Here is a 57,671-nt window from a genome sequence, read left to right on the forward strand (position 1 = left end):
GTTTGCATGTGAAAAATGTGGGGGTGAAATGTATCCTGAGTATTATAAAGGGGTACATGGCATAGAGTACAAATTATCGGATATTCTCTAACCATGAAAAGGACCGGGCTATGCCCGGTTTTTCTTAGCTTATGCCTGTGGATAACTCAAAAAGATAGACTATATTTTATAAAAGTCTAGGCTTATATCAGCATAGATAGACATAAGCTATTTAGTGCTAAAAGTTACCCTTCTTTATATCTTCCTCAAGCTTGTCCCTGTCTGTCATCAGCTTTTGACCAGGATTATTCAGGTCAAAATCAGAGAACATGCCTGTATGAGGACCTCGGAAAATATCTGCGGCTAGAATCTTCTTGTCTGGTGCATCAAAATAGGGACTAGGATCTTTTTGATTTTGTTCTAAAAGATATTCTTCTTCGCTTTTACTCATCAGCAAATCCCTCCTTTATTTCTTACTTTAATATCCTTTCTTAAATGAATGTAAACTATGTTATAAAAATCCACTGCTATTTTTCGGAGAGCAAACATAAAAAGTTATTTATTGTCATAAAATTTTAAAAAAACTTAAAAAGGATTTAGATTAATGTTAATAGAATATTACATTTAAATGAATAATTTTATCCTTTTTCGAATTGCTTCCCCTTTTTAATCATATAGTTTTAAAACTAGCAAAAAAGGGAAAACGGTTTGTACAAATTATATTTTTTTTGCAGTCGAATCAAATCAATAGTCATAGAAAGTAGGATGAATGTGGAGACAGTATTCCCAACTGAATTTCAGCAGCATTTATTTCATGAAGGCAATCTATTTGAAAGCTATCAATTGTTTGGATCTCATGTAAAGGAAGAGAACGGAGAAATTTGTACGGTATTTTGTGTGTGGGCACCGAATGCTAAGACTGTTCGTTTAGTAGGAGATTTCAATAATTGGCAAGGTGAACAGTATGACCTTCAAAGAATAAATAAAGAAGGAATATGGCATATCAGTATTTCCAAAGATTTGACCGGAGCTTTATATAAGTATGAAATCACTGGTCAGGATGGGAGGAAGCACTTGAAGGCTGATCCTTTTGCCTTTTATTCGGAAGTGAGGCCGAACACCGCATCCATCGTCTATTCATTGGAAGGTTACAAATGGAATGATGCAAGATGGATTCAAAGAAAGAAGAAAAAAAATTTTTTGAAAGAGCCGGTTTCTATTTATGAAGTACATCTAGGATCTTGGAAACTGAAAGAAGACGGATCTCTTTATACATACCGAGAATTAGCAGATGAGCTTATCCCTTATGTAATCGAGCTTGGATTTACCCATATAGAAATACTGCCAATAGTAGAACATCCTTTAGATATTTCCTGGGGATATCAAGGCACTGGGTATTACTCTGCGACGAGCAGATTTGGCGAGCCGAAGGATTTTATGTATTTTGTGGATCAATGTCATCAGAATGGGCTGGGAGTTCTGTTAGATTGGGCTCCAGGACATTTTTGCAAGGATGCTCATGGCTTATATCAATTTGACGGCTCCAGCCAATTTGACTACCCGAATGCTAATGACAGGGAAAATCTTGTATGGGGAACAGCAAACTTTGATTTAGGAAGAATGGAAGTACATAGCTTTTTAATTTCCAACGCGATCTTTTGGATGGATTATTTTCATGTTGATGGTTTTAGGGTTGATGCAGTTTCTAATATTATTTACTGGCCAAACTCTGGCGAGAATTCGCTTAACCCATTTGGAGTTGAATTCTTAAGAAAGCTAAACACAACCGTCTGTCAATATGATCCTACCGTTCTGATGTTTGCAGAGGATTCAAGCGATCTACCCCAAGTTACTGCTCCAGTACATTATGGAGGTCTAGGATTTCATTATAAATGGAATATGGGTTGGATGAATGATTTACTGTCATATATGGAAACAGACTCATCCAATAGAAAACATGAGCACAATAAAATTACTTTTTCTTTGCTCTATGCTTTTTCGGAGAATTTTGCTTTACCTCTTTCCCATGATGAAGTTGTTCATGGAAAAAAATCGCTCCTAAATAAAATGCCTGGTGATTATTGGCAAAAATTTGCACAGTTCCGTTTATTAATCGGATATATGATGACACACCCAGGAAAGAAACTATTATTTATGGGAGCGGAGCTTGCACAGTTTTCAGAGTGGAAGGATAAAGAACAGCTTGATTGGATGCTGATGGATTATGAAATGCATGAAAAGGCAAATGTATTTTTCAAAGAAGTGCTGAAGCTGTATAAACGCTCTAAACCCCTGTATGAATTGGATCATCTCCACGAAGGATTTGATTGGATTGATGCTAACAACCATGAACAATCTGTTTTCTCCTTTATTAGACAAGGAGAAAAGGAGGAAGATTTCCTAGTAGTTATCTGCAACTTTACTTATCAAACTTATGAGAATTATTTAATTGGCGTACCAAAGGCTGGCAGCTATAGAGAGATATTGAACAGCGATGATGAGAGGTTTGGAGGAGCCAACTATATAAATAAAAAAATGATAAAGGCCAATGAGATTTCGTTCCACGGAAAGCCATATTCCGTTCCAGTGACGATTCCAGCTTTTAGCATCATCATATTACGGCCTGTTCAACATCGGAAGGGGAGAAAAGAGAATGGGAAAGAAACGGTGCGTCGCAATGCTATTAGCGGGAGGAAAGGGAAGTAGACTTTACTCTTTGACAAAAAAGCTGGCAAAGCCAGCCATTCCATTCGGAGGTAAGTATCGTATTATTGATTTTACTTTGAGTAATTGCTCCAATTCAGGAATTGAAACAGTAGGTGTGCTGACACAATATCAACCTCTTGTGTTAAATTCCTATATCGGAATTGGCAGTGCCTGGGATTTGGATAGGGTAAATGGAGGTGTCACTGTGCTGCCTCCATACAGCGAATCATCAGAGGTGAAATGGTATACAGGCACAGCCAGTGCCATTTACCAAAATCAAAATTATCTCTCTCAATATGATCCTGAATATGTGCTGATTCTTTCAGGTGACCACATATACAAGATGAATTATGAATGGATGTTAGACTATCATATTCAGAAGCAGGCAGATGCTTCTATTTCTGTTATAGAGGTGCCATGGAGTGAGGCAAGCAGGTTCGGTATCATGAACACGAATGAAGAGATGGATATCATTGAGTTTGAAGAAAAACCAAAAAAGCCGAAGAACAATCTCGCTTCCATGGGCATTTACATCTTTAAGTGGAAAGTGCTGAAGGAATTGCTGGAAGAGGATGATAAAAACAGCCATTCAACCCATGACTTCGGAAAAGATATTATACCGATGCTGATTGAGAAGAAACGGAAGGTAGTCGCTTACCCATTCAAAGGCTATTGGAAGGATGTTGGTACAGTCCAAAGCTTGTGGGAAGCCAATATGGACTTGTTAGATAATTCTAGTGAACTGAATATATCAGATTATAATTGGAGAATTTACACAGTTAATCCTAACCATCCGCCCCAATATATTTCTAGTGATGCAATAGTTAAAGAGTCATTAATAAATGAAGGCTGCACGATTAGTGGCAATATTGAAAAATCCATTGTTTTTCAAGGTGTAAATGTAGGAACAGGTTCAATCGTCCGAAGCTCTGTTATTATGCCCGATGCTCGGATTGGCGAAAATACTTATATCGAAAAGGCAATCGTTCCGTCAGATATCGAGATACCGGATGGAATGGTTATTAAGCCAAAAGAAGGTAATAACGACGTTGTGCTCGTAACAGAAGAAATGGTTAGTGCGTTTATATCCTGATTAACAACAGAGACTAGGGAGGGGTTTTTAGTGTTAAGAACAATGCTAGGGGTAATTGATGCTACAACATATCAACATGATTTGGAGGAATTAATTTCGCATAGGACTCTTGCTGCCTTACCAATTGGAGGGAGATATAGGCTTATTGATTTCGTCCTTTCTAATATGGTTAATTCAGGAATAGGCAGTGTCGCTATCTTTCCAAAGTACCAATACCGATCATTAATGGATCATCTTGGATCCGGGAAAAATTGGGACTTAGACAGAAAAAGAGACGGATTATTTTTCTTTCCAGCATCCATTACGGATGGAGATAGTGAAGGAATAGGATCTTTTAATCAGTTTGCCGCAAATATGGATTATTTTTATCGAAGCAAACAGGAATATGCTTTAGTAGCAAATTGCTTTACTGTTTTTAACATGGACTTTAACCCCGTCCTAATACGCCATCTTACCTCTGGCTGTGATATCACTGAAATCACCAACAATGGAGATTCATTAGAAATATATTTAATCAAGAAATCTCTATTAATAGACTTAATCTTAACAAGAGATATTACAGGCTATACATGCATGAAGGATGTCATGCTTGACCTCAATCATGAATATAAAATCTGCCACTATGAATTCAACGGTTATGCGGAAAAAATCGACTCTATTTCTGCTTATTTTGAAGTAAGTAAAGAAATATTGCGTGCAGAAACGTGGAATCAGCTTTTCATTAAGGAAAGGCCAATCTTTACAAAGGTGAAGGATGAACCACCTACCCGCTATACGAGTACAGGAGAAGTGAAAAACTCAATGATCGCTAATGGCTGCATTATTGAAGGAGATGTAGAAAACAGCATTATTTCTAGGGCTGTGAAAATTGGCAAAGGTTCACGCCTTAAAAACTGCATCATCATGCAAAAATGCTCTATTGGGGATGATTGTGTATTAGAAAATGTAATTTTAGATAAAGATGTTATGGTAGGAAATGAAACGGTTATGACAGGCAGCAAAAATACACCATTTGTCGTTAGAAAAGGGACAGTGCAAGGAGCGTTGATGAATTCGTGAAAGTAATGTTTGCAGTATCAGAATGTGTACCATTTATCAAATCTGGAGGACTGGCTGATGTTGCCGGTTCTCTTCCGAAAGAGCTTGTGAAACAAGGAACAGAGGTAACGATAATTATGCCAAAGTATCGGGACATTCCCGAGAAGTTACTAAAAGACTTGGAGAAGGTAATGGACTTCCGTGTGCAGGTAGGGTGGAGAAATCAATACTGCGGCATCGAAAAGCTCGAGCAAGACGGCATCACTTTTTATTTTATAGACAATGAATACTACTTTAAAAGGCCGGGGCTATACGGCTATTTCGATGATGGAGAAAGGTTCTCATTCTTTAACAGGGCTGTCTTAGAAAGCCTCTCCTATCTATCTTATTATCCAGATATTATCCATTGTCATGATTGGCATACGGCAATGATTCCGTTCCTGCTGAATGTGGATTATAAATGGAGACGAGAATACAGTCAGATTAAGACAGTATTTACTATACATAATCTTCAGTTCCAAGGGATTATGCCAAGAGGGGCCCTTGGAGATATGCTGAACTTAAATGATGATTACTTTACAACAGATCAGCTAGAGTTTTATGGAAATGTCAACTTTATGAAGGCCGCCTTAATTGCTTCTGACAAAATAACAACTGTCAGCCCAACCTATATGAATGAAATACAAACAGACTATTACGGAGAAAAGCTCAACCAGCTTTTACATTTAAGGCAGAGTGACTTAAATGGTATCATCAATGGAATAGACGAAGAAGTATACAATCCTGCAACAGATGATGTCATTATTCAAAAATACTCGAATACAAATATTAGTGGAAAGGTCCAAAATAAACTTGAAGTCCAAAAGCTGTTTGGATTAAAAGAGGATGCGTCCATTCCAATGATATCAATGATAACGAGGCTGACCAGCCAAAAAGGGCTTGAGTTAGTACGGCATGTCTTCCATGAAATCATGGAGGAGGATGTGCAATTTCTTGTGCTGGGCACAGGAGATGCTGAATTTGAGAATTTCTTTAGAGAAATGGAGTTCAAATATCCCGATAAATGCAAAGCATATATTGGTTTTGATGAAAGCTTGGCACATAAGATATATGCCGGTGCAGACCTGTTCCTTATGCCATCCAAGTTTGAACCATGTGGGCTAGGCCAGCTGATTGCATTGCAGTACGGGAATATCCCAATTGTCAGGGAGACAGGGGGATTAAATGACACAGTGTTTTCATACAATGAACTTACTAATAGCGGAAATGGTTTTAGTTTCACTAACTTCAATGCTCACGACATGCTCTATACTATCCGAAGAGCCCTACAATTCTATCATGACAAAGACGTATGGAGCACTATTGTCAAAAATGCAATGACAATGGACAATAGCTGGGCACAGTCAGCATTTAAATATAACCAACTATATGCTGAGCTTATCTCAAGGAGTGAAACACATGTTTTCTAACAAAGAAAATTTTAAGACTTATTTTTTGCAAAAGCTTGAGATGACTTACGGCAAACCGTTTGAAGATTGTACCAGCAGCGATCACTTCCAGACATTAGGACATATGATCAGGGAGTATGTTAGCGGAGATTGGATTAATACAAATGAGCTTTACCGCAGAAATAAAGGAAAACAAGTGTATTACTTATCAATAGAATTCTTATTGGGCAGATTACTGCACCATAATTTAATTAACTTAGGAATTGATAAAGTAGTGGAAGAGGGGCTTTCTGAATTAGGAATCGACCTGCTAGACGTAGAAGAAATTGAATGTGATGCAGGTCTTGGCAATGGAGGGCTGGGAAGGCTTGCTGCATGCTTCCTAGATTCATTGGCAACCTTGAATCTTCCCGGCCACGGCTTTGGAATCCGTTACAAGCATGGATTATTTGAGCAGAGAATTGTCGATGGATATCAATTAGAACTGCCAGAGCAATGGTTAAAGCAAGGGCAGGTTTGGGAAGTCCGGAAAGAGGATCTAGCTGTAGATATTTCCTTTTGGGGCAATATTGATTCGTTTGAAAAGGATGGAAGACTGCAGTTTCGGCATTTAAATGCTGAAACTGTAACGGCTGTCCCTCACGATATCCCTGTTATCGGTTATAGCAGCAGTACCGTTAATACGCTGAGGCTATGGAATGCAGAGCCTGCGTCACTGCTCGCTAAGGATGTTGGGGACATCATGAAATACAAAAGAGAAACAGAAGCGATTTCAGAGTTTCTTTATCCTGATGATGCACATGATGAAGGTAAAATATTGCGCTTGAAACAGCAATATTTTTTAGTTTCTTCGAGCCTGCAGTCTATCATCAAGGATTACAAACAGCAATATAAAGACATAAAAGAGTTTCATGAGCATGTAAGCATCCATATAAATGATACACATCCTGTATTGGCAATCCCGGAATTAATGAGGATATTGCTTGATAAAGAAGGGCTTAGCTGGGAAGAGGCTTGGACCATAACAACAGGAGCTATTTCCTATACAAATCATACAACCCTTTCTGAGGCATTGGAAAAATGGCCGATTTCTATTTTTCAGCCTTTGTTGCCTAGAATCTATATGATTATTGATGAGATAAATGAACGTTTTTGCAAACAGCTATGGGAGCTATATCCAGGAGATTTCGGCCGGATTGAGAATATGGCTATCATCGCCCATGGTATGGTTAAGATGGCGCACTTAGCTTTAGTAGGAAGCCATAGTGTTAATGGCGTGGCAGAAATTCATACAGAGATTTTGAAAAAGAGGGAAATGGCTGCTTTCTATCAAATCTTCCCTGAAAAATTCAACAATAAAACAAATGGAATAACCCATAGACGCTGGCTGATTAAATCCAATCCTAAGCTTGCAGATCTTATCAGTGATACAATCGGTACAGAGTGGGTTCAAACCCCTTCGAGCCTTGAGAAGCTGTTAGAATACAAGCACGACTCTGTTTTTTTAGAGCAGCTTGACGCAGTAAAACAGGAAAATAAACGGAAATTAGCACGTATCATCAAGGAGAATAATGGAATTATAGTTGACCCGCAATCTATTTTTGATATTCAAGTAAAAAGACTGCATGCATACAAGCGGCAGTTATTGAATGTCCTGCATATCATGCATCTATATAACCGCATTAAAGAGAATCCATCCTTACCTATTACTCCTAGGACATTTGTATTTGGCGCGAAGGCTTCACCAGGCTATTATTATGCGAAGAAAATCATCAAGCTCATCAATTCAGTCGCCGATAAAATCAATCAAGATAAAGCAATTGAAGACAAGATAAAGGTTGTGTTTTTAGAGAATTACCGTGTTTCCCTTGCAGAGCATATTTTTCCTGCTGCAGATGTAAGTGAACAGATTTCTACTGCAAGCAAAGAGGCATCTGGTACCGGAAATATGAAATTTATGATAAACGGAGCTTTGACTGTTGGAACACTTGATGGTGCTAATATTGAGATGAGGGATTTAGTTGGCGATGACAATATTTTTATATTCGGCATGAATGCAGACCAAGTGCTAGAATTATATAAAAATGGAGGATACAAGTCGGCTGAATATTATCATCATGATAAGCGAATTCATCAAGTTGTTGACCAGCTGAAGAATGGCCATTTATCAACAAATCTCAATGAATTTGAACCAATTGTCGACTCCTTATTAACGGAGAATGACCAGTACTTCCTGCTAAAAGATTTTCACTCCTATGCCTGTATTCAAGATGAGGTAGACAAAGCTTATAAGAATAAACAGCAATGGCTGGAGAAATGTACAGTCAACATTGCAAAAGCGGGACATTTTTCGAGTGACCGCACAATTAAAGAATATGCGGCTGAAATTTGGAATATTAAAGCCTTAAAATAAGGGGAAGGGCGATTGTCACTTAGCTAGCTGACAATCGCTTTTTTTTTAGTTCTTATCATCTGTATAACTGTCTCTATTTTTGTAGGGAACATCACCAAATGGAGCGTCTGTTCCAGCATCATTGAGGGTATCTTCATACTCCTTCTCTTCATCTGAACGGTAAACTTCGCGCTTTTGGGCAGTTATATTACTTGCCGTAAAGGATTCATAGTCTTCTGGAAAGCCGCCGTTTTGTTCATTGTCAGAATAAAGGCTGTCATAATCTTCATAATCACCTTTTAAGTCTGCAGGGGTTTCGGATGTTCCGTAACGGGCAACTTCTTGAAAGCTATCTTGATAGTCACGGATTTCAGCAGTATCGCTGTGTCGGAAAACATTGCCGTGTGCAGGCTCTAATATGTCTTCCTCTACAGGCCGGTCCATATTTAACTCCCGGTCACTGTATTCAATTAATGTTGTGGCAGTAGGCATTGCTTCCAACCGTTCATATGGAATCTCTTTTCCGGAAACTTCACAAATACCATATGTTCCATCTTGGATCGCTTTTAAAGCAGAATTAATATTATCTAGCTCAGCTTGGTCATGCTCTTCTAACGCTAGGTCACGGCCTCGTTCAAATAATTCTGTTCCCATATCGGCCGGATGATTGTCATATGTCGATAACTCTCCGACAGAGTCTTGCATTGTTTCTTCCTCTTTACCTTCTAATCTATTTGTTAATTGTTCTTTTCTATCTTCCAATTGCTTTTGTAACGATGCTAATTGTTCTTTTGTAAGCATAATCTCACATCCTTAAGTAATTAATTTATGCATGTCCCAATGTCCATACTGTACCGTTCCCGCCTTAAGCCCACTTAAAACATGTAAGTAAAAGTGCTCCATTGTGTAAAGAATAATAAACATAAAAGAAGTAGTTATTTAGCTATCCAAATATAACAAACCAGGATTCGGAAATATAGGATAACATCATTGACATAATAGGAAATGGAGGTGTATCTTAAAATAAGTCAAATTGAACATTTGTGAGCATATGAATAGATATTATCGCAGTTCAGTTCAAGGTCAGAGCTATAAACCAATATGGAATGGCTGATCTTATAGGGGGATTTACAAGGTAATGAAAGAAAGTAAAGGACTTCTGTTAGAAGGCAGTGCAGTAAAAGCGTCCACTTCTATTTTAAGAAGCAAGGTGATTAAGTTAGAGCAGAGAAGGGATTTTTTATCTTTTTATGCTCAGAATAATAAATATAAAGGAAAACGATTTTTTTGGAAAAGCCCTGATGGTACTTCCATATACGCTGGAATTGGCATTTGCAAAACAATTCAATCCAGCAAGCAAGAGCATACTTATGAAGTGATTGAAAAAAAATGGCATGAGCTACTTGAGAACAGTGAAATAAATAATCCATTTAACACTGCAGGGGTTGGCCCAGTTCTGTTCGGCGGTTTTGCGTTTGATCCTTTGAAGGAACGGACAGATTTGTGGGAAAACTTTCAAAACGCGCACTTTTACTTGCCATCCATCATGTTTAGTGAAATAGATGGCGAGCAATACCTTACAGTTAACCAGTTCGGAGATTCTGATCAAGTAAATGAGAGACTGAAAGCATGTTTGCAGAAAATGCCAAAAAGCAATGAATCTTTCTCAAGCGAAACACTGACAAATAAGCTGCTCGACAGTACAGAAATTAATGGTATTGAATGGAAGAAGATGGTGGAAGAGGTAGTTCAGGAACTGGGACAATCGTTAAAAAAGGTTGTACTGGCAAGGGAAAGCCGCTTAAGTTTTGAAAAGGTAATTTCCGTTGAATCTGTCCTCCAAAATTTATTGAACAGACAAAAAAACAGCTATGTGTTTGCATTAGAATCAGGGGAAGATTGTTTTATCGGTGCTTCACCAGAAAGACTTGTCAAAAAATCAGGTAAACAAGTCTTTTCCGTATGCTTAGCAGGATCTATTGCAAGAGGAAGCAATGCAGAAGAAGATGAAGCACTCGGCTTAGAACTGCTGAATGACCCGAAAAACAGGATGGAGCATGATTATGTTGTGCAAATGATAAAAGGGGCGATGGAAAAGGTGTGCAGCACTTTTGATATCCCAGCAGAGCCTAGCCTCATAAAGATGAGAGATATTCAACATTTATTTACTCCAGTTACAGGAAGTTTAAAAAATTCAGCTTCTATATTTTCACTTATAGAATTATTACATCCGACACCTGCATTAGGCGGTTATCCGCAAAAGCAGGCTATTGAAAAAATCCGCGAGGCGGAATTTTTGGATAGAGGGCTTTACGGAGCTCCAATAGGCTGGATGGATTATCAAGGTAATGGCGAGTTTGCCGTGAGTATCCGCTCTGCTCTTATTCAAAACAAGGAAGCTTCATTGTTTGCGGGTTGCGGTGTAGTAAAAGATTCTGATGCGGAATCAGAGTTCAAGGAAACGGCAATAAAATTCAAACCGATGCTTTCTGCACTAGGAGGTAAGTTAGGATGAACCATCAAGAAAACTTAACTGCTTATTTACAGTCATTCGTAAATGAGCTGGTCCGAAACGGGATTAAAAATGCTGTTATTAGTCCCGGTTCTCGTTCAACGCCGATTGCTTTGTTAATGGCTGAGCATACTCATGTAAATGTCCATGTTCATGTGGATGAACGGTCTGCTGCTTTTTATGCTTTAGGGATGGCAAAAGCCTTAAAGGAGCCCACTGTTTTAGTTTGCACTTCCGGTACGGCGGCTGCAAACTATTTTCCTGCTATTGTGGAGGCAAAAATCTCAAGAATACCGCTGATTGTCTTAACGGCGGACAGACCTCATGAGCTGAGGGATGTCGGTGCACCTCAGGCAATAGATCAAATAAACTTGTATGGAAACCAAGTAAAATGGTTTATGGAAATGTCTCCGCCTGATGCAGCTCCAGAAATGCTGCGTTATGTTAAAACCGTCAGTGCAAGGGCTGTTGCCGCAGCAACAAAGGAACCTAAAGGTCCAGTCCATTTGAACCTTCCATTTCGCGAACCGCTCATCCCAGATTTTAATCACTTAGAGAAGTATGAAGCGGATGATCCATATTTACAAATCATTAATGGGGAACTAACTGTTTCAGATGAATATGTAAAAGGACTTGCAGCAAGGCTTACAGGCTTTTCTAAAGGAATTATTGTTTGCGGAGAAATGAACGATGGGAATTTTTCGGAGGCAATATTGGAGTTAGCAAAAGCACTCGATTTCCCTATCCTCGCTGATCCATTATCACAGCTTCGATCCATGGAGGATCCCGATAATCTGATTGTCGACACATATGATGTTTTTTTACGGAACGAGGATGTAAAGCAAGCATTAGTTCCTGAGGTTATCATTCGTTTTGGAAGCATGCCTGTCAGCAAGCCCCTCACTATATATATGAGGGAATTAGAAGCTCTGCAAATAGTAGTCGACGGCGGTGCTGGTTTCAGAGATCCTAATCAGCTGACAGCTGAAATGGTTTATTGTGATGAAACAACATTCTGCAGGAAACTGATTGAACATGTCGAGCACAGTAAGGGAAACCACAGACAGCTTTGGACCAGTCTCAATGAGAAAACAAAACAAGAAATAAGTCAGGTAGCAGATATAACTGAACTAAGTGAAGCGAAGCTATTTCATTTGTTAGCAGATCTTATCCCTGACAATTCTGTATTGTTTGTAGGCAACAGTATGCCTATCAGAGATTTGGATACATTCTTTCATAAACAAGCAAAGAATATTTCTATTTATGCGAACAGAGGGGCTAATGGAATTGATGGTACTGTGTCTACAGCTCTTGGTGTGGGAGCAGCCAAAAGAAAGCCGTTGTATTTAGTGCTGGGGGATTTAACTTTCTTCCATGACATGAATGGTCTTATTGCAGCAAAGCAATTTGACGTGCCGATTACGATAATACTCATTAACAATAACGGTGGAGGAATATTCTCCTTCTTGCCCCAAGCTCAGCATCCAAAGCATTTTGAACTATTATTTGGAACACCGTTAGATTTAAATTTTGAACATCTTATTAACTTGTACGGTGGACAATACAGTGTTGTGGAGAATTGGGATCACTTACGAGCTTTATGTACGGATGCAGAGTCGAATTTTAGCATCCGATTATTTGAAATAAAGACAAATAGAGACGAAAACTTGAAGGAGCATCGTCAGATTATGGCGAAAGTTTCCCAGGAAATACAACATTTTTTGAGAGATGAAGGCAAATGAATATAGTTGTCGATAATATCTCCTACCATGTAGAAGTTTACGGTTCAGGTGAGCCATTATTGCTGCTGCATGGCTTTACAGGGGATTCTAGTACTTGGCAGCAGTTTATCCCTGTTTTTGAAAAGAACCACCAGATTATCATGATGGACATTATTGGACATGGCCAAACTGCATCACCTGATGAACAGCAGCCTTACAAGATAGAATATGCTGCTAAAGCAATCAAAAAGCTACTTGATACGTTAGAAGTTGATTCAACAAATCTTTTAGGATATTCCATGGGTGGGCGGCTTGCCCTAACATTTGCATTCATCTATCCTGACATGGTCAGAAATTTAGTGCTGGAAAGTGCGACACCTGGTCTGAAAACAGAAGAGGAAAGAAGAGAAAGACGGATAATGGATGAGCAATTAGGAAACTATATTTTAAAAGAAGGAGTTAACAAGTTTGTGAACAAATGGGAAAATATTCCCCTATTTGCCACACAGACTCGTTTAAGCAAGGACGTAAAAGAAAAAATTAGAAGCCAAAGGCTTATGAATAATCCAGTAGGTCTTGCCAACAGCCTTGAACAAATGGGGACCGGCTCTCAGCCTTCCTGGTGGGAAAGGTTAGGAGAGCTGAAGTGTCCAACGTTGCTGTTAACAGGAAAGCTGGATGAAAAGTTTTGCAGGATCGCTGGTGAGATGCAAAAACAAAACGAAAACTTCGAGTGGATTAACGTGGATGATGCAGGGCATGCAATTCATGTGGAGAAACCTGAAATTTTTGGTACAATAGTAAGTGAGTTTTTGTCGAACAGCAGTTGAGGACTTCATAAAAGTTCGGCAAAATAAAAGGAGGAAATATAAATGGCAGTAGAATGGGTTGCTGTGCGCAATTACGATGAAATTATCTATGAAACATACAATGGCATTGCGAAAATTACGATTAATCGCCCGCATGTACATAATGCCTTTACACCAAAAACGGTAAATGAATTAATTGATGCTTTTGCAAGAGCAAGAGATGACAGCAGTGTTGGTGTTATTATCTTGACTGGTGCAGGAGAAAAAGCTTTCTGCTCAGGCGGAGACCAAAAAGTAAGAGGACATGGCGGCTATGTGGGAGAAGACCAGATTCCTCGTTTGAATGTTCTGGACCTGCAAAGATTAATTCGTGTAATTCCTAAACCGGTTATCGCAATGGTTAAAGGCTATGCAATCGGTGGCGGCCATGTACTGCATGTAGTCTGTGATTTAACAATCGCAGCAGACAATGCTGTATTTGGACAAACTGGACCAAACGTAGGAAGCTTTGACGCAGGTTACGGTTCTGGCTATTTAGCTCGCATTGTCGGACACAAAAAAGCAAAAGAAATCTGGTTCTTATGCAGACAATACAATGCTCAGGAAGCATTGGATATGGGGCTTGTAAACACTGTTGTTCCATTGGAGCAAGTGGAAGAAGAGACAATCAAATGGTGTGAGGAAATCCTAGAAAAGAGCCCGACTGCTTTACGTTTCTTGAAAGCGGCGTTTAACGCAGACACAGACGGACTTGCAGGGATTCAGCAATTTGCTGGAGATGCAACGCTTCTATACTACACAACGGATGAAGCAAAAGAAGGACGCGATTCCTTTAAGGAAAAACGCAAGCCTGACTTTGGCCAATTCCCACGTTTTCCTTGATTTTCAAATAACGGGATAAACCAAAAAAGGGTGACTTCTAGCATCTTTTCCACTCTATTAGTGGAGAAGATGGAGGTCACCCTGTTTTGATTACAAAAAACAAATGCTGTTAACTAAAAAGGAGAGAATCATATGGAAGAATTGCTTCCTAATTTCCTGAAGAACCGAGCTTCTTTAACACCTGACAAAGAGGCAATTGTCTACAAAAATACTTCATTGACCTTTCAGGAGCTGTATGAAAAAGCATATTACACAGCAGGAGTATTAACTGCAAAAGGGATTACGAAAGGGGACTATGTCGCTTTTTTAGTGAAAAACGATCTTCGCACTTTAATCGCTCTTCTTTCTCTTCATTTGCTGGGAGCAAGAGCCGTGCTCTTAAACAATCGCCTTACAGCAAATGAACTGCTGTATCAAATCAAAGACTCCAAATCTCATTCTCTTATTGCAGACAATGATTTTCATACAAAGACAGAAGAATTGGTCTGTGCATTACCCTCTTTAAATGTGATGTTTAATCAGAAGCTGGAAAATGGTCCATTTCAGCAGCCTGTTGTTCAGGAAACAGTAAATTTAGCAGATACATGTACCATCATGTATACCTCTGGGACGACAGGCTTTCCTAAAGGTGTTATCCAAACATACGGAAATCATTGGTGGAGCGCTGTCGGCAATGTGTTAAATGCGGGGATGACCGAAAAGGATGTTTGGCTTTGTACTGTGCCTATCTTCCATATTAGCGGATACTCTATATTAATAAGAAGTCTGCTATATGGAATGAAAATTGTCCTGCACGAGTCTTTTGATGAACAGCAAGTTCTGACTGATTTGCAGAAGGAAAAAATAACAATTATGTCTGTTGTGACAGCAATGCTCCAAAAAATAGAAAAGGCAGCAACGAGCCCGTTTCCAGAGTATTTCCGTTACATGCTTCTTGGAGGTGGGCCGGCATCTATTGAGTTAATTTCAAGCTGTATGAAAAAGGGAATTCCAGTGTATTACTCTTATGGCATGACTGAAACCTCTTCCCAAATTGTAACATTACCGCCTCAAGATGCTGCAAGGAAGATTGGCTCTGCAGGCAAGCCTTTGTTTCCTGCTCAGTTGAAAATCGTCGATGATGATGGAAATGAATTAGGAGCTGGAGAAGCTGGCGAAATTGTTGTATATGGTCCTAATGTGTCTAAAGGATATTTGAATAAAGGAGCTCATTCAGCTGATGGCTGGTTTCACACTGGCGATATAGGGTATAAAGATACAGAAGGCTTCCTGTATGTACTTGATCGCCGTTCAGACCTGATTATTTCTGGCGGAGAGAATATTTATCCAGCAGAATTAGAATCGGTAATTTCCTCTATAGAAGGAATTAAAGAAGCTGGGGTTGTCGGAATGGATAACCAAAAATGGGGACAAGTTCCTGCAGCCTTTATTGTATGTGAGGAAGGAACGGACTTGACTGAAAGTTATGTGTTGGAAGAATGCAGAAGGAAATTAGCTTCCTATAAGCTACCGAAAGAAATTCGTTTCATAGAAGCGCTTCCGAGGAATGCCTCAAAAAAAATTGTCAGAAAAACATTAAGAGAGTGGCTGTAATAGCCAAGACTAATATATTTTAGGGGGCTTTGTCATGGGGCTTGATTTATATCATGGAGAGCTGTATTGGCCACATACATTAAAAGATATTCCTTCCTATCCTCGTTTGGAGGAGGATGTTTTTTGTGATGTACTTATCATTGGCGGTGGAATGTCTGGAGCTATAGCAGCGAATATCTTAGCAAATGAAGATTTAGAGATTGTACTTGCAGATAAAAGGAAAATAGGGCATGGAAGTTCTGCAGCAAATACAGGACTTCTACAATACTCCAACGATATGATGCTCCATGAATTTGCTCAAACAATCGGAGAGGAAAAAGCAGTAAGATTTTACGAACTGTGTTTTGAGGCAATGAAAGATTTAAAAGACATTGCCAGTTCTCTAACAGAAGATGTTCAATTCAAAGAAAGAAAAAGTTTATATTATGCAAGCAGTCAAACAGATGCAGATAAGTTGAAAACAGAGTATGCGATGTTGAAAAAACACGGTTTTCCTGTTGAATATTTAGATGATAATCAAATGAAGGAGCGCTTCGGCTTCTCAAAGCCTGCTGCTATTCTTACAGAAGGAGATGCGGAGGTTAATCCTCAGAGGCTTGTTATTCAGCTTATTAAAGAGGCAGCTTTAAAGCAAAATGTCCGTGTATATGAACAAACTAATGTACAGGAGCAAAGCTTTATAGATGGATATTGGCAAATTAAAGCTGACAGCGGAGCAATCATTCACGCGAAAAAAATTATTTATTCAACAGGGTATGAAGCCGCACTTCATACGGACCGGCTTGGAGCTGAATTAAATCGTTCCTTCGCAATCGCAACAAGCAGACTTGAAAACTTTGCTGGCTGGGAAGGACAGTGCATGATATGGGAGACGAAACGACCGTATTTTTATATGCGGACTACATATGATGGCAGGATTGTAGCAGGCGGTCTTGATGAAGATCCAATGGAAGCTCCGCAAGATGCTAAAGTATTAAAGAAATATGGAGAAAGACTGCTGGAGAAAATAAAGGAGCATTTCCCTGAATATGTAATGGATGTTGACTATGTTTATGGAGCTACCTTTGGCGAATCTGCAGACGGCAGACCATTTATCGGCAAGCACCCAAGCAAGGATGGTATCTTCTATTGTTTAGGATATGGGGGAAATGGAACAGTGTACAGCATGCTTGGTGCCAAAATAATCAGGGATATTATTCTTTATGGCAAGCATCCTGATGAAGAATTGGTTGCTCCAGACAGACCAGAGAAGAAGTTATATTCCAAGTAAACAAAAAAGAGAGGCAAAGTCCTCTCTTTTTTTTCGTTATTCTGTAGGTTGAAATGTTTTACAATCTGTTTCTCTGCTGTTATCAGCATGTTCACCTACATGGCTTACTACATAAATTTGATCGGCTCCACATAAATTTCCGCTTTCCCAAAAAGTACAATTTCTTACTTCACAAAGTACATCTTTTGCCAATAGAAACACTCTCCTTAGTTGGCTTATGATTTACAGGAATTGGGTAGCCCTCTTCCTATACTTAGTATGAAGCAGAAACGAAAATTTTATACTTGTAGCAGTGATGTCCTATTTTTTAGTCGCCTTTTGCTGTAAGTATTTTTTATCATGCATAAACAATTTCCAAAAGAAATAAAAACCAGGAAACAGAATAATGAAAGCTGCAATATAAGTTGCGAATATCGCATGAAATGAGCTAGGACTAGTAAAGGACGATGTGATTGTTACTTCAGGATAAACGATATATGGAAGATGCGCTTTACCGTAAACATAGCTAGCCATTAAATATTGAATAGTAATGGATACTATAGCGAGCCTGGGCATTCCCTTTATGTCTTTATTTTTTCGTGAGGGAAGGAAAAGACCTGCTCCCCCAAGTATAAAGAAGAAAAGAGAAAGGAGAAGCAAATATAAATCATCCATCATTTTTACATAAATCCAATTGGCATCCTGCTTTAATGTGAGCATGATAAATACTGCCATCAATAAAGAAATAGGACCGAGAATAATTGCATCCCTCCTGTATAGCCGATAGGCCTCAGGTTCATTCGAAACATTTGAATAATCTGCCAGAAGCAACGAAGATAGAAAAAGTGTGCTGCTTAATGCAAAGCCGAAAAAGGCATATTCGTTAGGACTAGAGAACAATCCGACGAGATCAAGGCTTTGCTTGCCATCTTGAAATACAACAAATCCTCCATGGGTGATTGGAAGGACACTGAGTAAAATACCTGGAATCAGCATTCCAGTAATGCCTGAAATATACGTTAGCGGCTTGCGGTATTCTTCCACAATATTTGAAAAAACAAGGAAGGCACTTCTGATTGCCAAAAGCAGAAGAATGATGCTTCCTGGTATAAGCAGAACCGTTCCTAAAGTATAAGCAGCTTTTGGAAATAAGCTGTAAACTGCAACAACGATGGCAACAACAAAAGTATTCGTTACTTCCCATGTTGGAGAAAGATAACGGTTTGCAATATTTGTTGCTCGCGTTTTTTCCCTGTTGATGTAAACCATCGACCAGAAGCCTGCACCAAAGTCCATCGTTGCCATAATGGCGTATATGAATACAAATCCCCACAGTACAGTAATCGCCAGTAATGAATCTGTCATGTTGCTAACACTCCTTAACTGTTAGATCCAAACAGCGGGATCTCTTTTTCCTTTGCAGCATTTAAGTCCTTCAGTACTGTGTTTTTGCGGAAGTAATAGATAAGTACTAAAGCCACCGTAACCCCTAAAATGATATAAACAATCATAAAAGAGAAAAACAGCAATGGAAGGTTGCCGCTTGTAGTTACCGAATCTGCCGTTGATAACTGCCTGTAAATAGTCCAAGGCTGACGGCCTGTACAAGCAAAAATCCAGCCGAATTCTATGCTAGCAATAGCGAGAGGACCAGAAGCTACAAAGATCCACATAATAAATTTAGGAAAACGCTCCTTTTTCAAAAGGAATTTCCATGCCAATGAAGCGAAGGAAAGGAGAATTAGAAAGGAGCCTATCCCCACCATGGCATTGAATAGTGTATGAACATAAAGCGGCGGCCAATATTCCTCAGGAAAGTCATTTAAGCCTGTGACAACCGTATCAAAGCTGTTTCCTGCTAAAAAGCTAAGTGCCCATGGTATTTCAATCGCACCGGTTATTTCTCTATTCTCCTTGTCTGTGAAACCGCCAATGGCGAGAGGTGCATGAGACTGTGTTTCAAAGAGCCCTTCAGCAGCAGCGAGCTTTTCCGGCTGATATTCATACAGTTTTTGAGCAGACTCATGTCCATTTAAGGCAGTCAATAAGGAAAAGACAGCACCGACTGAAATACTTAAAATCAATGCTTTCTGATGGAACTGAAAGATGCGCGAGCCGAATGGCTGTTTTAACATCTTAAATGCAGAAACAGCTGCGACAACAAAGGCTCCTGTTGTATAAGCACTCATCGCTACATGTCCTGCGGATACAAAAAAGGTAGGATTGAAGAAAGCCTTCCATGGATCTACGTCTGTAATTTGTCCGTCTTCCATGCGAAATCCTTGCGGTGTTCCTTCAAAGGCATGTACATTTGTAATAAGGATGGCAGATGCAAGGGCACCAATTGCAACAAGAATAAGACTGCTGATTCTGGCCCATGGTGGAATCCTTTCGGCTGCATACACATAGATGGACATAAATAATGCCTCTATGAAGAAAGCATAGATTTCTATCTGAAAAGGGAGTGCCATTACCTCTCCAATCACTTTCATGAAGCCTGGCCATAACAAGGAAAGCTGAAGGCCGGCAATCGTCCCTGTGGGAATACCGACACCAAGCAAAATCCCAAATGTCTTTGTCCATCTTTTCGCCATGATGACATAATCAAGGTCCTTCTTTCTTTGATAAAGAATTTCTGCCACTAACATCATTAAAGGCAGTCCGACCCCGATTGTTGCGAAGATGATGTGAAACCCCATCGTCATCCCGAACATGCTTCGAGCAGTAACTAGATGATCCATTAATATCTATCCTTTCCTTTTGTATTCCGAATACTGCTGTTAGTATTTTCAGGAATTGGCGCAATTATGTAAGAATGGATAGATACAGGCTTTTAGTTATTAGGAGTTGTCTTCAAAAGATTTTTTACTTACTATATAATAGATGGATATAGTAAAAAAAAGAGTAGATAAGATAGGAGATAAGGATAATGACATTATTAAATGAAATTTTAACTTTCAACGAACAATTTGTAGCAGAAAACAAATACGAGCGTTACATAACAACGAAATTCCCAAATAAAAAAATGGTTATTCTTACTTGTATGGATACAAGACTGCTTGAGCTTCTGCCACATGCTTTGAATATTTCTAACGGTGATGTAAAGCTTGTAAAAAATGCTGGGGCAGTAGTAGTACATCCTTTCGGAAGTATCATGCGAAGCATTCTTGTAGCTGTCTATGAATTAAAGGCAGATGAAGTAATGATTATCGGACATCATGATTGTGGAATGAGTGCCTTAAATTATGACTCTATGCTTGATAAAATGAAGGATAGAGGAATTTCTGAGGATACTATCAGCACATTAGAAAACTCCGGCATGGACTTGGATAAATGGCTAACAGGCTTTAGTTCTGTTGAAGAAAGTGTGTCACATAGTGTTAAGATGGTGAAGAATCATCCCCTTCTTCCACCAAATGTTCCTGTTCACGGCTTAGTAATTGATCCTAAAACAGGAAAGCTTGACCTTGTAGTCGATGGCTATAAAGCTTAATTAGGGGAATGATCCTTTTTGTGCGGCCATTCTTCCGGGACCGGATCAATGCCGCCCGGATGAAATGGATGGCACTTGAGAATGCGCCTTATTGTTAAATATCCGCCCTTCCATGCACCATGCTTTCTGATAGCCTCTAAACCATAAGAGGAACAGGTAGGATAGAAGCGGCAGGAGGGCGGAGTAAGTGGTGAAATGGCCTTTTGATAAAACCGGATTAGTAAGATGAACAGTTTGCTTATCATTTATATTTTGCACTCCTAATTTCTAATGCTTACTTGAAGTCAGTATAGCATGACTGTTAAAGAGAAGAAAATGACAGCACTCCATTTTACGAACATTCTTAAACTGGAAAAATATAATATAATTAAGTTGATGAAAATACTCGGGTTTTACGTTATAATGAGGTAACGAAAAAAAAGGGGATGACATGAATGCCTTCAGTTGAAAGCTTTGAACTAGATCATAATGCCGTAAAAGCTCCGTATGTTAGACACTGTGGTGTCCACAAAGTAGGAAGTGACGGGGTTGTTAATAAATATGATATCCGTTTCTGCCAGCCGAACAAACAGGCAATGAAGCCTGATGTGATTCATACATTAGAGCATTTATTAGCATTTAATCTTCGTGCACATGTAGAAAAATATAATCATTTTGATATTATTGATATTTCCCCAATGGGCTGCCAAACTGGCTATTACTTAGTTGTCAGCGGTGAGCCGACTGTGGAAGAAGTTATCGATTTGCTTGAAGATACAATGAAAACAGCAGTTGAAATCACAGAAATTCCTGCTGCAAATGAAACACAATGCGGCCAAGCGAAGCTTCATGATCTTGAGGGAGCAAAAAAGCTTATGCAGTTCTGGTTAAAGCAAAGCAAAGAAGACTTAAAGCAAGTTTTCGCATAAGCAAAGCAAAAGAGGTGCTATCTAGCACCTCTTTTTTATAACAGTGGACTTAATAATCGAGAGAATGATTCCTTAAATTTAATCCATAATGATCTTTTTGAATAGCTGTCCAATGAAAGGGGAGTGCATAGCTTCATATCCTCCATAAAGCCGTCAGTCAGTGAATTCGCTATTTCCTCACTATATATAAATGCATTTACCTCAAAATTCAGACGGAAGCTTCTCATATCAATATTAGCAGTACCTACAGAGCTGATTTTCCGGTCAACAAGCAATGTCTTGGCGTGAATAAAACCATTTTCATATATATATACCTTTGCTCCTGCTTTTAGCATTTCACCAATATAGGAATATGTCGCCCAATAAACAAACATATGGTCAGGCTTGTTTGGTATCATAATTTTAACATCTATCCCTGATAGGGCTGCAATTCTTAAAGTATCAAGCAAGCTCGCGTCAGGAATAAAGTAAGGTGTTTGAATAAAAACCGAATCCTTAGCAGCTGTAATCATTTTAATATAGCCATTTTTGATTTGCTCCCACTCAGAGTTTGGACCGCTTGAGACAATCTGCATCCCGATATTCCCGATAATTTCGTCAAGCTTACCAGGAAAATAATCTGGAGAGTAATGAATTTCATGGTGTGCGGCCGCTTGGTTCCAGTCAAGAATAAACCTTGTCTGAATAGCATAAATGGCTGTGCCGACAATACGAAGATGCGTGTCGCGCCAGTAGCCGAATTTAGGATTCAATCCTAAATATTCATCCCCAACATTAAAGCCTCCAATATAGCCGATATGCCCGTCGATAATGGCAAGCTTTCGATGATTACGGTAATTCATCCGTAAATTAATTAAATGAAACTTGCTTGGGAAAAAGACGGCAACTTGCCCACCGGCAGCTTTTAATTCCTTAAAAGCGCGCTTTTGTAAAGTTCTCGAGCCAAGCTCATCATACAAGAGCCTTACTTCCAGCCCTTCCTTTGCCTTCTCAGTTAAGGCTGCAATCAGTTTGGAACCTATCCCATCATTTTTAAAGATATAATATTGCAGATGGATTGATTTTTTAGCTGCCATAATATCTTTTAATAATTGGTCGAACTTTTCCTTGCCGTCTGTATAAATATCGACTGCGTTATTTTCTGTCAAAACAGCATCATTATTGAATAAATTCATATAAATAAGATCTTGATTATTTCTAATAACTTCATTTGTAGTGCGCAGCTGATTTGAACTGATTTGCAATAATTGAGACGCCAAGACTTGTTCGATTCCAAGCTTTTTTCGCTCATCCCATTGGAACATTTTCCTATTTCGCAAATTTTGACCAATAAGAAGGTATAAAATAAATCCTAGTATTGGGATAAAGGTCAAAACCATGAGCCATGCCCAAGTGGCGATGGGATCTTTTCTTTCAAAGAAAATGACTAGGAAAGCGAAGATAATGTTAAGTAAAATGATTGTACTTAATAAAATAGTGTATACGTGCATAGAACAATCCCTTTCAACCTTTGTCTTTTAAATATTTCTTTTGTGTATCATCTGCAACCACTTCACGCCAAAGGTCGAGAGCAACAAAAGGTTCAAAAAATGGTAGTACTGAAGATTTCTGTATCATTATAGGTGAAAATGATTGATGTTGAAAACTATTTTGTTCCCATATAATCTTCCCTCCAACAAACAATATTAAACGAAACATCCAGATGGTAAAAGTACTTAATAGAGGTTATTTAAAACTTGATAAAGGACAAATCCATGACCAATGAGCTAAAGCTCTAAATAGATTTCCTGCAGGTAGAGAATGAAGGTTAAAAAGGAAAAGACAAGTCCGCTTGGAACTTGTCTTTTTTTGCAAAGTGAATTAGTGCAGGTTTCTTGGCGAAAACAATGTATGACCTTGCTGACGATAATCATCTTTGGCAAATTTGCCTTTAAGGCTTTCAATTAAATATAAGCCCATCAAGTCATACAGCTCTTGCTCATTTAGCTCTTGGATGATATGAAGAAGATCTTCTCTAGACATTTCCTCTAAAAAGGCGAATGCTAGCATATCAATATCTTCCTCATCACCAGTTAGTTTATTCTTATATAAATTATATAATTCATCGACTAATTTCATGATCCATTCCCTCCAAATGGTATATCGGTGTGTATTAATGTAACCGCTTTATTAATTATACTTACTATAATATCGGAGAATGTCTATTTTCGCCACAACTTAATTAAAGCTTTCAGTTTCATTATTATACCCCTATTCTTTATAATGGTTACATACCCTATCAATTGAAAGATATTCCAGTAGGACTAGAAAAATGATTACTAATGAATGTGAGGCAATGATGAAAACATTCTATGACAATAATGGACTTAAAGTGAATTTATCATTTGAGAAAAATGCATTTTCTCTTCCTGCAAAACATGTTTTAGTCATTTGTTTATGGGATGGAAAATGGCTGATGACAAAGCATAAAACGAGAGGCATTGAATTTCCAGGAGGCAAAGTCGAAGACAAGGAAACACTAATGGAAGCATGCAGACGGGAAGTGATGGAAGAAACAGGCGGAATTGTCGGCAAGCTTACTTGGATTGCAGAGTATGAGGTCCATGAAAAAGATTCTAAGTTTGTTAAAGCAGTCTATTTTGCACATATCTCTTCCCTGCAGCATAGAGATAATTATTTAGAAACAGAAGGGCCAAGAATCTATAACGGAGATATATTAGATGTCCGTTTTCATAAATCTTTCAGCTATATTATGAAAGATAGGACGATTGATTATTGTATAAAAAGAATGATGGAACAATTATCAGGAGAAAATTTGGGGTATTATACAAAAAAATAAAAAGGTGGGATTCGCATGAATGGAGAGATATTGGAGCAAATCAGATTCCCCTCCCCAAATCCTTCAATTGACTTGTATATCGTTACATATGCCGTAAATGGTTTGAAAGTAAAAGGATTACTTGCTGTACCTAAACAGGAAGACATTTCAGACGGATTTTTGTATTTACGAGGCGGAATAAAAAATGTTGGCAAGGTTAGACCAGGCAGAATTGTTCAATTCGCTGCAGAGGGCTTTATTGTGTTTGCACCATTTTACCGGGGCAATCAAGGTGGAGAAGGAAATGAAGATTTCGCTGGAGAAGATCGGGAAGATGGAATTGCTGCTTTTCATCTGCTGAAAAATTATCCGAGCGTTAAACGAGTCCATGTTTTTGGTTTTTCAAGAGGCGGTGTTATGGCTTTGTTTGTTGGCATTTATTGTCCTGTTGCTTCTATTGTCACATGGGGCGGTGTTTCTGATATGGTGCTGACATATGAAGAAAGGAAGGATTTGCGGAGAATGATGAAAAGAGTCATTGGCGGCACACCGGCAAAATATCCGGAACGGTTTCAAGAGAGAACGCCTCTTCATTATTTGGACAAGATTTGCGCACCTACTTTAATTATTCATGGAATGCAGGATACAAATGTGTCCATTGAACACAGCAAAAAGCTGGAAGAGGGGCTTCTAAAGCAAGGGAAAACCGTTGAAACATGGTACTTTCCAGAATTCACTCACTATTTCCCTCCTAAAGTCAATCGGAAGGTTGTAGAAAATTTATGCAGTTGGATGAAAAAACACAGTGAAAAGCTGGTAGAATATAAGTAAGGATAAGAAGGAGGGAGAACGAAAAATGGGAATGCCCTTAGAATTAAATACAATGATTGTCACCAAAGGAAATGAATTGCGCCTTGAGGAGAATTGGTTTCAACTCGAAAAAGAAGCATATCGTTTATATCCCCTGCATATTCCTTTAGAAGTCAGAAAGACCATTAAAGGAGAACTTATCGGAACTGCTTCCATTGAAAAACTGGAGTGGTCTGATGGAAAAACGAAAATAACATACAAATTGATTGCATTAAATTCGACTAATTAAAGATAAATATATTGACAGTAATTAAAAGTTTGAGCTATTATGAAATCTTGAACGGATACTCTCTTATCCTGAGCTGGTGGAGGGACTGGCCCGATGAAACCCAGCAACCTACTATGTGAAGAAAATAGGCTGAAACATCCATTTAATTGATGGATGGAGCAGACATTCTCTTAGGAAAGGTGCTAACCTGTAGCAAGGAAATATCCTTGAACGATAAGAGTGAAAGGTGCGAATCAATTTTGCTTGGAGCCTTTTCACTATTGAAAAGGTTTTTTGTATGCAATCTGGTCCATTATCTTTTAAAAAAATGTATATTTTTCATGTGTGTTTTTGAGCAAGTGTTTTTTGCCAAAGGATAACACTTCTCGGATAAAAACGCCTTGTTTACTTCATACTATCTAGGGAATGAGTACCGTATCAATTTAGAGGGCAAGAGTGCTTGCCTTATAATAAGGAGGAAATCAGATGTCATCAAAACGTCGCTTGTTTACTTCTGAATCGGTAACGGAAGGTCATCCGGATAAAATCTGTGACCAAATTTCAGATGCGATTTTAGACGCTATTCTAGCAAAAGATGCAAATGCCCGTGTTGCAGCAGAAACATCTGTAACAACAGGATTAGTTTTAGTTGCAGGGGAAATAACTACATCTACATATGTGGATATACCGAAAATTGTAAGAGAAACAGTTAAGGAAATTGGCTACACTCGTGCAAAATATGGTTTCGATGCAGAAACGAGCGCAGTGCTTACTTCTATTGATGAGCAGTCTGCTGATATCGCTCTTGGTGTGGACCAAGCCCTTGAAGCACGTGAAGGAACAATGTCAGATGAAGAAATAGAAGCGATCGGTGCAGGGGACCAAGGATTAATGTTCGGCTTTGCATGCAATGAGACAAAAGAGCTTATGCCTTTGCCAATCTCTTTAGCTCATAAGCTTTCTAGAAGACTGGCTGAAGTGCGTAAAGAGGAAATCTTGCCATATTTGCGTCCGGACGGCAAAACGCAAGTTACTGTTGAATATGATGAAAATGATAAACCTGTAAGAATTGATACAATTGTTATCAGCACACAGCATCACCCTGAAGTGACATTAGAGCAAATTCAACGCAATATTAAGGAATATGTAATTAATCCAGTTGTTCCAGCAGAATTAATTGATGAAAATACGAAGTATTTCATTAATCCAACTGGCCGTTTCGTTATTGGCGGACCACAAGGTGATGCAGGATTGACAGGAAGAAAGATTATCGTAGATACATATGGCGGTTATGCAAGACATGGCGGCGGAGCTTTCTCTGGGAAGGATCCAACTAAAGTAGACCGCTCTGCAGCATATGCAGCACGCTATGTAGCGAAAAACATCGTGGCAGCAGGATTAGCAGACAAGGTTGAAGTGCAGCTTGCATATGCAATCGGTGTTGCTCAGCCAGTTTCCATTTCTATTGACACATTTAATACAGGCACTGTATCAGAAGAAGTTCTGGTAGACGCTGTCCGCGAAAACTTCGACCTTCGCCCAGCAGGAATTATTAAAATGCTGGACTTGCGTCGCCCAATTTATAAGCAAACAGCAGCATACGGACATTTTGGACGTAATGACCTAGATTTGCCTTGGGAACGTACAGATAAATCAGATGTATTAAAAACAGCTGTCGCTGGAAAATAAAAGAAGGAGTTGCACGGTAATAAAGTGTAACTCCTTCTTTCTTTTTCCGTCTAATAAGTCAGTAGAAAATTTTACTTGTTTTTAGCTCTTAAAATTATCAAGACTTTCGTCTATAATGGATTAATGTAAAATATAAATGGTAGTCAATATTTGCTAATAGGACATAATAATGTTTTAAAATAGCTCGGATTACATTTAAAGATTAACAGTAAAAGTTTATACTAACAGTAATTTAGGTCTCCTTAGTAACAGGAGAAGAATGGAGTAGGTGAGCAGTATGTGTGGTTTTGTAGGCTGTATACATGAAAAAGAGCAAAACTTCCAAGAGGCGCAAAAAGAACAATTTGCGAATATGAATAGAATTATTACACACCGTGGACCGGATGATGAAGGATACTTCTATGATGAACATATCCAATTCGGCTTCAGAAGATTGAGTATTATTGATATCGAGTCTGGGCATCAGCCGTTAACATATGAAAATGAACGTTATTGGATCATCTTCAACGGAGAAGTTTATAACTATTTGGAAATCAGAGAAGAGCTAGTGAAGGCAGGCTTAACGTTCCAAACTAACTCAGATACAGAAGTAATCATTGCCCTTTACAGCCATGAAAAAGAAAAGGCTGTTGAAAAACTTCGCGGCATGTTTGCATTTGTTATTTGGGACAAGCAGGAAAAAACATTGTATGGTGCTCGTGATCCATTTGGAATCAAGCCTTTCTTCTATTTTGATGATGGTGAAAAGACTTACTTTGCATCAGAGAAAAAGAGTATTGCAATGGCATTAGAAAGCGATGTATTAAACTATGAGTCTCTTCAGCATTATATGACTTACCAGTTTGTTCCTGAGACTAATACAATGTCAGAAGGCATCAACAAGCTTGAGCCAGGTCATTACTTCACGAAAAAACTTGGTGAGCCAATGGATATTAAACGCTATTGGAGAGCATCTTTCCAGCCTGTGAACAAAACGGAATCAGAGTTCGTTAAAGAAATTAAAGATGTGCTGTTTGACAGTGTAAAAATGCATATGCGAAGCGATGTTCCTGTTGGTTCTTTCCTTTCCGGCGGAATTGATTCATCGATTATTGCTAGTATTGCGAAAGAATTCCATCCTGGAATTAAAACATTCTCTGTCGGGTTTGAGCATAATGGTTTCAGTGAAATTGACGTAGCGAAGGAAACAGCGGATAAGCTTGGTTTAGAAAACATCAGCCGCATCATTACACCACAGGAATATATGAATGAAATTCCGAAAATTATGTGGCATATGGATGATCCGCTTGCTGATCCAGCATGTGTGCCTTTATACTTTGTTGCACAAGAAGCTAGAAAACATGTTACAGTTGTTCTTTCAGGCGAAGGTGCAGATGAACTGTTTGGCGGATACAATATTTACCGTGAGCCGCAGTCATTGGAAGTATTTAATAAAATTCCTAAAATTGGTAAGTCCCTGTTGCGTGCTATTGCAGCGATTCTTCCTGAAGGTGTTAAAGGAAAGAGCTTTATTGAACGCGGTGTGACACCGATGGAACAAAGATATATCGGAAATGCTAAGATGTTCAGTGAAAGTGAAAAAGCACAGTTGCTGTCCATCTACAACAAAAATATTGATCATACAGATATTACAAAACCTCTTTATGAAGAAAGCAAAGGTTATGATCCAGTTGACCGCATGCAGTTTATTGACATCCACACATGGATGAGAGGAGATATTTTACTGAAAGCAGACAAAATGACAATGGCTCACTCTCTAGAATTGCGTGTACCTTTCTTAGATAAAGCTGTGTTTGAAGTAGCTTCTAAAATACCGTCTAGCTTAAAGACTGCAAATGGAACTACAAAGTATATTTTAAGAAAAGCAGCGGAAAGCTTTGTGCCTGAGCATGTATTAACACGCAAAAAACTAGGCTTCCCTGTGCCAATTCGTCACTGGTTAAAAGATGAGATGAACGAATGGGCAAAAACAATCATTAAAGAAAGCGATACAGACCATTTGCTGAACAAATCTGTTGTATTGCAGCTATTGGAAGACCATTGCCAAGGTAAAGCTGACAACAGCCGCAAAATTTGGACTGTATTGATGTTTATGGTTTGGCATAGTGTTTATATCGAAAAAAAATATTCCTTCGAAAAGGAATATTTAAAAGAAAAAACACTTGTTTAATTAATGGAGTAGGGAAGTTAGTTGCTGTAAGTTATTGCTTGGCTTCCCATCTGCACCCACGATGCAATAAAATCATCGATGGGTGCTTTTTTATTTTGTTCACCTGTCAATGGATCATTAAAGTAAACATAATCTTCGTCATAGCCAGTTATCAGGACGGAATGCTCGGAATATGTGATATCGATTGTGCCGCTTGGAGTTACCCATGTGCGGAAATTATCATCAGAAAGCTCTTGGAATTTTGAATTAGTAATAACCCAAACTGGACGGCCATCTGAAAGCTGTTCTTTTACCGAATCGAAATCAGAGCCAGTAAAATCAACGATTGCTCCTGGAAGATATTTTTCCGCTAGCTCAGCAATCGGCTTATGATAAACACCAAGCCCCGGACCTTCAAGGGAATACATATCTCCGACAAACCCATCATTAGGATTGCCATAATAAATAGTACCGTTAACGACTTCATATGCTGTAGTATTTTTAGTAATTTCTTCTGCAAGTGTCATCTTATCTACATCTACACCTGCATATTGCAAAAGCATCGCAAGAGCCGTCACTTCACAGCCTCTCGGAAGCTCTGGCAGTTGATTCATTGCAGTTGCTTCCAATAACACAGATTCTTTTATAGTTACTTTTGAACTTAATTTTTCTACATTTTCTTTAGCTGTAACAGCTATTTCCTCTACCCGCTCTTTTGCAAGCGCAAAATTCTTAGAACCGTCTAAATTTAATACATAAAAGCTGATGCCAACTAATATGGCTATTAAGGAAAAGAGCAGTCCTTTTACAATTTTAGTAAGCCTTTTTTGAACTACAAGGAATAATACGAAGAATAGAGCAAGGACAGAGTATAGTATTATTTCGTTTGTATTCATTTTCATCACCTATTTCTTATATAAGTATTTATCGGATAAATTTTGAGAAAATAAATAGTAAGAAATGAACTTTCTTGACTTGAAGATACCTTTCACGCCTAAAGAGGCTGCATTTGGTTATTTTTTAATATTTTTTTCCCGTTAGTGCATAATATAAAAACCGATTTTTTGTATTAAATATGTGTTTTATCAAATATAGAGTACTGCGGCAACCTTTAATTTTCCTTAAATAATCAGGAACAATCGCCGTAATTTAATTTAAAAATTTGTCAAAGTGCATTTACGTGTTACATAATAGAAGAAGCAATACTGTGATAAGTCGAATGGGGGAGATTTTTTATGTGGAAATGGGAAGCGGAAGGAGAGGCTAAAGCAGTCGTCGTGATTGTTCATGGTGCTATGGAGCATCATCGCCGTTACGGTTGGCTAATTGAAATGTTTCGCTTATCTGGTTTTCATGTCGTGATGGGGGATCTTCCAGGCCAAGGCATGACAACACGGTCAAGCAGGGGGCATATCGACTCTTTCAGTGAGTATACAATTGAAGTTAAAGACTGGATTCAAGCAGCCTACCAATTTGAATTGCCGGTTTTTTTGATTGCACACAGCTTAGGAGGCTTGGCATCTATTCGTCTGCTGCAACAGGAGAATCTTAAGCTTGCTGGTCTTATTCTCTCATCGCCATGTCTTGGGTTAAAAAAATATCCGCCGAAGCTGTTGAGCGCCATTTCAATCCTTTTAAACAAAGCTGCGCCTAGACTGCGCATGAATACAGGATTAACAATCGAAATGGCGACTAGAAATGCAGAAATTAGGGAAATAGATAGCAACGATACCTTATATATTACAAAAGTGTCTGTAAGATGGTATAGAGAACTGATTAGTGCAATGGCTGCAGCCTTTGCGAATGTAAACAAAATGCAGGATTTGCCTCTTCTTCTTATGCAAGGGGGAGACGATTCAGTAGTAGATAAAAAAATGGTAAAAAACTGGTTCAATATGGTACCATTATCAGAAAAGAGATTTAAAGAATGGCCACAATGCTACCATGAAATCTTTAACGAGCCGGAACGAGATGATGTGTTTGACTATGCGCTTGATTTTATCAATAGTCAGCTAAAATCGATAGGTTATATTGTATAAGTGAGGTTTTAAAAATGTCTGTACCAAACATGCCACTAACATTAATGTCTAAAGTGTATTTAAAGGTTTTTCCTGTTGTTCACAAGGAACTGAACTATTGGACGAACAGAGCAAAGCAAATCCCAAATCCTGAGCTGCAAAGACAGGCTTTGGCGAGCATAAAGGACAAAACATTCCACTGTGAAGGCGGATCAATCATGGCCCTTATTTCAAGGCATGAATATAAGACTGCCATTAAATTTATTGTGGCATACCAAACAATCAGCGATTATCTTGATAATCTATGTGACCGGAGCACTTCATTAGATCCGCGGGATTTCTCTGCACTGCATGAATCAATGGAGCATGCGCTCACAGTCGGGGCACAACCCACTAACTATTACCGGTTCCGAGAGGATCAAGATGACGGCGGCTACTTGTATGATTTAGCCAAAACATGCCGGGACACACTCGCAGAGCTAGAGAATTATGAATATATTAAAGACCAGTTACTTGAACTTTGCCGATATTATTGCGATTTGCAAATACATAAGCATGTTATGGTAGAGGAAAGAATTCCAAGATTGAAATCATGGTTTGATGAGAACAAGCACGCAATACCTGAAATGGATTGGTATGAATTCTCTGCATGCTCCGGTTCAACATTAGGGATATTTTGTTTAGTTTCTTATGCATTAAGAAAGGATTTTCAGCCAGCTTATTCCTCCAATATTCGAGACGGCTATTTTCCATATATACAAGGTCTTCACATATTATTAGATTACTTTATCGATCAGGAAGAAGACAGACAGGGCGGCGATTTAAATTTCTGCTTCTATTATAAAGATGAAGAAGAGCTTTTCAGCCGGTTAAAGCATTTTGTAGAAGAAGCAGACAGACATACAAAAAATCTCCCTCATCAACGGTTCCACAAACTTATTAACAGAGGACTGCTCGGTGTCTACTTATCTGACGAAAAAGTATATAAGCAGCAAAATATTAGAAAGCTGGCAAGGGAAATTATTAAAACTTCCGGTCCGGTTGGCTACTTCTTTTATATTAATGGACGAGCATACCGCAAGTTTCAAAAGATGATTCCAGCAGGAATGATGAAGACGATATCTAAATAAATGTAGGCCGACAAGGGGAGTTGCAGATGTTTCCTGAACTAGAAACAGATCGGTTGCTTTTAAGAGAGATAGAAGAAAAAGATGTTAAAGCGATTTATAGTATATTAAGTCGTCCTGACGTTACGGTGCACTACGGGCAAGAGCCTTTTACCACAATTGAGGAAGCACGTTCCTTGCTGGCAATTTTCAATATGAATTACAGCATGCAAAAAGGAATTCGCTGGGGAATGGTAGAAAAGGACAGCGGCGCTTTTATTGGGACAATTGGCTATCATGCATGGCATCAAAAGCATAAGCGGGCTGAAATCGGTTATGAGCTTCACCCGGATTTTTGGAAAAAGGGCTATGGGATGGAGGCTATTTCTGAAGTTATATCATACGGATTTTCTGCTTTGCAATTGAACCGAATCTCAGCGATTGTGTATCCTGAAAATAATTCATCTCAAAAAATGCTGGAAAGAGCAGGTTTTCATAAAGAAGGTACTTTGGCAAAATATATGGTTCAAAATGAACATATTTATGATTGCCTCATGTATTGTCTGCTTCACCCTTCCTTAAACGAAAAGAAATAAAAAAATGCCGGGAATCAGTCTTACTGATTATCCGGCATTTTTTCTTATTTATCTTTTCTCAATGGCAATAATAAAAGGCGGGTTGTTTTTTTGGTTAATGAACTGATATTTTAGAACATGCGCTTTTTCCTGACTGAAGTTTTCAGCGAATGTAAGCAGCTCGTCTCTTTCTTGTGCACCTTCAGTATGTCCATGATAAATGACAAGAATAATGATTCCTTCTGGTGCAAGCATGTTAAATATTTGTTCGACTGCCATTATAGTCGTGTTCGAATTTGTAACGATTGATTTATCTCCACCAGGCAAATAGCCTAAATTGAAAATAGCACCCTTCACAAGTCCATGCAGTTTTTCAGGAATAATTTTTTCCACATTTTCATGCCCTGTTTTAGTAAGAATTACCCGATTAGTAAGGGACTGGGCTGCAAGTCTGCTTTTCGTTGCTTCAAGGGCCTGATCCTGAATATCGAAGCTGTATACCTTGCCGCCTTCTCCTACAAGGTTTGCCAGAAAACAGGTGTCATGACCATTTCCCATTGTCGCATCAATGGCAATATCGTCTTCATCGATTGCATTTTCTAACAATGTTCTTGCAAAGGGAAGTATGCGTTCCAGCTTCATATCGTCACCTTTTCCGCATTATAAAATTTTCCTTGCCAGCTGTCACGTCTTTTCAATTCTGCATCAATGCTGTTCAGTACATCCCATTTGTTGACACTCCACATTGGTCCAACCATTAAATCAATCGGTCCATCGCCTGTAATTCGATGAATGATCATACTTGGCGGCAATATTTCCAGCTGGTCGCAAACAAGCTGAATATATTCGTCAAAGGTTAGAAACTTAAGCAATCCTTTTTCATATTGTTTAACCATAGGTGTGCCCTTCAGCAAATGAAGCAAGTGAATTTTAATTCCTTGCACATCAAGCTTGCTCACTTCTTTCGCTGTTTCCATCATCATTTCATTCGTCTCAAGTGGAAGCCCGTTAATGATATGTGAGCAAATGCGGATATTATGTTTTCTCAGTTTATTAACACCATCCACATATGTTTGATAATCATGGGCTCTATTAATAAGCTGTGCTGTTTTTTCATGGACAGTCTGCAAGCCAAGCTCCACCCATAAATAGGTGCGCTCATTCAGTTCTGCCAAATATTCAACAACATCATCAGGAAGACAATCTGGTCTTGTCGCAATGGAAATGCCGACAACATTTTCCTGCTTCAAAACAGTTTCATACTTTTCTCTCAGCACTTCAACAGGAGCATGTGTATTTGTGTATGCTTGGAAATAAGCCATATATTTGCCGTCTTTCCACTTTTCATGCATTTTGTTTTTTATATCGTGAAATTGCTTTTCCAATGAATCGACACGATTCCCTGCAAAGTCACCGCTACCAGCAGCACTGCAGAAAGTACAGCCGCCGTGTGCCACCGTGCCGTCCCGGTTAGGGCAATCGAAGCCTCCGTCTAGTGCGATTTTAAATACTTTATGTCCAAACTCGCCTCGCAAATGATAATTCCATGTATGATATCTTTTATTATCAGCTGCATAAGCAAATGGATTTTGCTGACTCAAAAGAATGACCTCCTTATAATGCAATCTAAATGCATAACAAAAATTTTAACATGTAACTGCTGCTTCTCCAAACAGTTTTATATAAACCGCTAATTCAGTAAAGAAAAGGAAGTCATAAGAAGGTTGCAGACTACAGATAATATGTAGCGAAGCACTATTGCTTCAAAGACAGCAACACTTGTTGGGAGGGCTATATATTGGCAACTCGTGATTCTATGGATGAGCTTTTGGAAAGATGTAATACAGCGATAGGCTATGCAGAAGAACAGTATAAAATTGCTCAAATGCAGGAGCATTATAATATAGAAGAATATACAGATGCACAATTTCAGCTGGAAAATGTATTTAATGACTTGCAAACGATGGATCATAGTGCCAACGCGCAGCAAAGGGATCAATTATACAGAATGAGGCTGCTTATACAGGATAAGCAAAATCAAATGGCCCTACATTTACCATAAAGAGTCTTAGTAATGCATCAAAAAGGGCGATTCTAATGATGAATCGCCCTTTTAATATTATTCTGTTTTAGGTACTCTAAGCTTGCTGGTTTTTAATGGTGCATCATAGAAGTAAGCAGCTGCCATACCAATAACAAGTAAGAAAATTAATACAGGTACAAGCAGGCCAATTCCATTAACATCGACTAGATAGCCTCCTAATAAAGGACCTATCATTCTGCCGCCGGTTGCTGTACTGTTGATAATACCTTGGAAGAAGCCTTCCCGCCCCTTTGGTGCCAGTTTATCTGCAATGGTTGGAACAGCTGGCCATATTAACATTTCCCCTACGGTGAGAATGATCATGGCAGCTAAGAACCCTGCAAACATGTCTGCTTGACCGACGATAAGGAAAGAAATAATAAAAATAACAATACCAATTAACATCTGCATTTTTACAGAAGAACATATTTTCTTCGTAAACAGACTGATGAGAGGCTGACCAAAAACGATTAAGCCGCCGTTAACGGCCCATAGTAAACTGTATTGTGCAAGCGGAATATTTAACTCTTGTGTATGTGTAGAAATGGTCGCTTGCCATTGTACATAACAAATCCAGCACAGCAAATAACCGAAGCCGAGAATAGTAAGGGCATAAAGAGCTGGATTTCGATGTGCTTTCTTTCTTTTTATACCATTGTCTCCTGCCGTTTGCACAATTGGTTGAACTTGGATGTTTTTATAGCTCAATAAAGCAATAAAGAAAAATACAACATACATAAATGTATTAGAGATAAAAATCCAAGTGAACGAATAGGAAGCAATTAGCCCGCCAATTGCTGAACCTAATGCAACTCCAGCATTTTGGGCAACATAAATGCTGTTAAACGCTTTTCTGCCTCCCTCTGGCCAGACATTTCCCGCCATTGCATACATGCTTGGATAAATAATCCCAGATCCAAAGCCTGACAATGTGAAGAAGAAGCAATAAGCTTCCCAAGCATTCCAGACGGACAGCCCTAACAAGGACAAAGCTGTTAACGAAATTCCCAGAAGAATGGAGAGATAGCCTCCTAATTTATCATAAAGCGCGCCGCCAACCAAATTCCCGATTACACTTGCACCAGAATTAAGCATTAAGATAAAACCGGCAACTGTAAGAGATTTTCCGAGGTGGTCGTGGATATATATACTGTTTAATGGCCAAAGCAAAGAAGAGCCGGTGACATTGACAGCCATTCCAATTACTAAAAGCCATAGTGCTCTAGGCATATGTGGTGCTCCTTTACCATTTAATTTGCTACCAGCAATAAGTGTAATGCGATTTTAGAACTCCTGCAATAGAAATAACTCCATCTGCATGAAGGCGGAAAATTAGTTATTTTCTGTTAATTAAAACGGTTACTTTTAACAACCGTGCGAATAAAACAGATAATTTATTGAAAAGTTAGACTATTTAATCTACAGTAGAAATATCATGCTCTTGTATAGAAAGGAATTAAGATTCATGACAAATATTTGTTTAATAAGGCACGGAGAGACAGATTGGAATTCCTTAGGGAAGATTCAAGGCAGAACCGATATTCCATTAAACTCGAACGGAATTAGACAAGCAGAACAATGCCGGGACTATTTGAAGGAAACTAGCTGGGATTTTATCATCACAAGCCCTCTTATGCGGGCAAAGGAAACTGCGGCTATTATAAACGAGTCTCTAAACCTGCCTATAGTAGAAATGGCCGAATTCATTGAAAGAAGCTTTGGGGATGCAGAAGGAAAAACAAAGGAGGAAAGACAGGTCCTTTATCCTGATATGCTTTATCCTAATGCAGAGCCTTACTGGGAATTGGCAGAAAGACTGAAACAGGGCTTGGCAGATATTCTGCAAAGCTACCCACAGCAAAAAGTTCTCCTTGTTGCTCATGGTGCTGTCATTCATACCATTTTAAGAATTCTGTCAAACGAGGAAATTACATTAGACAATACATACTTAACAAATGCTTGTATAAGCAATATTCATTATAAAGACAGTAAATGGGCGATAAAGGACTACAACATCGTCACACATTTGCAAGTTTAATTACGGGAAGGATGAGGAGAAGATGGTTAAGGATTTTGGGGCATTTGCAAAAAAAGAGGTTGTATTAGAACCATTAAATACAGGGGAATTATCAGGCTTAAGCTTTGCAGTTAAGGATGTGTTTGCTATAAAAGGACATCAGTCAACGGCAGGAAATCCAGATTGGCTCAAGACTCACCCTGCTGCAGCAAGTACAGCTTTCTCTCTCAGCCTGTTACTTAATAATGGCGCAAGGCTTGAAGGAACGACGATAACAGATGAACTGATGTATAGTCTTAATGGAGAAAACTTTTATTATGGAACTCCAATCAACCCGAAAGATCCAAAGCGCATTCCTGGCGGCTCATCATGCGGATCAGCAGTCGCAGTAGCAGCGGAATTAACTGATTTTGCAATCGGAACAGATACGGGCGGGTCTGTCCGAATTCCTTCTTCTTATTGTGGAATCTATGGCATCCGTCCAACTCATAATATTGTTGATATGGAAGGAGTCATTCCGTTAGCTAAAAGCTTTGATACTGTCGGTTGGATGGCAAGAGACGCAGAGACATTACGAAAGGTTGGCAACGTATTGATTAAAGAGGAAGGTTCCAGAGAGCCTTTCACTCGTATTTTGATGGCAGATGATGCATGGGAATTGATTGAACCTAATGCAAAAGAGGCATTATTAACGGAGTTGAAAAAATGGCAGACAGCTTCTTTAACACATTCGCAAACGGTATTGGCAAATGAGGGGCTTGCTGACTGGGCAGAGACGTTCAGGATGCTGCAAGGCAGAGAGATTTGGGAGGAGCATGGAAAATGGATTGAAAAGTATAAACCATCCTTCGGTCCTGGCATTGCAGAACGATTTCAATGGGCAAGCACACTAGCTGAAGCTGATATGTCCCCATTTATAAAGAAAAGACGTATGATTCAAGAAAATATGGAAAAACTGCTAAAGGATGATGGCCTTTTAATCATTCCAACATCACCTGGAAAAGCACCTCTGCTCAATCTGTCGGTGGAAGAACTGGAACTGCGCAGAAGCAGGACATTCCAGCTCTGCTGCATTGCTGGGTTAACCGGCTTCCCGCAGGTGAATATCCCGCTTGCAGAAGTAGACGGCGTTCCTGTTGGTGTATCTGTGATTGCTGGCAAAGGTCAGGATAAAAAGCTCCTGCAATTTATTGCGTCACTTGAAGCAAACAAACGGTGACCGAAATCCTTAACGGTGCATATGCTTAACAAGGAGCTGGCGGAGATAGTTCTTGCTTAATAACTTCTTGCATCCGTGAAGAAAATAACATACAATAAACATCATATAGGGCAACAGCTAGGAAAAGGAATAGTAAAGATGCTTTTTTGTTGAAGAGAGCTGGCGGATGGTGCAAGCCAGTCAAAAAAAATCTTGAACTCGCCTTTGAGTTGCAAGTGTGAACTAACAGTAATGCTTGCCGTACACCGCGTTAAGGGATAAATGAAGCGAGTGATTTATTCACTAATTGTGGGTGGTACCGCGGGAGATATACATATATTCCTCTCGTCCCTATTTGGGATGAGGGGATTTTTTGTTTTCTAAGGAAAACAAACCCTGCGAATAGAAAACTAATAGGAGGAAATAAGATGAGCTTTAATCATCAGAACATAGAAAAGAAATGGCAAAGCTATTGGCAACAAAATAAAACGTTTAAAACAAGTGAAGATAAAGGGAAAAAGAAATTCTATGCACTTGACATGTTCCCATATCCATCCGGAGCGGGCCTTCACGTAGGACATCCAGAAGGATATACAGCTACTGATATTCTTTCAAGAATGAAAAGAATGCAGGATTTTAATGTTCTTCATCCAATGGGTTGGGATGCATTTGGATTACCTGCAGAACAATATGCACTTGATACAGGCAACCATCCAGCACTATTCACAGAAAAAAATATTGAAACATTCAGACGTCAAATCAACTCTTTAGGCTTCTCCTATGACTGGGACAGAGAGATTAACACTACAGATCCAGATTATTATAAATGGACACAATGGATTTTCTTACAGCTATTTGAAAAAGGCTTAGCATATGTTGATGAAGTGGCAGTTAACTGGTGCCCTGCTTTAGGAACAGTGCTTGCCAATGAAGAGGTCATTGACGGAAAGAGCGAAAGGGGCGGACATCCTGTTGAAAGACGCCCGATGAGACAATGGATTTTAAAGATTACAGCTTATGCTGACCGTTTGCTTGAAGATTTGGATGAAGTGGATTGGCCGGAAAGCATTAAAGAAATGCAAAGAAACTGGATCGGACGTTCTGAAGGAGCGGAAGTGACTTTCCAAATTGATAACCATGATGAAACATTCACTGTGTTCACGACAAGACCAGACACACTGTTTGGTGCTACTTATGCTGTACTTGCTCCTGAGCATGCGTTAGTTGATAAAATCACAACAGCAGAGCAAAAGGAAGCAGTTGAAGCATATTTAGAGAAAATTAAGAGCAAGAGTGATTTGGAAAGAACGGACCTTGCTAAAGAAAAAACAGGTGTGTTCACAGGAGCTTATGCTGTTAATCCAGTGAATGGCGAAAAAATGCCGATTTGGATTGCAGACTACGTGCTTGTCAGCTATGGAACTGGAAGCATTATGGCAGTTCCTGCACATGATGAAAGAGACTTCGAGTTTGCAAAAACTTTTGATTTGCCAATTAAAGAAGTGGTAGCTGGCGGAAATGTACAGGAAGAAGCCTATACTGGTGATGGAGCGCATGTTAACTCTGACTTCCTTGATGGGCTGCAAAAAGAAGAAGCAATCACTAAGATGATTGCATGGCTTGAAGAGAAAGGCATCGGTACGAAGAAAGTAACCTACAGACTTCGTGACTGGTTATTCAGCCGTCAAAGATACTGGGGTGAACCAATTCCAATTATTCACTGGGAAGATGGCACAATGACAGGTGTCCCTGTGGAAGAATTGCCGCTAACATTGCCTGATACAGCAGAGATTAAACCATCTGGAACTGGTGAATCGCCTTTGGCAAACATCTCTGAGTGGGTTAATGTAGTAGATCCGGTTACAGGTAAAAAAGGCAGACGTGAAACAAACACAATGCCGCAATGGGCGGGCAGCAGCTGGTATTATATCCGCTATATCGATCCGAAAAACAGTGAAGCTATTGCAGACCCTGAAAAGCTGAAAGAATGGCTTCCAGTTGATATTTATATCGGTGGTGTAGAGCATGCGGTTCTGCATTTATTGTACGCACGCTTCTGGCACAAGGTATTGTATGATTTAGGCGTTGTACCTACGAAAGAGCCATTCCAAAAGCTGTATAACCAAGGGATGATTCTTGGTGAAAACAATGAAAAAATGAGTAAGTCTAAAGGTAATGTAGTTAATCCGGATGAAATAGTCTCAAGCCATGGTGCTGATACACTTCGCTTGTATGAAATGTTCATGGGACCACTTGATGCAGCAATAGCTTGGTCAACGAACGGACTTGATGGTTCAAGAAGATTCCTTGACCGTATTTGGAGATTGCTTGTGGATGATAATGGCGAGATTTCAAGCAAAGTTCAAGAAATCGATGAAGCGAAGGGTCTAGACAAAATCTACCACCAAACGGTGAAGAAGGTTACAGAGGACTTTGAAGGATTACGCTTTAACACAGCTATTTCCCAAATGATGGTCTTCATTAATGAGTGCTATAAGGCAGATGCGATTCCAAAAGCTTATATTGAAGGCTTTGTGAAGCTTCTTTCCCCAATTTGCCCTCATATTACAGAAGAGCTGTGGGAAAAACTTGGAAGCTCATCAGGTACGATTGCATATGAAGCGTGGCCAGCATATGATGAAGCAAAATTGGTAGACGATGAAATCGAAATCGTTATCCAAATCAACGGTAAAGTAAAAACAAAATTGATGGTTCCAGCTGATGCGAATAAAGATGCTCTAGAGCAAATCGCTATGGAAGACAGTCAAGTGAAAGAGCAAATTGACGGGAAAACAGTTAGAAAGATTATTGCTGTTCCAGGAAAATTGGTTAATATTGTAGCTAATTAATACAGAAGTCCAGCCATACTGTGTGGCTGGACTTTTTTTATATAAAAACAGTGGGCATGTGATTTGCATCTTTTTTTTAATTGTTCTATATTACAATGAGTGGAAGGTTAACATGATTCGTACTGGTAGAATGGAGGAAACAATAAATGGAAGATATTAAGATAATTACAACAGAAGAATTAGAAGACAAGCTGAAAAAAGGGGAAAAGCTGGAGCTTGTTGATGTTAGGGAAGATGATGAAGTAGCAGAAGGCATGATTCCAGGGGCTAAGCATATTCGCATGAATGATATTCCTGAAAAGCTAGACTACTTCTCAAAAGAGAAAGAATATATTTTTATATGCCGCTCTGGTAAAAGAAGCGAAAACGTCTGCTATTTCCTTGAAGACCGAGGCTACAAGGTTGTTAACATGGTTGGTGGAATGCTTAACTGGAACGGTGAAACTGTTTAATCTAAAGAACCCTTCGCAGCTTGCTGTGAAGGGTTTTTTATTTTCATATTGTCTAAAATGACGATAAATTGGCTATTATTTTAATAGAATATTCTGATCACTTAGGAGTGTGGATGATGATAAAGGTTAAATTATTTGACCAGGAGCATGAAAAAGATCTGGAAATGGAAATGAATAAGTTCCTGGAGAAGCTTGATGAAAAGAAGCTTTTAGATATAAAGTATAATGTTGCAGCATTACAAGAGGGGGAAGAAGAACAGATTTATTGTTTCTCCTCGATGATTATATATAAAAGCTGAACAGTCTATTAAACCGTTCAGCTAACTTTTTACATAAACATATTTTTTGCTTCAAGAGCGGCATTTACACCAGCAAGTCTTCCTGTCACAAACGCACTTGTGATGTTATATCCCCCTGTATATCCATGGATGTCCAATATCTCTCCACAAAAGAAGAGTCCTGGCATTAGCTTTGATTCCATTGTTTTTGGAGAAATCTCTTTAATAGAGACACCTCCGCCTGTAACAAATGCTTTCTCAAGCGGCATTGTACCGTTGACTTTAAAAGAGAATCCTTTGCAAAGAGAGGTGAATTTTTTTAGCTTATCTTGGGAGACAGTAGCTCCTTGTGCTGCAGGATCAATTTCTGCAAGCTCAAGTAAAAACAGTAAATAGCGTTCTGTTAAGAAACCTTTTAAAATGTTTTTCACCGCTTTTTTAGGCTCGTCCTTAACGAGTTTACTTATTTCTTGGAACAGTGGTTCTTCCTTTTTATCAGGAAATGAATCAATCGAAACAGGAATTTCTGCTAAACCGGTTTTCTTCAGCTCTTTGACGACGAACTGGCTGCAGCGCAATACAGCTGGACCGCTGATCCCAAAATGGGTGAAAATCATATCCATCTTATGTGTGATAATAGGTTTTCCTTTTTGGTTTAATACACTCAGCGCAACATCTCTTAAAGACAAACCTTGTAATGTTTTTTCCTTGATAAATGATTCGCTTGAAGTGACAGGTACTTCTGTTGGAAACAGCTCGGTAATAGTATGTCCAGCACTCTCTGCCCAAGCATATCCATCGCCAGTTGAGCCTGTATGGGGCACAGATTTGCCGCCGACAGCAATGATGAGAGACTTCGTGACTGCCTCTTTTCCGTTTTGCATAAAGATTGTCTTAGTGCCGTCTTCATTATAGGATACCTTTTTAACAGGAGTATTTGTCCGGATTTCAACCTTCAGTCTGTCGAGCTCCTGCAATAAGGCATCAACAACAGATTGAGCTTTGTTAGAGACAGGAAACATTCTGCCATGATCCTCTTCCTTTAGAGCAATTCCTAAATTCTCGAAAAAATTAATAATATCTTCATTATTAAAAATCGAAAACCCGCTGTAAAGAAAACGTCCGTTACCTGGAATATGCTTAATAATTTCATCAACAGGAAGCCTGTTTGTGACATTGCATCTGCCGCCTCCTGAAATAGCAAGCTTGCGGCCAAGCTTTTCCCCTTTATCAATTAACAGGACCTTTGAACCAGATTCAGCAGCACCAATCGCTGCCATTAATCCAGAAGGACCGCCGCCAATTACAATTACTTCATATTGCATAGATGAACCTACTTTCTTTTTCCTATATTGAGATCTATTATTATAGACTATTTTCTTCATTTGAAAGCTAAAGTAGCGTTTCTAGTCAAGAAAAGGTAAACTACTAATAGTGTGTATAAAAAATGCTCATTATTACACTTAGTATCATATTCATTTCATGTTAAAATAATTTGTTATGTTAGTTTGCAGCTAAGCTTCATTTAAGGAAGGGATTATATGTCGTCAAAATTGTTGAGAGGTACGTTTATTCTAACACTCGGAACTATGATATCAAAAGCACTGGGATTGTTCTATGTAATCCCGTTTAATATGATTGTCGGAAAAGAAGGAACTATCCTTTATCAATATTCATATGTAGCTTATACGATTGTCATCAGTATTGCAACAGCAGGTATTCCTCTTGCTGTCAGCAAATTCATTTCTAAATATAATGCGATGGGAGAGTACGGTGTCAGCAGGCGGCTTTTTAAGTCAGGGCTTGTTGTGATGACCTGTACCGGATTCGTCTGTTTCCTTGCCATGTATTTCCTCGCACCATTTCTTGCAGAGATTAATATTCCTGAGGATGATCTTAACTCCAGCGTAAAGGATGTTACGACTGTAATTAGGGCAGTAAGCTTTGCTGTTATCGTCGTCCCTGTCATGAGCTTGATTCGCGGTTTCTTCCAGGGACATGAGTCAATGGGACCTTCTGCTGTTTCTCAAGTAGTAGAGCAGATTGTACGAATCGTTTTCATGCTTGGCGGAGCTGCCGCTGTGTTGTATGTACTCAAAGGCGATATTGTAACTGCAGTCAGCATTTCGACATTTGCAGCATTTGTCGGTGCGATTGGCGGACTTGCAGTACTTATCTATTATTGGCTTAAAAGAAAACATCATTTTAACTCCATGCTCCTAGAAGACAGGCAGCAAATTTCGGACATTTCCTTAGGCTCCATGTATAAGGAAATACTTATCTCAGCAGCACCATTTGTTTTCGTTGGAATAGCAAACCCGCTCTTTCAGTTTATCGATACGATTACCTTTAACCGTGCGATGGCTGTTGCAGGTTTAAGTGCCATTTCAGAGACGCAGCTGAATGCATTCAACTATCAGACACATAAGATTGTCATTATTCCAGTTTCCTTGGCAACTGCCTTTTCCATGACACTCGTGCCGATGATAACAAGAGCGTTTGTTAGTGGAGATCAAAAGTCTGTAAACCATAATTTAAATCAAGCATTTCAAATATTATTATTTATTACATTACCGGCAACAATAGGATTATCCGTGCTGGCTGAGCCGGTATATCGTCTGTTTTACGGGACAGTGGATTTAGCTTTAGGAACAGAGGTGCTGCGTTTATATGCACCAGTTGCCATTCTATTTTCTCTGTATGCTGTTACTGCCGCAATCTTGCAAGGTATAAACGAACAGCGCTTTACAGTCTTAAGTCTTTTAGTAGGTTTATTGGTTAAACTGAGCTTAAACATGCCGCTTATTGAAAGATGGGAAGCGAAAGGTGCCATTTTGGCAACAGCATTAGGATATACTGCTGCAATAGTAATTAATATCTTTGTGATAAAAGTTTTTGCGAAGTATCCATTCAGGCTAGTCCTGCGTAGAAGTGTGTTAATCGTTGGTTTTACTTTCCTAATGTTTGTTGGTACGGAAATTATCTACACACTACTCAGGTTATTCTTGGAGCCGAAATCATTAATTTCCTCTCTTCTTATGGTTGGGATTGTCGCGCTGGCTGGAGGGCTGATATACGCTTACCTTGCATACCGCTCTAAGCTTGTTTACATGTTGCTGGGAGAGAGAGCTGAATCAATTAAAAGAAAGCTAAGACTTCCATTTTAAATAGAAGACACATAAATAAAGATGAAACGGATGGCAAGATAAATGAAAAAAATGAGAATTGATAAACTGCTTGCCAATTTAGGATATGGCAGCAGAAAAGATGTAAAGTCGCTGCTGAAAAGCAAGGCAGTTAAGGTCAATGATGAAGTAATTAAAGATGCTAAACAGCAGGTCGACCCCGAGCAAGATGTCATAACATTAAACGGGGAGATAGTGGAATATAAGGAATTTATTTATCTGATGATGAACAAGCCGCCAGGAGTTATTTCAGCGACTGAGGATGCCCGAGAGGAGACAGTTGTTGATTTGCTGGAAATTGAGGATGCTGTCTACAATCCGTTTCCTGTCGGCCGCCTTGATAAGGATACAGAGGGATTATTGCTGCTTACAAATGACGGCAAACTTTCGCACCGGTTGCTTTCACCGAAAAAGCATGTTCCTAAAACATATTTTGCGGTCATAAAAGGAATCGTTACAGACGAAGATATAGAATCCTTTAAAAAAGGTGTTACCCTTGATGACGGTTATGTAACCAAACCTGGGCACCTTGTTATCTTGAAGGCTGGCGAAACCTCTGATATTGAGCTTACGATTTCAGAAGGCAAATTTCATCAAGTTAAAAGAATGTTTGAGAGTGTAGGAAAGAAGGTCATCTATCTGAAGCGAATTTCGATGGGACCGCTTGCGCTTGACGAAACATTGGAGCTTGGGGAATACAGAGAGCTCACTGATGAGGAGATACAACTTCTTCAAGATTATGAAGTAAATTAAAACATGCAGCATAAAAAAACGCCAAACCAATTTTGGCGTTTTTTTATATTGCATGTAAATATGCAGTATATTATCAATAATCAATCTACGGTTTAAGACGTCATTTTCACTTTTTTTCTAGTTGTTGTCCATTTTCCACGACTTGGACTTTTCACCAAATCGTTATAAGCTAAAACATTCAAATCTCTTTGAATCGTTCGAGGAGTAATACCAAATTCCTCCACTAGCTCTTGTGTTGTTACTGTTCCACGCTTACTAATAAACATGTAGACGGATTTGATACGGTTTAACATCCGGTTAGTTGAAGGTTTCAATAAACCACTCCCTATCCTTTTTTCAAACCTTTGGCAAATTCCTGCGACCGACAGCTTATTTGAAGATTTATTCTTCAAGCGTATGTAATTTTCTTCTTTACAGACAACTCCTTTTCAAATGGCTATAGTGAACAAAAATGAACTTCTATAAATATTGTATCCCTATTTACTTTTTAATTCTACATTATTTGCTCAAATTTACAAAATATTTGATTATTAATGTATAAATATACCACCCCCTGGTTTTTTCCTTACCATATCATATGGTACAAACTATTAACTTTATGATAACAAATTGCATGAAGTACAATAAAAATGTTTATTAACACCTTTTTTTCCATTATAATCAAAACGATAAACATTTTTGGAGGATATGTGATTGGAAAACATAAGAAAAGATCAGCTAGTTCATCCTAGAGAGAACATTTATTTTGTACTCGTGCTGCTTGTAAGTATCGGCACACTTATTTTATTGCTTTTTTCGGTTATTGGTATTATTATCTATGCAGCAATAATTGCTGTCATGCTGTTTTTACATGCACTTTCGATGGCTGGCATTAGGAGAAATGGAGTTAAACTGGGAGAAGATCAATTTCCTGAGCTTTATGCAAAGGCGGTTGGTATCGCCAAAGATCTTGAGCTGAGCAAGCTCCCAGATATATATATACTGGAATCAGAGGGTATCCTTAACGCATTTGCGACCAAGTTTGTGCGCAGGAATATGGTAGTGTTGTATTCAAGTATTTTTGAAATGGTTGACAGAGGTGCGGAAAAAGAAGTCATGTTCATCATGGCTCATGAATTTACCCATTTGAAACGTAAACATGTTCATTACGGTTTTTTCCTGTTGCCGGCATTGTATATTCCTTTCCTGGGAAATGCTTATTTACGTGCATGCGAATATACCTGTGACAGAACAGCAGCCTATTATGTTCAATCATTTACTGCAGCAAAGAATGCCTTGACCATGCTTGGGATTGGTACAACCTTATACAATAAAGTGAATAAACAGGCATATATGGAGCAATTGGAAAAAGAGAGCGGCTTTTTCGTATGGTTCAATGAAAAGCTGTCTACACATCCTCATTTGCCTAAAAGAGTTTATGCAATTGAGTCCTTTTATAATGAAATTGACCTAAAGCCATTAAAGGAATCGAAGAGAGGCATGTGGGTAGGTATTTCCGTATTTGTAGCTGGTATTATTATTTTCATCGGGTTAGTTAGCGCTGCAGTTGCTGGAATAACATCCTTCATTCAACATTCTGATTTTGCTGAATTCATAAAATCTGGTGGAACAGAGTTTTCATACCCAGAAGATGAAGATTTATATTATGACGGTTATTATACGGAGCTTCATGAAGCAGCATATCAAAATGATATAGATACAGTGAAAACGCTGCTTGATAGTGGGGCAGATCCAAATTCTCAAGATGAAGACGGAATGACACCGCTTATGTATGCAGTTTATCAAGGTGCAGATATGGAGCTTATTCAGCTTTTAATTGATAATGGATCAGATATAAACATAGTAGATGCGTACGGCTATACAGCCTATGATTATGCGACAGAAAGTAATTATCAAGACATTTTAGATTTGTTTGATAGTTATATATATCAATAAGAGACAAGCGGCTGATACATCAGCCGCTTGTTGTTATTTTTTATAAGGTGCAATAGTCCTGCAAAAATCGCCGATGACTGCCAACCATATTTGCAGGCAACTTCTCTAAATCAAAAAATTGCAGTTGAAAGGCCTCTTCCTTGTTAACTTTCATTTGGCCGCTGTACTTCCTCGTATAATAAGCTGCTGTAACGGAGTAGAAGGGATCTCCGTTTGCTGCAACTGTATAATACTCTTTTCCAGAATAGATGTTTAATAGCTTTAGCTCCTCTACCTGCAAGCCAGTTTCTTCCCAAACCTCTCGTTTAGCTGTTTCTTCTGTACTCTCTGCCAATTCCATTAAACCGCCAGGCAGCCCCCATACTTTATGAGGATGTGTTCTTTCCTGCAAGAGCACTCTTTTGTCCGCATCCTCCATAATAACAACAGCACCAACGAGTATTAACGGCATCTTGCCAACCTTTTGCCGCAGCTCCTTAATATATTCCATAACGCCAACCCTTTCAGAACCTTTTTTTAATATTTTACAGGAAGAAGCGTAAAACCGAAAATTTTTGAATGTCTTATGATTCCTTTATGTGTGGGAATGATAAGAAAAGCAACCAAAAACAGACAAAATCAATACAGGGCTTGTCTTTTATTGATAAGAATTGGTGGGATTATGGTAAAATACTTTTATATATTCTAAAAAACATAAGAATAAAGCTAAAGCAAGATATTCTGCAAAGGAAAAACATATTGGAATATTAGGTTAAGGAGGCTGGTTTAGTGAAAGCACTGGATTGGTTAAAAGAAGTACATATTCGTAAAGATGATTTCATCCAAGATTTACAAGGCTTACTTCAAATAAAAAGTGTGCTGGATGAAGAAAATGCAACAGAAGATGCTCCGTTTGGACAAGGTGTTAAAGAAGCCTTGACCTTTATGCTGGAGCTTGGCAAAAGAGACGGGTTTGAAGAAAAGAATGTTAAGAACGTAGCAGGACATGTGAAGTTTGGAGCTGGTGATGAAAGCATTGGAATCCTTTGTCATGTTGATGTTGTTCCAGAAGGAGACGGCTGGTCAAGTGATCCTTACAGCGCAGAAATTCGCGATGGGAAAATATTCGCAAGAGGTGCCTTGGATGATAAAGGTCCTACGATGGCAGCTTATTATGCCATGAAAATAATTAAAGAATTGGATTTGCCTTTAACAAAGGAAGTTAAAATGATTATTGGAACAGATGAAGAGAGTGATTGGAGATGCGTCACAACGTACTTCCAAGAAGAACCAATGCCAACGATGGGATTTGCACCTGATGCGGATTTTCCGATCATTTATGCGGAAAAAGGAATATCTGATTTTGATATGGTTCAGTCTTTGGACGAGATGGCCCAGTATGAGTCTGGAAAAGTGGGCATAGTTTCTTTTTCTTCTGGAAGAAGATACAATATGGTCCCAGATTTTGCGGAAGCGAGGCTGCATGTTCTATCAGATCAGACGGAAATCATTCAGCGCTTCCAGGAATATTTAAGCAGGGACAATTTAACAGGTCAATATACAGTAGATGCAGGTGAACTAGTATTAGAGCTTGAAGGTGTTTCCGCACATGGAATGGAGCCGAATAATGGGGTAAATGCCGGTCTTAAGCTTGCGTCCTTTCTAGCTGATTTGCCACTTGATGAAAAGGCAGCGAATTACTTTCAGTTTGTTAACGGTTACTTCAAAGATGACTCAAGAGGTCAAAAATTAGGAGTAGCTTATAACGATGATATCACGGGAGACTTAACATTGAATGTAGGCATCCTGCAATATAATCAACAAGTCGGCGGCAAAATAGGATTAACATGCCGTTATCCGGTCACAAATGAAATGGAAAAGACAAAGGCTGTGTTAGATAAATTGCTTGCTGGCCATGGATTTGTGATTGAGAATTTTACAGACTCCAAGCCTCATCATGTCAACAAGGATTCTGAGCTGATTCAAACATTAAGCAAGGTTTATTTAGAACAGACAGGTGAAGAGCCGAAACTGATTTCAATCGGCGGCGGAACATACGCAAGATCTCTGGAAAATGGCGTTGCCTTTGGCCCTCTGTTTCCAGGCAGAGATGATATTGCTCATCAGAAGGATGAATACATGTTTATCGAGGATTTGCTTAAAGCAACAGCAATTTATGCCCAAGCTATATATGAGCTAGCAAAATAAATATTACTAACATGGTTAAGGGGGAGAGAAAATGAGTATTGTATGGATGAATGGAGCTTTTATTGATAGATCTGAAGCAAAGGTTGATATTGAGGACAGAGGTTATCAGTTTGGTGACGGTATATATGAAGTGATAAGAGTTTATAATGGAAAGCTGTTTACTGCAAATGAGCATCTCGAACGCTTGCTTGGCAGCGGTGATAAGCTGAGTATCAAGATAGAGTATACTGTCGAAGAACTCAAGCTGTTAATGGAACAGCTTGTAGAAAAGAACAAACTGGAAACAGGAATCATCTATATGCAGGTCACAAGAGGCACCAGTTCGAGGAACCATGCATTCCCTGCAGAAGATACTCCTCCGACTTATATAGCTTATACGAAAGAGGTTAGTATTCCTTATGAGCAGCTTGATAACGGTGTGGAAGCCATTACGGTAGAAGATATCCGCTGGTCGAGATGTGATATTAAGAGTTTGAATTTGCTTGGCAATGTGATTGCCAAGCAGAAAGCGACGGAAGCTGGCTGCTATGAAAGCATTCAATATCGGGAACTGACAGTTACAGAAGGAAGCTCCTCTAATATATGGATTATGAAGGATAACAGTGTGAAAACACATGAAGCCAACCAATTTATTTTAAATGGAATTACAAGACAGAAGATCATTCAGTTATGTAAGGAAAACGAAATAGAGGTAGTAGAAGAAGCCTTTACAATCGAGGACCTGATAGATGCTGATGAGGTATTTCTATCGAGTACAACAGCTGAAGTGATGCCGATTATATCCATAAACAATGTGCCTGTTGGCAACGGTGAAATAGGTCCTGTTACGAGAAACTTGCAGAAACTGTTTAAGGATGCAATTGAAAGTGAATGTGGACAATTAGTTTAATATGTTCTGTGAAAATGAGAAGAGTCCCTCTATCTATAAGAGGGACTCTTCTTAATCTAGTGCAAATACATCTGTTGATAAGTATCTCTCACCAGTATCGCATACAATAAAGACGACGACATCATCAGCGGACAATTGTTTTGCTGCTTGGACGGCAGCATAGCAGGCTGCACCAGAGGATGGTCCTGCCAGTATTCCTTCTTCAAGTGCAAGTCTTCTTGTATACTCATATGCAGCTTCATCTGTTACTAAGTGGATTTGATCATAAACATTCTGGTTTAATATATCTGGAATAAAGCCAGGGCTTGTGCCAACAAGTTTATGCTTTCCAGGAGCACCGCCAGACAGAACTGGAGATCCAGCTGGTTCTGCGACATGGACGCGTATATTTGGAAATACCTCTTTTAGTACCTCGCCAGTTCCAGTTATTGTTCCACCAGTCCCTGCTGTTGCTACGAATGCAGCCAAAGACTTATTCAGTTCAGCCATTGCTTTAATAATTTCTGGAGCAGTTGTTTTCCGGTGCGCTTCAGGATTATGGCTGTTGCTGAATTGCATGGGTACAAAAGAGTTTGGAATTTCGTCCTTCAGCTCCAATGCTTTTTTTATACTTCCAGGCATTTTTTCGTCACCTGGTGTCAGCACAACCTCAGCTCCATATGCTTTTAAAATATTGATTCTTTCCTTTGTCATCGTGTCTGGCATAACAAGAATGGCGCGATAGCCTTTAGCAGCTGCATTCATTGCCAAGCCGATGCCTGTATTGCCGCTTGTTGGTTCAATTATAGTGGAACCAGGAACAAGCTTTCCTGCCTTTTCTGCGGCTTCAATCATATTGAATGCCGCCCTGTCTTTTACACTTCTGCTAGGATTAAAATATTCCAGTTTTGCGTAAATGACAGCACCATTTTTATCACCAATAGAGTTCAAACGAACTAATGGAGTGTCACCAATAAGCTCAGATACGGATCCATACAATTTCATTGTTATTTCCTACTTTCTTTTTACTAAATATGAATAAAATCTCACATAGATGGTGATTGCTGATAAGGTACAAGAATGTCCTTGTCTTCTATTTCTTTCAATTAAAGTGAGATTCATGAAGATTAAGATTAAAAACAAGGGAAAAGGATATATAATAACAATATATTCTTTACATAAAAGGACTTTTTGCGAATGTTTAATAGTATTATAGCTATAATTGCCCATAAAAGAAAAATAATTTACCTTTAATAGGATAAACAAGAAAAGGATGCTTTTATGAACACGAATACACATTATTTTATTGCGATAGGTTTGCCGGAAGCTGTCCGGCTAGAAGTAGAGGCTGTAAGGGGTAAGCTTAAAGAAGCATTTCCTTTTAAAAAATGGGTGCATCCGCAAGACTACCATATTACTTTAGCTTTTTTGGGAGCAGCAACGGAAGAACAAAAGAGCGAACTTATCACTATTCTAAATGAAGATAGTTACGATATAGACCATTTTACATTGAATATCGACAAATTAGGAGTATTCGGCAGTCAGGACAGTCCACGGATTTTCTGGTTAGGATTGGAGGATCATCCATCGCTGCACCAGTTAAGAGAGAATATATATATTAAGTGCAAAAAGGCAGGCTTTACTTTAGAGACTAGGCCCTATCATCCGCATATTACGATTGCAAGGAAATGGGCAGGAACAGAGAGATTTCGCCAGAACATGCTGAATTCCCAAAACCCATTCAGTGATGCGAAACCTTCCTTTCAAGTAGAGCAATTTTCTTTATTTCAGACACATTTAAATAAAGAACCAAAATATGAAGCAATATATACAAAAAAATTTATTTAATAGAAAAGTACAGGTTTTTTTAGGGGGAAAAGCTTTGGCACAATTAATTAAGCTAAAAGACTATATATCACGTTACCAACAAAATATACTGCTGTATCCGTCCCGTTATGTCCGCTTAAAAAAGCAGAAATGGGAAGGTGTTAAAAAGGCATTTGATACACAAGACATGAAAATATTCTACGAGGATAATGAAAGTTTAGACGATATAACAGAGGAAAAGGAATCTCTTTTTCTAAAAATCAGAGGAATGATGAATAAAAAGCCGAAGGAAGAAGAGCTCCTTTTATTTCCGGCAGCTGTTAAAGAAGAAGACAAAGAAGAGCAAATATTTTCCTTTGATTATAAAGCCAATGCTCTTAATGAGCCTCAATCAGAAGAACAATTGAAGCTGCAATTTTTAAATCAGCTTTTTCGTTTTCAGCTGAAATGGGCTAGTTCTACTCTTACAGAAAAATCAACTGTTAAGAAGGCGTTTTATTATGATGAGCACTTGAAATATTTTTTGCAACGATTTCCTGATACATATTTAGTGCTATACAAACCAGTTTTCTTATTAAAAAATGCTCCTATTGATCTGGAAGTCATGATGGTGACACCAACTGCTGTGTGGTGCATCACTATCCTAGAAGAGGAAGATTCCGCTGTTTACCTAGGTTCAAATGAAAAATTTTGGGTAAAGAAATATAATGACAAAGAAAAAAAGACGTTAAGCCCGTTGATTGCTTTAAACAGGACAGAAAAAATTGTCCGCGGAATTCTCGACAGGCATGATGTTGCACTGCCTATTCAAAAGGCTATCCTGACAAGGAATGGCTATATTGATTATCCAACGATACCATATGATTTAAAGATTATTGAAAAAAGAAATTATGATGAGTGGTTCCGTATGATGAGAACCCAGCAATCACCTATCAAGGCTATCCAGCTGAAAGCGGCAGAAAGTCTGCTGCAACATTGTTTAACAACTTCTGTTCGAAGATATGATTGGGATGCTCCAGAGGAGGAGGAATCATAAACGAATAGTGTTTAGGTAACAAGAGAAGGAGTGGGGAATGATGCTATCTATTAAAAGGGACTATTATGCTTATTTAGATGAGCTGTCTGTTATTACTATACTGCTGCCTTATATGTATCATGGCGGTGAAGCGGATGCCTTTACAGTACAGGGAGAATACTCTGTACCATTAACCATTAAGAAAAAGGAAACGATGCAGCAATATGTTAAATATACTTGCATCTCTTCTGAATTGCTGGATGCAGGCAAAAGCTATACCATTATTGATAACCACAATGGCAGCACTGATTTGCAGATTGGTGCAGTCATAAGAACGAAAGAGTTTGATATGCGTTATTTTTATGAAGGTCCGTTAGGTGTGCAATACAGCGCTGAGAAAAGCCATTTTTTCTTATGGGCTCCAACAGCTCAACAAGTAAAGCTCGTTCTTCAAGATCCTATACATTCTGAGCGGCGTATGGAAATCCCGATGGCAAGACAAGAAAAGGGTGTGTGGACAGCTGAGGTAGAGCAGGATGTAGACGGCTTTCACTATACTTATTTAGTTCTTATTAATCTTGAGTGGAGAGAAGCGGTTGATCCGTATGCAGTTGCTGTTAGCGTCAATGGTGAAAAGGGTGTCATCGTTGATTTAGGAAAAACAAAAACGGTGAAACCTAAACTGCCAGCACTTGCCTCCCCTGTTGACAGCATTATTTATGAAACCCATATCCGTGACTTTACTATCCATCCGAACAGTGGAGCAGATAAGAAAGGGACGTACTTAGGTGCTGCCCAGCTGAACACGAAAACCTCAACTGGAGAATGGACCGGACTTTCGTATGTGAAAGAACTCGGCGTGACTCATCTTGAACTTCTGCCTGTCCATGATTTCGAAGAAGTGGATGAATTAAATGTTTTTAAACGATATAACTGGGGTTATAATCCATCACATTTCAATGTCCCTGAAGGCAGTTATTCAACAAATCCGACTGACCCATACGCAAGGATTAAAGAATTAAAACAGCTTATCCAAGCAATTCATGAGCAAGGAATAAGGGTCATTATGGATGTTGTTTATAACCATGTGTACAAAAAAGAAGACTCGCCGTTTGAGAAGATTCTCCCAGGCTACTTCTTCCGCTATGACATTCACGGAATGCCTTCTAACGGTACAGGTGTAGGCAATGATATTGCCTCTGAGCGTCTGATGGTAAGAAGATATATTCTGGACTCCGTTCGATTCTGGCTGGAGGAATACCAGATTGACGGCTTCCGTTTTGATTTGATGGGCATATTGGATGTAGAGACAATGCAGGGGGTTCGGGAGATTTGTGACAGTAAAGATCCGTCTATTTTAACCTTTGGAGAGGGGTGGAATCTGCAGACACCTCTACCAGATGATCTCAAGGCGATAATTAGCAATCAACATAAAATGCCTCGAATCGGCCAGTTCAATGATCAATTCCGCGATCAAATAAAGGGAAGTACATTTGATTTGGAACATACAGGCTTTGCATTAGGGAATGGGAGTCAGCCAGCAGTGCATGAGCTTCTCTCTGGCAGCATTGGATTAGCAGAACAAAACGCAGGAATATTTACAGAGCCGAATCAGACAATCAATTATGTAGAATCGCATGATAACCATACGCTTTGGGATAAAATTGAGGCGTGCTTTCCTGACTTGGAGATGAGCTTGAAACGTAAAAAACATCGACTTGCCACATCCATCGTCTTACTCAGCCAAGGCATACCATTTCTTCACAGCGGTCAGGAGTTTTTCCGAACGAAATACGGTGTAGAAAACAGCTATAAATCGCCTGATGAAATTAACAGACTTGACTGGGATAGAAGAGATACATTTCTTGATAATGTCCAATTTATAAAAGACCTTATATCTTTGCGCAAATCAACCGCTGCACTGCGGCTGACAAGCGCTGAAGCTATTAGAAAGCATGTCACTATTCAATCACATTCCCCTTTATTCGTAGAATACAAACTGAACAATATTGAAGACTATGGTGATTGGGAAACACTTATTATCTATATCAACGCGGATGACGATTCACAAAGGGCAGCTGTCGAAGAAGGAAATTGGAAGCTCCTGTTAAAGGGAGAAGAAGTGTATCTCCATGAACTTCCTGATGTGGAAAAAACCATCGATATAAACCCGATTGGCATAACAATTATTGGAAAGCGAAAAGAGACAAACTGAATAGGCAGAAATTTAATTTTTGAAAAATAATATTATATTGCAGATAGACTTGACTAAAAAACCAAATAAGAGATAATATTTAATGTGATAGCTATTGTTGTCAGTTACTGATTGTAATAGCTCTCTTTTTTTATAACAATAAATTATTCTTGATACATTGATTTTTTTCATTAGCATAGTATGTTTTTTGGGGTACTATGTCCTTTTCTATTTATGATGATTAATATTGCACTTAAATGCGTAGAACGCTAAGAATAAAGAGTTTTTTATTAGTTAGAACGAATCAATCTGTTTGTTCTTCCTACAAGGGATAAAAAAGGTTCAAACAAGAATGACTCATCCTAAAATCATGGAGCAATATATATAGTAGGTGAACAATGTTGGAACATTTATTAGGACAAGATTGGGAAATAACCCCTGCAGGCGGGGAAACAGGCGAGGCCTTTTTCGCCCAGAATAATGGCCAGAAGCTGTTTCTGAAAAGAAACTCTTCGCCTTTTTTAGCTGTTTTGTCTGCAGAAGGAATTGTCCCAAAACTTGTTTGGACAAAAAGATTTGAAAACGGAGATGTATTTACTGCGCAGCAGTGGCTTATCGGCAGGGAATTCAGCCAATCTGATATGACAGATGACAGGGTTGTGATGCTGCTGAAAAAAATCCATACATCTAAACCGTTATTGGAAATGCTGAAAAGGCTTGGAAAAACAACCTTGATGCCAAATATGATCCTTGCTGTTATTAAAGCAGAACTGGATGAAGAACTGACGGGGAATACAACCATCACGAATTCAATTGCCTTTTTAGAACAGAATCTTCCATCGATAAAAACGGAGGAAGAAGTTGTCTGCCATTGTGATGTAAATCATAACAACTGGCTGCTATCAGAAGACAACCAGTTGTATTTAATCGATTGGGATGGCGCAATGATTGCAGATCCGGCAATCGATTTAGGAATGCTTCTTCACTGGTATATCCCAAAATCAGATTGGAAAGAATGGCTTGAAAAATATGGATTTGAGCTGACTGACAACCTGATGCTGCGCATGAAGTGGTATGTGGTAGCCCAAACCCTAAATTCTATCCAATGGTATAAAAAGAAATCCCGCTATTATGAGATGGAAAAGTGGATACAATTCCTAAATGACCAGGATTTAGCCTGAAAAGTCATTTATTCCATCGACCCATTGGGACAGCTGCTCTTGAGAGGATTGGATATGATTGTTTAAATTGTTTGCCTGAATTCCTCTTTGGCTGTACTGGCATATTTCTTCTAAAATCGGAAGAATGTTTTGGTCGATATTGCCATTGACCTTTAAGGAAGTAACAAGACGTTCAAGTTGTTCACATTCAGAAACAGAACCACAGCAGTCCTCTTGATGGTTGTTTAAAATATCCTTTAGTATACCTAATTGATGTTCATGTGTAATTGGCATCTAGTTGCACCCTTTCTTCAGGTCTCTTTTATAAAAAATGGTCAAATACCAGTAAAGGAATTCACTAATAGGTTGTGAATTCTTTTTTTTCTTTATACGATATTTGCATTTGTAAAATTA

At 38.9% G+C, this 57,671-nt stretch carries 53 protein-coding genes, 1 riboswitch and 1 other annotated feature; of the genes, 36 read left to right on the forward strand and 17 right to left on the reverse strand.

Going from position 1 to position 57,671, the window contains the following annotated elements; translation table 11 throughout:
• Window positions 1-217 precede the first annotated feature (217 nt).
• Window positions 218-430, reverse strand: a complete 213-nt coding sequence (locus M3600_RS16715; RefSeq protein ID WP_233317568.1) for a hypothetical protein — start codon at window positions 428-430, stop codon at window positions 218-220.
• A 314-nt stretch (window positions 431-744) separates the two neighbouring features.
• Here M3600_RS16715 and glgB point away from each other — a divergent pair, with 314 nt between their 5' ends.
• Genes glgB through M3600_RS16740 form a run of 5 tightly spaced genes read left to right on the forward strand, consistent with a single transcriptional unit; the run spans window position 745 to window position 8,677 of the window.
• The gene (gene glgB / locus M3600_RS16720; RefSeq protein ID WP_251646796.1) at window positions 745-2,685 is read left to right on the forward strand and encodes a 1,4-alpha-glucan branching protein GlgB; all 1,941 of its coding nucleotides are present in this window, start codon (window positions 745-747) and stop codon (window positions 2,683-2,685) included.
• Window positions 2,633-3,778 (forward strand): glucose-1-phosphate adenylyltransferase, encoded by a 1,146-nt coding sequence (locus tag M3600_RS16725; protein ID WP_233317572.1) that lies wholly within the window; start codon window positions 2,633-2,635, stop codon window positions 3,776-3,778. Before glgB ends, M3600_RS16725 begins: the two co-directional genes overlap by 53 nt.
• A gap of 30 nt (window positions 3,779-3,808) precedes the next feature.
• Window positions 3,809-4,837: a GlgC family sugar phosphate nucleotidyltransferase gene (locus M3600_RS16730; protein ID WP_233317574.1), complete on the forward strand. Its 1,029-nt coding sequence runs from the start codon at window positions 3,809-3,811 to the stop codon at window positions 4,835-4,837.
• The gene (glgA, locus tag M3600_RS16735; protein WP_233317576.1) at window positions 4,834-6,285 is read left to right on the forward strand and encodes a glycogen synthase GlgA; all 1,452 of its coding nucleotides are present in this window, start codon (window positions 4,834-4,836) and stop codon (window positions 6,283-6,285) included. Before M3600_RS16730 ends, glgA begins: the two co-directional genes overlap by 4 nt.
• A complete protein-coding gene (locus M3600_RS16740) occupies window positions 6,275-8,677 on the forward strand; it encodes a glycogen/starch/alpha-glucan phosphorylase (RefSeq protein ID WP_251646798.1) in 2,403 nt (800 codons plus the stop codon). Before glgA ends, M3600_RS16740 begins: the two co-directional genes overlap by 11 nt.
• A gap of 45 nt (window positions 8,678-8,722) precedes the next feature.
• Here M3600_RS16740 and M3600_RS16745 read toward each other — a convergent pair whose 3' ends face one another.
• Entirely contained in the window at window positions 8,723-9,457 is a 735-nt protein-coding gene (locus M3600_RS16745; protein ID WP_251646800.1) for a TraR/DksA C4-type zinc finger protein, read from the reverse strand.
• Between the two features lie 337 nt (window positions 9,458-9,794).
• On the opposite strand from M3600_RS16745, the gene M3600_RS16750 reads away from it, so the two are divergent.
• From M3600_RS16750 to M3600_RS16775, 6 genes are all read left to right on the forward strand, one after another.
• Window positions 9,795-11,171, forward strand: a complete 1,377-nt coding sequence (locus M3600_RS16750) for an isochorismate synthase (protein WP_251646802.1) — start codon at window positions 9,795-9,797, stop codon at window positions 11,169-11,171.
• The gene (gene menD, locus M3600_RS16755; protein WP_251646804.1) at window positions 11,168-12,910 is read left to right on the forward strand and encodes a 2-succinyl-5-enolpyruvyl-6-hydroxy-3-cyclohexene-1-carboxylic-acid synthase; all 1,743 of its coding nucleotides are present in this window, start codon (window positions 11,168-11,170) and stop codon (window positions 12,908-12,910) included. Before M3600_RS16750 ends, menD begins: the two co-directional genes overlap by 4 nt.
• Entirely contained in the window at window positions 12,907-13,719 is an 813-nt protein-coding gene (menH, locus tag M3600_RS16760; protein ID WP_251646806.1) for a 2-succinyl-6-hydroxy-2,4-cyclohexadiene-1-carboxylate synthase, read from the forward strand. Before menD ends, menH begins: the two co-directional genes overlap by 4 nt.
• 42 nt (window positions 13,720-13,761) lie before the next feature.
• Window positions 13,762-14,580, forward strand: a complete 819-nt coding sequence (gene menB, locus M3600_RS16765; RefSeq protein WP_127736786.1) for a 1,4-dihydroxy-2-naphthoyl-CoA synthase — start codon at window positions 13,762-13,764, stop codon at window positions 14,578-14,580.
• A 132-nt stretch (window positions 14,581-14,712) separates the two neighbouring features.
• Window positions 14,713-16,173 (forward strand): o-succinylbenzoate--CoA ligase, encoded by a 1,461-nt coding sequence (locus tag M3600_RS16770; RefSeq protein ID WP_251646808.1) that lies wholly within the window; start codon window positions 14,713-14,715, stop codon window positions 16,171-16,173.
• Between the two features lie 34 nt (window positions 16,174-16,207).
• On the forward strand, window positions 16,208-17,443 hold the full coding sequence (locus tag M3600_RS16775) for an NAD(P)/FAD-dependent oxidoreductase (protein ID WP_251646810.1): 1,236 nt from the start codon (window positions 16,208-16,210) through the stop codon (window positions 17,441-17,443).
• A gap of 36 nt (window positions 17,444-17,479) precedes the next feature.
• Here the strand turns inward: M3600_RS16775 and M3600_RS16780 are convergent, their stop codons facing one another.
• The 3 genes from M3600_RS16780 to M3600_RS16790 all read right to left on the reverse strand — a co-directional run bounded on the left by M3600_RS16780 (window position 17,480) and on the right by M3600_RS16790 (window position 20,163).
• Window positions 17,480-17,635: a DUF1540 domain-containing protein gene (locus tag M3600_RS16780; RefSeq protein ID WP_233317593.1), complete on the reverse strand. Its 156-nt coding sequence runs from the start codon at window positions 17,633-17,635 to the stop codon at window positions 17,480-17,482.
• 108 nt (window positions 17,636-17,743) lie between these two features.
• Window positions 17,744-18,787: a cytochrome d ubiquinol oxidase subunit II gene (locus M3600_RS16785; protein WP_233317595.1), complete on the reverse strand. Its 1,044-nt coding sequence runs from the start codon at window positions 18,785-18,787 to the stop codon at window positions 17,744-17,746.
• 14 nt (window positions 18,788-18,801) lie between these two features.
• Window positions 18,802-20,163, reverse strand: coding sequence for a cytochrome ubiquinol oxidase subunit I (locus tag M3600_RS16790; RefSeq protein ID WP_233317596.1), 1,362 nt, complete (start codon window positions 20,161-20,163; stop codon window positions 18,802-18,804).
• 188 nt (window positions 20,164-20,351) lie between these two features.
• On the opposite strand from M3600_RS16790, the gene M3600_RS16795 reads away from it, so the two are divergent.
• Window positions 20,352-20,915, forward strand: a complete 564-nt coding sequence (locus M3600_RS16795) for a beta-class carbonic anhydrase (RefSeq protein WP_233317598.1) — start codon at window positions 20,352-20,354, stop codon at window positions 20,913-20,915.
• Here M3600_RS16795 and yidD read toward each other — a convergent pair.
• Window positions 20,912-21,160: a membrane protein insertion efficiency factor YidD gene (gene yidD, locus M3600_RS16800; protein WP_245399887.1), complete on the reverse strand. Its 249-nt coding sequence runs from the start codon at window positions 21,158-21,160 to the stop codon at window positions 20,912-20,914. The two genes, M3600_RS16795 and yidD, sit on opposite strands and share 4 nt — an antisense overlap.
• Window positions 21,161-21,349: 189 nt before the next feature.
• Here yidD and M3600_RS16805 point away from each other — a divergent pair, with 189 nt between their 5' ends.
• Window positions 21,350-21,823 carry an S-ribosylhomocysteine lyase gene (locus tag M3600_RS16805; protein WP_233317599.1) on the forward strand — a complete coding sequence of 158 codons (474 nt, stop codon included), beginning with the start codon at window positions 21,350-21,352 and terminating at the stop codon, window positions 21,821-21,823.
• A gap of 35 nt (window positions 21,824-21,858) precedes the next feature.
• Here the strand turns inward: M3600_RS16805 and cls are convergent, their stop codons facing one another.
• Window positions 21,859-23,313, reverse strand: a complete 1,455-nt coding sequence (gene cls, locus M3600_RS16810) for a cardiolipin synthase (protein ID WP_233317600.1) — start codon at window positions 23,311-23,313, stop codon at window positions 21,859-21,861.
• A 370-nt stretch (window positions 23,314-23,683) separates the two neighbouring features.
• Window positions 23,684-23,941, reverse strand: a complete 258-nt coding sequence (locus M3600_RS16815) for a DUF6154 family protein (protein ID WP_233317602.1) — start codon at window positions 23,939-23,941, stop codon at window positions 23,684-23,686.
• A gap of 193 nt (window positions 23,942-24,134) precedes the next feature.
• Here M3600_RS16815 and ytkD point away from each other — a divergent pair, with 193 nt between their 5' ends.
• From ytkD to asnB, 5 genes are all read left to right on the forward strand, one after another.
• A complete protein-coding gene (gene ytkD, locus M3600_RS16820) occupies window positions 24,135-24,662 on the forward strand; it encodes an RNA deprotection pyrophosphohydrolase (RefSeq protein ID WP_233317604.1) in 528 nt (175 codons plus the stop codon).
• Between the two features lie 15 nt (window positions 24,663-24,677).
• Complete coding sequence (locus tag M3600_RS16825) at window positions 24,678-25,472, forward strand: alpha/beta hydrolase family protein (protein WP_233317606.1); 795 nt, start codon at window positions 24,678-24,680, stop codon at window positions 25,470-25,472.
• A 25-nt stretch (window positions 25,473-25,497) separates the two neighbouring features.
• A complete protein-coding gene (locus M3600_RS16830; RefSeq protein WP_233317607.1) occupies window positions 25,498-25,740 on the forward strand; it encodes a DUF2584 domain-containing protein in 243 nt (80 codons plus the stop codon).
• Window positions 25,741-25,800: 60 nt separating this feature from the next.
• Window positions 25,801-25,960, forward strand: a riboswitch (SAM riboswitch).
• 245 nt (window positions 25,961-26,205) lie between these two features.
• Complete coding sequence (gene metK / locus M3600_RS16835; RefSeq protein WP_233317609.1) at window positions 26,206-27,408, forward strand: methionine adenosyltransferase; 1,203 nt, start codon at window positions 26,206-26,208, stop codon at window positions 27,406-27,408.
• Between the two features lie 277 nt (window positions 27,409-27,685).
• Complete coding sequence (gene asnB, locus M3600_RS16840) at window positions 27,686-29,578, forward strand: asparagine synthase (glutamine-hydrolyzing) (protein ID WP_233317722.1); 1,893 nt, start codon at window positions 27,686-27,688, stop codon at window positions 29,576-29,578.
• Window positions 29,579-29,595: 17 nt separating this feature from the next.
• Here asnB and M3600_RS16845 read toward each other — a convergent pair whose 3' ends face one another.
• Window positions 29,596-30,453, reverse strand: coding sequence for a C39 family peptidase (locus tag M3600_RS16845; RefSeq protein WP_233317611.1), 858 nt, complete (start codon window positions 30,451-30,453; stop codon window positions 29,596-29,598).
• A 339-nt stretch (window positions 30,454-30,792) separates the two neighbouring features.
• On the opposite strand from M3600_RS16845, the gene M3600_RS16850 reads away from it, so the two are divergent.
• The 3 genes from M3600_RS16850 to M3600_RS16860 are packed head-to-tail and all read left to right on the forward strand — an operon-like array spanning window position 30,793 to window position 33,277.
• Complete coding sequence (locus M3600_RS16850; protein WP_233317613.1) at window positions 30,793-31,596, forward strand: alpha/beta hydrolase; 804 nt, start codon at window positions 30,793-30,795, stop codon at window positions 31,594-31,596.
• Window positions 31,597-31,610: 14 nt separating this feature from the next.
• Window positions 31,611-32,705: a tetraprenyl-beta-curcumene synthase family protein gene (locus M3600_RS16855; RefSeq protein WP_233317614.1), complete on the forward strand. Its 1,095-nt coding sequence runs from the start codon at window positions 31,611-31,613 to the stop codon at window positions 32,703-32,705.
• Window positions 32,706-32,731: 26 nt separating this feature from the next.
• On the forward strand, window positions 32,732-33,277 hold the full coding sequence (locus M3600_RS16860) for a GNAT family N-acetyltransferase (protein ID WP_233317615.1): 546 nt from the start codon (window positions 32,732-32,734) through the stop codon (window positions 33,275-33,277).
• A 48-nt stretch (window positions 33,278-33,325) separates the two neighbouring features.
• Here the strand turns inward: M3600_RS16860 and mnmM are convergent, their stop codons facing one another.
• Window positions 33,326-33,898 carry a tRNA 5-(aminomethyl)-2-thiouridylate-methyltransferase MnmM gene (gene mnmM / locus M3600_RS16865; protein ID WP_233317617.1) on the reverse strand — a complete coding sequence of 191 codons (573 nt, stop codon included), beginning with the start codon at window positions 33,896-33,898 and terminating at the stop codon, window positions 33,326-33,328.
• Window positions 33,895-34,857 carry a tRNA modification radical SAM protein MnmL/YtqA gene (gene mnmL, locus M3600_RS16870; protein WP_233317619.1) on the reverse strand — a complete coding sequence of 321 codons (963 nt, stop codon included), beginning with the start codon at window positions 34,855-34,857 and terminating at the stop codon, window positions 33,895-33,897. Before mnmL ends, mnmM begins: the two co-directional genes overlap by 4 nt.
• 197 nt (window positions 34,858-35,054) lie before the next feature.
• Between mnmL and M3600_RS16875 the strand changes: the two genes are divergently transcribed.
• Window positions 35,055-35,318, forward strand: coding sequence for a YtzC family protein (locus M3600_RS16875; protein ID WP_233317621.1), 264 nt, complete (start codon window positions 35,055-35,057; stop codon window positions 35,316-35,318).
• A gap of 57 nt (window positions 35,319-35,375) precedes the next feature.
• On the opposite strand, the gene M3600_RS16880 is transcribed toward M3600_RS16875, so the two are convergent.
• On the reverse strand, window positions 35,376-36,569 hold the full coding sequence (locus M3600_RS16880) for an MDR family MFS transporter (protein ID WP_237941818.1): 1,194 nt from the start codon (window positions 36,567-36,569) through the stop codon (window positions 35,376-35,378).
• A gap of 235 nt (window positions 36,570-36,804) precedes the next feature.
• Between M3600_RS16880 and M3600_RS16885 the strand changes: the two genes are divergently transcribed.
• The 5 genes from M3600_RS16885 (at window position 36,805) to M3600_RS16905 (ending at window position 42,154) form a co-directional block, all read left to right on the forward strand.
• Window positions 36,805-37,377, forward strand: coding sequence for a histidine phosphatase family protein (locus M3600_RS16885; protein ID WP_251646812.1), 573 nt, complete (start codon window positions 36,805-36,807; stop codon window positions 37,375-37,377).
• Window positions 37,378-37,399: 22 nt separating this feature from the next.
• Window positions 37,400-38,575 (forward strand): amidase, encoded by a 1,176-nt coding sequence (locus tag M3600_RS16890; RefSeq protein WP_233317627.1) that lies wholly within the window; start codon window positions 37,400-37,402, stop codon window positions 38,573-38,575.
• A gap of 110 nt (window positions 38,576-38,685) precedes the next feature.
• Window positions 38,686-38,910, forward strand: a binding site (T-box leader).
• 72 nt (window positions 38,911-38,982) lie between these two features.
• Entirely contained in the window at window positions 38,983-41,403 is a 2,421-nt protein-coding gene (gene leuS, locus M3600_RS16895) for a leucine--tRNA ligase (RefSeq protein ID WP_251646814.1), read from the forward strand.
• Between the two features lie 146 nt (window positions 41,404-41,549).
• Entirely contained in the window at window positions 41,550-41,855 is a 306-nt protein-coding gene (locus M3600_RS16900) for a rhodanese-like domain-containing protein (RefSeq protein WP_233317631.1), read from the forward strand.
• Between the two features lie 116 nt (window positions 41,856-41,971).
• On the forward strand, window positions 41,972-42,154 hold the full coding sequence (locus M3600_RS16905; RefSeq protein ID WP_233317723.1) for a sporulation protein Cse60: 183 nt from the start codon (window positions 41,972-41,974) through the stop codon (window positions 42,152-42,154).
• A 29-nt stretch (window positions 42,155-42,183) separates the two neighbouring features.
• Here M3600_RS16905 and M3600_RS16910 read toward each other — a convergent pair whose 3' ends face one another.
• Complete coding sequence (locus M3600_RS16910) at window positions 42,184-43,458, reverse strand: BaiN/RdsA family NAD(P)/FAD-dependent oxidoreductase (protein WP_233317633.1); 1,275 nt, start codon at window positions 43,456-43,458, stop codon at window positions 42,184-42,186.
• A gap of 216 nt (window positions 43,459-43,674) precedes the next feature.
• On the opposite strand from M3600_RS16910, the gene M3600_RS16915 reads away from it, so the two are divergent.
• Together M3600_RS16915 and M3600_RS16920 are read left to right on the forward strand one after the other, a co-directional pair.
• Entirely contained in the window at window positions 43,675-45,300 is a 1,626-nt protein-coding gene (locus M3600_RS16915) for a putative polysaccharide biosynthesis protein (protein WP_233317636.1), read from the forward strand.
• A 51-nt stretch (window positions 45,301-45,351) separates the two neighbouring features.
• Window positions 45,352-46,071 (forward strand): pseudouridine synthase, encoded by a 720-nt coding sequence (locus M3600_RS16920; protein ID WP_233317725.1) that lies wholly within the window; start codon window positions 45,352-45,354, stop codon window positions 46,069-46,071.
• A 92-nt stretch (window positions 46,072-46,163) separates the two neighbouring features.
• Here M3600_RS16920 and M3600_RS16925 read toward each other — a convergent pair whose 3' ends face one another.
• Window positions 46,164-46,385 (reverse strand): DeoR family transcriptional regulator, encoded by a 222-nt coding sequence (locus M3600_RS16925; protein ID WP_127736905.1) that lies wholly within the window; start codon window positions 46,383-46,385, stop codon window positions 46,164-46,166.
• 379 nt (window positions 46,386-46,764) lie between these two features.
• Between M3600_RS16925 and M3600_RS16930 the strand changes: the two genes are divergently transcribed.
• On the forward strand, window positions 46,765-48,006 hold the full coding sequence (locus M3600_RS16930; protein ID WP_251646816.1) for a M48 family metallopeptidase: 1,242 nt from the start codon (window positions 46,765-46,767) through the stop codon (window positions 48,004-48,006).
• A gap of 40 nt (window positions 48,007-48,046) precedes the next feature.
• Here M3600_RS16930 and M3600_RS16935 read toward each other — a convergent pair whose 3' ends face one another.
• Window positions 48,047-48,496 (reverse strand): NUDIX hydrolase, encoded by a 450-nt coding sequence (locus M3600_RS16935; RefSeq protein ID WP_233317641.1) that lies wholly within the window; start codon window positions 48,494-48,496, stop codon window positions 48,047-48,049.
• Between the two features lie 278 nt (window positions 48,497-48,774).
• On the opposite strand from M3600_RS16935, the gene pepV reads away from it, so the two are divergent.
• Together pepV and dat are read left to right on the forward strand one after the other, a co-directional pair.
• Entirely contained in the window at window positions 48,775-50,193 is a 1,419-nt protein-coding gene (pepV, locus tag M3600_RS16940; protein ID WP_233317643.1) for a dipeptidase PepV, read from the forward strand.
• A 31-nt stretch (window positions 50,194-50,224) separates the two neighbouring features.
• Window positions 50,225-51,082, forward strand: a complete 858-nt coding sequence (gene dat, locus M3600_RS16945) for a D-amino-acid transaminase (RefSeq protein ID WP_233317645.1) — start codon at window positions 50,225-50,227, stop codon at window positions 51,080-51,082.
• 51 nt (window positions 51,083-51,133) lie between these two features.
• Here the strand turns inward: dat and cysK are convergent, their stop codons facing one another.
• Window positions 51,134-52,066, reverse strand: a complete 933-nt coding sequence (gene cysK / locus M3600_RS16950) for a cysteine synthase A (RefSeq protein ID WP_251646817.1) — start codon at window positions 52,064-52,066, stop codon at window positions 51,134-51,136.
• 276 nt (window positions 52,067-52,342) lie between these two features.
• Here cysK and thpR point away from each other — a divergent pair, with 276 nt between their 5' ends.
• The 4 genes from thpR to M3600_RS16970 all read left to right on the forward strand — a co-directional run bounded on the left by thpR (window position 52,343) and on the right by M3600_RS16970 (window position 57,278).
• Entirely contained in the window at window positions 52,343-52,909 is a 567-nt protein-coding gene (gene thpR, locus M3600_RS16955) for an RNA 2',3'-cyclic phosphodiesterase (protein WP_251646818.1), read from the forward strand.
• A gap of 34 nt (window positions 52,910-52,943) precedes the next feature.
• The gene (locus M3600_RS16960; RefSeq protein WP_251646819.1) at window positions 52,944-53,924 is read left to right on the forward strand and encodes an NERD domain-containing protein; all 981 of its coding nucleotides are present in this window, start codon (window positions 52,944-52,946) and stop codon (window positions 53,922-53,924) included.
• A gap of 40 nt (window positions 53,925-53,964) precedes the next feature.
• Window positions 53,965-56,118 (forward strand): type I pullulanase, encoded by a 2,154-nt coding sequence (gene pulA / locus M3600_RS16965; RefSeq protein ID WP_396953824.1) that lies wholly within the window; start codon window positions 53,965-53,967, stop codon window positions 56,116-56,118.
• Window positions 56,119-56,498: 380 nt separating this feature from the next.
• The gene (locus M3600_RS16970) at window positions 56,499-57,278 is read left to right on the forward strand and encodes a phosphotransferase family protein (RefSeq protein WP_251646848.1); all 780 of its coding nucleotides are present in this window, start codon (window positions 56,499-56,501) and stop codon (window positions 57,276-57,278) included.
• Here M3600_RS16970 and M3600_RS16975 read toward each other — a convergent pair.
• Window positions 57,270-57,551: a YtzH-like family protein gene (locus M3600_RS16975; RefSeq protein ID WP_251646821.1), complete on the reverse strand. Its 282-nt coding sequence runs from the start codon at window positions 57,549-57,551 to the stop codon at window positions 57,270-57,272. The two genes, M3600_RS16970 and M3600_RS16975, sit on opposite strands and share 9 nt — an antisense overlap.
• Window positions 57,552-57,671 lie beyond the last annotated feature (120 nt).

The organism is Niallia sp. MER 6, assembly GCF_023714395.1.
Lineage (GTDB): Bacteria > Bacillota > Bacilli > Bacillales > Cytobacillaceae > Niallia.

Bases quoted from the DNA above. Each gene is read 5' to 3' on its own strand.
- mnmM (WP_233317617.1), bottom strand. From the start codon at position 33,898: ATGAAGCTGGAACGCATACTTCCCTTTGCAAGAACATTGTTAGAAAAT.
- cysK (WP_251646817.1), bottom strand. From the start codon at position 52,066: ATGAAATTGTATGGATCCGTATCTGAGCTTATTGGTGACACTCCATTA.
- M3600_RS16850 (WP_233317613.1), top strand. From the start codon at position 30,793: ATGTGGAAATGGGAAGCGGAAGGAGAGGCTAAAGCAGTCGTCGTGATT.
- leuS (WP_251646814.1), top strand. From the start codon at position 38,983: ATGAGCTTTAATCATCAGAACATAGAAAAGAAATGGCAAAGCTATTGG.
- M3600_RS16795 (WP_233317598.1), top strand. From the start codon at position 20,352: ATGACATTATTAAATGAAATTTTAACTTTCAACGAACAATTTGTAGCA.
- M3600_RS16900 (WP_233317631.1), top strand. From the start codon at position 41,550: ATGGAAGATATTAAGATAATTACAACAGAAGAATTAGAAGACAAGCTG.
- cls (WP_233317600.1), bottom strand. From the start codon at position 23,313: ATGCACGTATACACTATTTTATTAAGTACAATCATTTTACTTAACATT.
- menH (WP_251646806.1), top strand. From the start codon at position 12,907: ATGAATATAGTTGTCGATAATATCTCCTACCATGTAGAAGTTTACGGT.
- M3600_RS16975 (WP_251646821.1), bottom strand. From the start codon at position 57,551: ATGCCAATTACACATGAACATCAATTAGGTATACTAAAGGATATTTTA.
- ytkD (WP_233317604.1), top strand. From the start codon at position 24,135: ATGATTACTAATGAATGTGAGGCAATGATGAAAACATTCTATGACAAT.
- M3600_RS16905 (WP_233317723.1), top strand. From the start codon at position 41,972: ATGATAAAGGTTAAATTATTTGACCAGGAGCATGAAAAAGATCTGGAA.
- M3600_RS16890 (WP_233317627.1), top strand. From the start codon at position 37,400: ATGGTTAAGGATTTTGGGGCATTTGCAAAAAAAGAGGTTGTATTAGAA.
- M3600_RS16725 (WP_233317572.1), top strand. From the start codon at position 2,633: ATGGGAAAGAAACGGTGCGTCGCAATGCTATTAGCGGGAGGAAAGGGA.
- M3600_RS16830 (WP_233317607.1), top strand. From the start codon at position 25,498: ATGGGAATGCCCTTAGAATTAAATACAATGATTGTCACCAAAGGAAAT.
- M3600_RS16750 (WP_251646802.1), top strand. From the start codon at position 9,795: ATGAAAGAAAGTAAAGGACTTCTGTTAGAAGGCAGTGCAGTAAAAGCG.
- M3600_RS16785 (WP_233317595.1), bottom strand. From the start codon at position 18,787: ATGACAGATTCATTACTGGCGATTACTGTACTGTGGGGATTTGTATTC.
- pulA (WP_396953824.1), top strand. From the start codon at position 53,965: ATGCTATCTATTAAAAGGGACTATTATGCTTATTTAGATGAGCTGTCT.
- M3600_RS16745 (WP_251646800.1), bottom strand. From the start codon at position 9,457: ATGCTTACAAAAGAACAATTAGCATCGTTACAAAAGCAATTGGAAGAT.
- thpR (WP_251646818.1), top strand. From the start codon at position 52,343: ATGAACACGAATACACATTATTTTATTGCGATAGGTTTGCCGGAAGCT.
- M3600_RS16860 (WP_233317615.1), top strand. From the start codon at position 32,732: ATGTTTCCTGAACTAGAAACAGATCGGTTGCTTTTAAGAGAGATAGAA.
- M3600_RS16740 (WP_251646798.1), top strand. From the start codon at position 6,275: ATGTTTTCTAACAAAGAAAATTTTAAGACTTATTTTTTGCAAAAGCTT.
- M3600_RS16935 (WP_233317641.1), bottom strand. From the start codon at position 48,496: ATGGAATATATTAAGGAGCTGCGGCAAAAGGTTGGCAAGATGCCGTTA.
- M3600_RS16805 (WP_233317599.1), top strand. From the start codon at position 21,350: ATGCCTTCAGTTGAAAGCTTTGAACTAGATCATAATGCCGTAAAAGCT.
- M3600_RS16845 (WP_233317611.1), bottom strand. From the start codon at position 30,453: ATGAATACAAACGAAATAATACTATACTCTGTCCTTGCTCTATTCTTC.
- M3600_RS16885 (WP_251646812.1), top strand. From the start codon at position 36,805: ATGACAAATATTTGTTTAATAAGGCACGGAGAGACAGATTGGAATTCC.
- M3600_RS16815 (WP_233317602.1), bottom strand. From the start codon at position 23,941: ATGAAATTAGTCGATGAATTATATAATTTATATAAGAATAAACTAACT.
- glgB (WP_251646796.1), top strand. From the start codon at position 745: ATGAATGTGGAGACAGTATTCCCAACTGAATTTCAGCAGCATTTATTT.
- M3600_RS16910 (WP_233317633.1), bottom strand. From the start codon at position 43,458: ATGCAATATGAAGTAATTGTAATTGGCGGCGGTCCTTCTGGATTAATG.
- menB (WP_127736786.1), top strand. From the start codon at position 13,762: ATGGCAGTAGAATGGGTTGCTGTGCGCAATTACGATGAAATTATCTAT.
- M3600_RS16915 (WP_233317636.1), top strand. From the start codon at position 43,675: ATGTCGTCAAAATTGTTGAGAGGTACGTTTATTCTAACACTCGGAACT.
- yidD (WP_245399887.1), bottom strand. From the start codon at position 21,160: ATGATAAGCAAACTGTTCATCTTACTAATCCGGTTTTATCAAAAGGCC.
- M3600_RS16790 (WP_233317596.1), bottom strand. From the start codon at position 20,163: ATGGATCATCTAGTTACTGCTCGAAGCATGTTCGGGATGACGATGGGG.
- metK (WP_233317609.1), top strand. From the start codon at position 26,206: ATGTCATCAAAACGTCGCTTGTTTACTTCTGAATCGGTAACGGAAGGT.
- M3600_RS16920 (WP_233317725.1), top strand. From the start codon at position 45,352: ATGAGAATTGATAAACTGCTTGCCAATTTAGGATATGGCAGCAGAAAA.
- M3600_RS16880 (WP_237941818.1), bottom strand. From the start codon at position 36,569: ATGCCTAGAGCACTATGGCTTTTAGTAATTGGAATGGCTGTCAATGTC.
- asnB (WP_233317722.1), top strand. From the start codon at position 27,686: ATGTGTGGTTTTGTAGGCTGTATACATGAAAAAGAGCAAAACTTCCAA.
- menD (WP_251646804.1), top strand. From the start codon at position 11,168: ATGAACCATCAAGAAAACTTAACTGCTTATTTACAGTCATTCGTAAAT.
- M3600_RS16715 (WP_233317568.1), bottom strand. From the start codon at position 430: ATGAGTAAAAGCGAAGAAGAATATCTTTTAGAACAAAATCAAAAAGAT.
- M3600_RS16825 (WP_233317606.1), top strand. From the start codon at position 24,678: ATGAATGGAGAGATATTGGAGCAAATCAGATTCCCCTCCCCAAATCCT.
- M3600_RS16770 (WP_251646808.1), top strand. From the start codon at position 14,713: ATGGAAGAATTGCTTCCTAATTTCCTGAAGAACCGAGCTTCTTTAACA.
- dat (WP_233317645.1), top strand. From the start codon at position 50,225: ATGAGTATTGTATGGATGAATGGAGCTTTTATTGATAGATCTGAAGCA.
- M3600_RS16775 (WP_251646810.1), top strand. From the start codon at position 16,208: ATGGGGCTTGATTTATATCATGGAGAGCTGTATTGGCCACATACATTA.
- M3600_RS16855 (WP_233317614.1), top strand. From the start codon at position 31,611: ATGTCTGTACCAAACATGCCACTAACATTAATGTCTAAAGTGTATTTA.